The sequence below is a fragment of the Caulobacter sp. CCH9-E1 genome (genome assembly GCF_001556515.1).
In the GTDB taxonomy this organism is placed as follows: Bacteria; Pseudomonadota; Alphaproteobacteria; order Caulobacterales; family Caulobacteraceae; genus Caulobacter.
Window position 1 is genome coordinate 1 of the sequence record NZ_LSJA01000008.1, and the last position, 54872, is coordinate 54872.

General features: G+C 66.5%; 47 protein-coding genes and 1 pseudogene. 39 read left to right on the plus strand and 9 right to left on the minus strand.

Annotated features, from left to right (window positions below):
• The 6 genes from AX690_RS22570 to AX690_RS00515 all read left to right on the plus strand — a co-directional run.
• Positions 1-126: potassium-transporting ATPase subunit KdpA (locus tag AX690_RS22570; RefSeq protein WP_156449507.1), on the plus strand; the 126-nt coding region annotated here is incomplete at its 5' end.
• A gap of 11 nt (positions 127-137) precedes the next feature.
• Positions 138-2198 (plus strand): potassium-transporting ATPase subunit KdpB, encoded by a 2061-nt coding sequence (kdpB, locus tag AX690_RS00495; protein ID WP_066685441.1) that lies wholly within the window; start codon positions 138-140, stop codon positions 2196-2198.
• A 27-nt stretch (positions 2199-2225) separates the two neighbouring features.
• Complete coding sequence (gene kdpC, locus AX690_RS00500; protein ID WP_066685439.1) at positions 2226-2819, plus strand: potassium-transporting ATPase subunit KdpC; 594 nt, start codon at positions 2226-2228, stop codon at positions 2817-2819.
• Entirely contained in the window at positions 2819-5497 is a 2679-nt protein-coding gene (locus tag AX690_RS00505) for a sensor histidine kinase KdpD (RefSeq protein ID WP_066685435.1), read from the plus strand. The genes kdpC and AX690_RS00505 overlap by 1 nt, the downstream gene beginning before the upstream one ends.
• Before the next feature lie 7 nt (positions 5498-5504).
• Positions 5505-6194, plus strand: coding sequence for a winged helix-turn-helix domain-containing protein (locus AX690_RS00510; RefSeq protein ID WP_066685434.1), 690 nt, complete (start codon positions 5505-5507; stop codon positions 6192-6194).
• A 123-nt stretch (positions 6195-6317) separates the two neighbouring features.
• On the plus strand, positions 6318-7100 hold the full coding sequence (locus AX690_RS00515; protein WP_066685433.1) for an SDR family oxidoreductase: 783 nt from the start codon (positions 6318-6320) through the stop codon (positions 7098-7100).
• Between the two features lie 82 nt (positions 7101-7182).
• Here AX690_RS00515 and AX690_RS00520 read toward each other — a convergent pair.
• Positions 7183-7383, minus strand: a pseudogene (locus tag AX690_RS00520) (response regulator transcription factor); the annotation flags it as partial.
• 293 nt (positions 7384-7676) lie between these two features.
• Here AX690_RS00520 and AX690_RS00525 point away from each other — a divergent pair.
• Positions 7677-8354 (plus strand): FadR/GntR family transcriptional regulator, encoded by a 678-nt coding sequence (locus AX690_RS00525; RefSeq protein WP_066685432.1) that lies wholly within the window; start codon positions 7677-7679, stop codon positions 8352-8354.
• Here AX690_RS00525 and AX690_RS00530 read toward each other — a convergent pair.
• Positions 8343-8918 carry a gluconokinase gene (locus AX690_RS00530; protein ID WP_231732063.1) on the minus strand — a complete coding sequence of 192 codons (576 nt, stop codon included), beginning with the start codon at positions 8916-8918 and terminating at the stop codon, positions 8343-8345. The two genes, AX690_RS00525 and AX690_RS00530, sit on opposite strands and share 12 nt — an antisense overlap.
• A gap of 163 nt (positions 8919-9081) precedes the next feature.
• Between AX690_RS00530 and AX690_RS00535 the strand changes: the two genes are divergently transcribed.
• From AX690_RS00535 to AX690_RS00560, 6 genes are all read left to right on the plus strand, one after another.
• The gene (locus AX690_RS00535; RefSeq protein WP_066685427.1) at positions 9082-12087 is read left to right on the plus strand and encodes a glycosyl hydrolase family 28-related protein; all 3006 of its coding nucleotides are present in this window, start codon (positions 9082-9084) and stop codon (positions 12085-12087) included.
• A gap of 23 nt (positions 12088-12110) precedes the next feature.
• Positions 12111-15143 (plus strand): glycosyl hydrolase family 28-related protein, encoded by a 3033-nt coding sequence (locus AX690_RS00540; RefSeq protein WP_066685425.1) that lies wholly within the window; start codon positions 12111-12113, stop codon positions 15141-15143.
• A gap of 125 nt (positions 15144-15268) precedes the next feature.
• Positions 15269-18259, plus strand: a complete 2991-nt coding sequence (locus AX690_RS00545; RefSeq protein ID WP_066685423.1) for a TonB-dependent siderophore receptor — start codon at positions 15269-15271, stop codon at positions 18257-18259.
• A gap of 255 nt (positions 18260-18514) precedes the next feature.
• A complete protein-coding gene (locus AX690_RS22575) occupies positions 18515-18763 on the plus strand; it encodes a hypothetical protein (RefSeq protein WP_156449508.1) in 249 nt (82 codons plus the stop codon).
• Positions 18764-19224: 461 nt separating this feature from the next.
• Positions 19225-19632 (plus strand): hypothetical protein, encoded by a 408-nt coding sequence (locus AX690_RS00555; RefSeq protein ID WP_066685419.1) that lies wholly within the window; start codon positions 19225-19227, stop codon positions 19630-19632.
• Positions 19633-19641: 9 nt separating this feature from the next.
• Complete coding sequence (locus tag AX690_RS00560) at positions 19642-20817, plus strand: zinc-dependent alcohol dehydrogenase (RefSeq protein WP_066685417.1); 1176 nt, start codon at positions 19642-19644, stop codon at positions 20815-20817.
• A 15-nt stretch (positions 20818-20832) separates the two neighbouring features.
• Here AX690_RS00560 and AX690_RS23495 read toward each other — a convergent pair whose 3' ends face one another.
• On the minus strand, positions 20833-21081 hold the full coding sequence (locus AX690_RS23495) for a hypothetical protein (protein ID WP_231732065.1): 249 nt from the start codon (positions 21079-21081) through the stop codon (positions 20833-20835).
• Here AX690_RS23495 and AX690_RS00565 point away from each other — a divergent pair.
• Positions 21074-21511, plus strand: coding sequence for a DUF4142 domain-containing protein (locus AX690_RS00565; RefSeq protein WP_231732066.1), 438 nt, complete (start codon positions 21074-21076; stop codon positions 21509-21511). The two genes, AX690_RS23495 and AX690_RS00565, sit on opposite strands and share 8 nt — an antisense overlap.
• A 104-nt stretch (positions 21512-21615) precedes the next feature.
• On the opposite strand, the gene AX690_RS00570 is transcribed toward AX690_RS00565, so the two are convergent.
• Positions 21616-23772, minus strand: coding sequence for a catalase (locus AX690_RS00570; protein ID WP_082769414.1), 2157 nt, complete (start codon positions 23770-23772; stop codon positions 21616-21618).
• Positions 23773-23872: 100 nt separating this feature from the next.
• On the minus strand, positions 23873-24544 hold the full coding sequence (locus AX690_RS00575) for a Crp/Fnr family transcriptional regulator (RefSeq protein ID WP_197426738.1): 672 nt from the start codon (positions 24542-24544) through the stop codon (positions 23873-23875).
• A gap of 339 nt (positions 24545-24883) precedes the next feature.
• On the opposite strand from AX690_RS00575, the gene AX690_RS00580 reads away from it, so the two are divergent.
• Positions 24884-26665 (plus strand): SLC13 family permease, encoded by a 1782-nt coding sequence (locus AX690_RS00580; RefSeq protein WP_066685415.1) that lies wholly within the window; start codon positions 24884-24886, stop codon positions 26663-26665.
• A 37-nt stretch (positions 26666-26702) separates the two neighbouring features.
• Positions 26703-26939, plus strand: coding sequence for a hypothetical protein (locus AX690_RS00585; protein WP_066685414.1), 237 nt, complete (start codon positions 26703-26705; stop codon positions 26937-26939).
• On the opposite strand, the gene AX690_RS00590 is transcribed toward AX690_RS00585, so the two are convergent.
• Positions 26936-29053 carry a hypothetical protein gene (locus tag AX690_RS00590; RefSeq protein WP_066685408.1) on the minus strand — a complete coding sequence of 706 codons (2118 nt, stop codon included), beginning with the start codon at positions 29051-29053 and terminating at the stop codon, positions 26936-26938. The genes AX690_RS00585 and AX690_RS00590 overlap by 4 nt on opposite strands.
• 278 nt (positions 29054-29331) lie before the next feature.
• Between AX690_RS00590 and AX690_RS00595 the strand changes: the two genes are divergently transcribed.
• Positions 29332-30048, plus strand: a complete 717-nt coding sequence (locus tag AX690_RS00595) for a polysaccharide biosynthesis/export family protein (protein WP_066685406.1) — start codon at positions 29332-29334, stop codon at positions 30046-30048.
• Between the two features lie 24 nt (positions 30049-30072).
• Positions 30073-31311, plus strand: a complete 1239-nt coding sequence (locus AX690_RS00600; RefSeq protein WP_066685404.1) for a hypothetical protein — start codon at positions 30073-30075, stop codon at positions 31309-31311.
• On the opposite strand, the gene AX690_RS00605 is transcribed toward AX690_RS00600, so the two are convergent.
• Both AX690_RS00605 and AX690_RS00610 read right to left on the minus strand, forming a co-directional pair.
• Positions 31283-32707 carry an O-antigen ligase gene (locus AX690_RS00605; RefSeq protein WP_156449511.1) on the minus strand — a complete coding sequence of 475 codons (1425 nt, stop codon included), beginning with the start codon at positions 32705-32707 and terminating at the stop codon, positions 31283-31285. The genes AX690_RS00600 and AX690_RS00605 overlap by 29 nt on opposite strands.
• Positions 32700-33422 carry a WecB/TagA/CpsF family glycosyltransferase gene (locus AX690_RS00610; protein ID WP_066685400.1) on the minus strand — a complete coding sequence of 241 codons (723 nt, stop codon included), beginning with the start codon at positions 33420-33422 and terminating at the stop codon, positions 32700-32702. The genes AX690_RS00605 and AX690_RS00610 overlap by 8 nt, the downstream gene beginning before the upstream one ends.
• Positions 33423-33643: 221 nt before the next feature.
• On the opposite strand from AX690_RS00610, the gene AX690_RS00615 reads away from it, so the two are divergent.
• From AX690_RS00615 to AX690_RS00670, 12 genes are all read left to right on the plus strand, one after another.
• A complete protein-coding gene (locus tag AX690_RS00615) occupies positions 33644-34219 on the plus strand; it encodes a sugar transferase (RefSeq protein ID WP_066685399.1) in 576 nt (191 codons plus the stop codon).
• The gene (locus tag AX690_RS00620) at positions 34219-35175 is read left to right on the plus strand and encodes a glycosyltransferase family 2 protein (RefSeq protein ID WP_066685395.1); all 957 of its coding nucleotides are present in this window, start codon (positions 34219-34221) and stop codon (positions 35173-35175) included. The genes AX690_RS00615 and AX690_RS00620 overlap by 1 nt, the downstream gene beginning before the upstream one ends.
• Entirely contained in the window at positions 35172-36131 is a 960-nt protein-coding gene (locus AX690_RS00625; RefSeq protein ID WP_066685393.1) for a glycosyltransferase family 2 protein, read from the plus strand. The genes AX690_RS00620 and AX690_RS00625 overlap by 4 nt, the downstream gene beginning before the upstream one ends.
• Before the next feature lie 93 nt (positions 36132-36224).
• A complete protein-coding gene (locus tag AX690_RS00630; RefSeq protein ID WP_066685391.1) occupies positions 36225-36971 on the plus strand; it encodes a transaldolase in 747 nt (248 codons plus the stop codon).
• Entirely contained in the window at positions 36968-37510 is a 543-nt protein-coding gene (locus tag AX690_RS00635; protein ID WP_066685389.1) for an HAD-IIIA family hydrolase, read from the plus strand. The genes AX690_RS00630 and AX690_RS00635 overlap by 4 nt, the downstream gene beginning before the upstream one ends.
• A 22-nt stretch (positions 37511-37532) precedes the next feature.
• Positions 37533-38156, plus strand: a complete 624-nt coding sequence (locus AX690_RS00640) for an SIS domain-containing protein (protein ID WP_066685387.1) — start codon at positions 37533-37535, stop codon at positions 38154-38156.
• A 3-nt stretch (positions 38157-38159) separates the two neighbouring features.
• Complete coding sequence (locus tag AX690_RS00645; RefSeq protein WP_066685385.1) at positions 38160-39164, plus strand: hypothetical protein; 1005 nt, start codon at positions 38160-38162, stop codon at positions 39162-39164.
• Positions 39161-40252, plus strand: a complete 1092-nt coding sequence (locus tag AX690_RS00650) for a dehydrogenase (RefSeq protein ID WP_066685383.1) — start codon at positions 39161-39163, stop codon at positions 40250-40252. Before AX690_RS00645 ends, AX690_RS00650 begins: the two co-directional genes overlap by 4 nt.
• Entirely contained in the window at positions 40249-40944 is a 696-nt protein-coding gene (locus tag AX690_RS00655) for a sugar phosphate nucleotidyltransferase (protein WP_197426739.1), read from the plus strand. Before AX690_RS00650 ends, AX690_RS00655 begins: the two co-directional genes overlap by 4 nt.
• A 120-nt stretch (positions 40945-41064) precedes the next feature.
• Positions 41065-41832, plus strand: a complete 768-nt coding sequence (locus AX690_RS00660) for a helix-turn-helix domain-containing protein (protein WP_066685381.1) — start codon at positions 41065-41067, stop codon at positions 41830-41832.
• Entirely contained in the window at positions 41832-42341 is a 510-nt protein-coding gene (locus AX690_RS00665; RefSeq protein ID WP_066685380.1) for a 6-carboxytetrahydropterin synthase, read from the plus strand. The genes AX690_RS00660 and AX690_RS00665 overlap by 1 nt, the downstream gene beginning before the upstream one ends.
• Positions 42342-42422: 81 nt before the next feature.
• Positions 42423-45221: a Tat pathway signal sequence domain protein gene (locus tag AX690_RS00670; RefSeq protein ID WP_231732067.1), complete on the plus strand. Its 2799-nt coding sequence runs from the start codon at positions 42423-42425 to the stop codon at positions 45219-45221.
• 45 nt (positions 45222-45266) lie between these two features.
• Here the strand turns inward: AX690_RS00670 and AX690_RS00675 are convergent, their stop codons facing one another.
• Positions 45267-45536 carry a hypothetical protein gene (locus AX690_RS00675; protein ID WP_066685378.1) on the minus strand — a complete coding sequence of 90 codons (270 nt, stop codon included), beginning with the start codon at positions 45534-45536 and terminating at the stop codon, positions 45267-45269.
• A gap of 122 nt (positions 45537-45658) precedes the next feature.
• Here AX690_RS00675 and ccoN point away from each other — a divergent pair, with 122 nt between their 5' ends.
• From ccoN to hemN, 9 genes are all read left to right on the plus strand, one after another.
• Positions 45659-47305 (plus strand): cytochrome-c oxidase, cbb3-type subunit I, encoded by a 1647-nt coding sequence (gene ccoN, locus AX690_RS00680; protein WP_066685376.1) that lies wholly within the window; start codon positions 45659-45661, stop codon positions 47303-47305.
• A gap of 7 nt (positions 47306-47312) precedes the next feature.
• Positions 47313-48056, plus strand: a complete 744-nt coding sequence (gene ccoO, locus AX690_RS00685) for a cytochrome-c oxidase, cbb3-type subunit II (protein WP_066685374.1) — start codon at positions 47313-47315, stop codon at positions 48054-48056.
• Positions 48053-48220, plus strand: coding sequence for a cbb3-type cytochrome c oxidase subunit 3 (locus tag AX690_RS00690; RefSeq protein ID WP_066685372.1), 168 nt, complete (start codon positions 48053-48055; stop codon positions 48218-48220). Before ccoO ends, AX690_RS00690 begins: the two co-directional genes overlap by 4 nt.
• Positions 48220-49089: a cytochrome-c oxidase, cbb3-type subunit III gene (gene ccoP / locus AX690_RS00695; RefSeq protein ID WP_066685370.1), complete on the plus strand. Its 870-nt coding sequence runs from the start codon at positions 48220-48222 to the stop codon at positions 49087-49089. Before AX690_RS00690 ends, ccoP begins: the two co-directional genes overlap by 1 nt.
• Positions 49090-49094: 5 nt before the next feature.
• Entirely contained in the window at positions 49095-50588 is a 1494-nt protein-coding gene (ccoG, locus tag AX690_RS00700) for a cytochrome c oxidase accessory protein CcoG (RefSeq protein ID WP_066685368.1), read from the plus strand.
• The gene (locus AX690_RS00705; protein WP_066685366.1) at positions 50585-51091 is read left to right on the plus strand and encodes a FixH family protein; all 507 of its coding nucleotides are present in this window, start codon (positions 50585-50587) and stop codon (positions 51089-51091) included. Before ccoG ends, AX690_RS00705 begins: the two co-directional genes overlap by 4 nt.
• Entirely contained in the window at positions 51088-53262 is a 2175-nt protein-coding gene (locus AX690_RS00710; protein ID WP_066685365.1) for a heavy metal translocating P-type ATPase, read from the plus strand. Before AX690_RS00705 ends, AX690_RS00710 begins: the two co-directional genes overlap by 4 nt.
• Positions 53259-53420, plus strand: a complete 162-nt coding sequence (gene ccoS / locus AX690_RS00715) for a cbb3-type cytochrome oxidase assembly protein CcoS (protein WP_066685363.1) — start codon at positions 53259-53261, stop codon at positions 53418-53420. The genes AX690_RS00710 and ccoS overlap by 4 nt, the downstream gene beginning before the upstream one ends.
• Positions 53421-53492: 72 nt before the next feature.
• Entirely contained in the window at positions 53493-54872 is a 1380-nt protein-coding gene (gene hemN, locus AX690_RS00720; RefSeq protein ID WP_066685361.1) for an oxygen-independent coproporphyrinogen III oxidase, read from the plus strand.

Sequence of the window (54872 nt, forward strand, 5' to 3'; positions counted from 1 at the left end):
CTCTTCGTCGGCGTCCTGATCGGGGTGATCCTGATCCTGGGCGGCCTGCAATTCTTCCCCGCGATGGCTCTGGGACCGATCGTCGAGCACTTCCAGGCGCTCGGCGCGGTCGCGGCCCTCCGCTGAGTGGTGATCCCATGACTTCGATCGACATCCACGCCGGCGAAGGGCGACGCGCCCTGGCCGGCGGTCTCTCCGGCGCCGTCCTGGCCCGCGCGGCCAAGGAGGCGTTCCTCAAGCTCGATCCGCGCAAGCTGACCGGCAATCCTGTGATCTTCGCCACCTGGCTGGTGGCCCTGCTCTCGACCGTCTCGGCGGTGGCGGCGGTGGCCACCCATCAGGCGGCGGGCTTCGCCATCCAGATCGCCGTCTGGCTGTGGGCCACGGTGCTGTTCGCCAACCTCGCCGAAAGCGTCGCCGAAGGCCGCGGCAAGGCGGCGGCCGACAGCCTGCGTGCGACGCGGGTGACCACCAAGGCCAAGCTGCTCGTCGATCCTAAGACCGGGACCTGGATCCCGACCCCGGCTCACAAGCTGGGCGTCGGCGAGGTGATCCTGGTCGAGGCCGGCGACGTCATTCCGACCGATGGCGAGATCATCGAGGGCATGGCCAGCGTCAACGAGGCGGCCATCACCGGCGAGAGCGCGCCGGTCATCCGCGAAAGCGGCGGCGACCGGTCGGCCGTCACCGGCGGCACCACCGTGGTCTCGGACTGGATCAAGGTGCGGGTTACGGCCGAGGCCGGATCGACGTTCCTCGACCGCATGATCGCCATGGTCGAGGGCGCGGACCGCCGCAAAACGCCGAACGAGATCGCCTTGGCCGTGCTGCTGGCGGGCCTGACGCTGATCTTCCTGATCGCGGTGGTGACCCTGCTGGGGCTGGGCAAGTTCTCGGGCGTGGCTCTGGACCCGCTGGTCTTGGGCGCGCTGTTCATCACGCTTATTCCGACGACCATTGGGGGACTCCTGTCCGCGGTCGGCATCGCCGGCATGGATCGCCTGCTGAAGGTCAACGTCCTGGCGACCTCCGGGCGTGCTGTCGAGGCGGCGGGCGACGTCGACACCCTGCTGCTGGACAAGACCGGCACCATCACCTTCGGCAACCGCATGGCCACCGAGGTCATCCCGGCGCCGGGCATGCGTCCTGACGCGGCGATGAAGGCGGCGCTGATGGCTTCTCTGGCCGACGAAACGCCCGAAGGCCGTTCTATCGTCGAGCTGGCCCGCAACGCCGGCCTGACCGTCGAGCCGCCAGAAGGCGCGACCTCGATCCCGTTCACCGCCCAGACTCGCCAGTCGGGCCTGGACCACGGCGGTCACTCCTGGCGCAAGGGGGCCGTGGACGCCGTCTACCGGTCGCTGGCGCTGGAGCCCAAGAGCATCCCGGCCGAATTGACGGCCGCCGTCGACCGGATCGCCCGCTCGGGCGGCACGCCGCTGGCGGTCAGCGAGGACGGCGTGGTCGTCGGGGTCATCCACCTCAAGGATGTCGTGAAGCCCGGGGTGAAGGAGCGCTTCGCCGACCTGCGCCGCATGGGCCTGCGCACGGTGATGATCACCGGCGACAATCCGGTGACGGCCGCCGCGATCGCCTCGGAAGCCGGCGTCGACGACTTCCTGGCCGAGGCCACGCCGGAGGACAAGCTGCGGCTGATCCGGGAAGAGCAGGGCAAGGGCCGCCTGGTGGCCATGTGCGGCGACGGCGCCAACGATGCGCCCGCGCTCGCCCAGGCCGACGTCGGCGTCGCCATGCAGACCGGCGCCCAGGCCGCCCGCGAGGCCGGCAACATGGTCGATCTCGACAGCGATCCCACCAAGGTCATCGAGATCGTCGAGGTCGGCAAGCAGATGCTGATCACCCGCGGCGCCCTGACGACCTTCTCGATCGCCAATGACGTCGCCAAGTACTTCGCCATCATCCCGGCGATGTTCGTGGTCTCGCTGCCGGCGCTGGGCGCGCTGAACGTCATGAAGCTGCACAGCCCGCAGAGCGCCATCCTGTCGGCGGTGATCTTCAACGCCCTGGTGATCGTCGCCCTGATCCCGCTGGCCCTGAAGGGCGTGAAGTATCGCGCCGTCGGCGCCGGCAAGCTGCTGTCGCGCAACCTGACCCTCTATGGGCTGGGCGGCCTGATCGCGCCGTTCGTCGGCATCAAGCTGATCGACCTCGTGGTCTCGGCCCTGGGTCTGGCGTAAACACGAGCCATCGGAGACTCATCCGTCATGCTTTCTCATCTTCGCCCCGCTCTAGTTTCGATGGGCTTGTTCACCGCTCTGCTGGGCCTGGCCTATCCGCTGGCCGTCACCGGCGTCGCCCAGGTGGTGTTTCCGACCCAGGCCAACGGCAGTCTCGTCCGTGACGCCGGCGGCCGGGTGGTTGGCTCGGCCCTGATCGGCCAGGCCTTCGCCAAGCCGGAATACTTCCACGGCCGTCCTTCGTCGGCGGGGAACGGCTATGACGCCACGGCCTCCAGCGGCTCCAACATGGGTCCGCTCAACGACAAGCTGATCGGGCGGGAAAAGGTCGACGCGGCCGCTTTGCGGGCCGAGAACCCCGGCGCGGTCATCCCCGCCGACGCCGTCACCACCTCCGCCTCGGGCCTGGATCCGGACATCTCGCCGGCCAACGCCCGCTTCCAGGCGCTGCGCATCGCCAAGGCGCGAGGCGTCCCGGAAAACGAGGTCATGGCGCTGATCGACGGTCAGCTCCAGCAGCCCCTGCTGGGCTTCATCGGCCAGCCGCGGGTCAATGTCCTCGCGCTCAACCGGGCGCTCGACGCCCGCTTTCCGCCAAACACCAGTCAGAAAGGCGGCTAGTGCCGGCGGACGAACCGAAACGGCCCGACCCCGAGGCGCTCCTGGCCGCCGCCAACAAGGCGCGCCGGGGGCGTCTCAAGGTGTTTCTGGGCATGGCGCCGGGCGTGGGCAAGACCTACGAGATGCTGCGCGCCGCCCGCCGCCGCAAGGCCGAGGGCGCGGATGTCCTGATCGGCGTCGTCGAGACGCACGGCCGTCGCGAGACCGAAAGCCTGCTGCGTGGCATGGAGATCCTGCCCCGCAAGCCGATCGAGCATCGCGGCCGCGTTCAGATGGAGTTCGACATCGACGCGGCCTTGGCGCGCAAGCCCAAGATCCTGCTGGTCGACGAGTACGCCCACTCCAACGCCATCGGCTCGCGCCATCCTAAGCGCTGGCAGGACGTCGAGGAATTGCTGGCCGCCGGCGTCGACGTCTGGACGACCCTGAACGTCCAGCACCTGGAGAGCCTCGTCGACGTCGTCCAGCGGATTACGGGCGTGCGCCAGCGCGAGACCGTGCCTGACAGCGCCTTGTCGCGCGCCGACGACATTGAGCTCGTCGACATCACGCCCGGCGAGCTGCGCGAGCGCATGGCGGCCGGCAAGGTCTATGTCCCCGAAACCGCGCGGCTGGCGGCCGACAACTTCTTCAAGGTCGAGAACCTCACGGCCATGCGCGAGCTGGCCCTGCGCCGTGCGGCCCAGACTGTAGACGACCAGCTCGTCGCCACCATGCGCGAGAAGGGCGTCGAGGGGCCCTGGGCGGCGGGCGAGCGGATCCTGGTGCTGGTCAGCGGCGATGCGATGGCCGCCACCCTGGTGCGAGCAGGACGGCGTCTGTCGGACATGATGATGGACGCGCCGTGGATCGTCGCCCACGTCGAGCGGACCGACCGGCCGTTGGCCAAGGACGGGGACACCGCGCGGCTGCGCGAAGCCTACCGTCTAGCCGAGCAACTGGGCGGCGCGACCGTGGCGCTGAGCGGCGGCGACATCGTCGACACGGTGATGGCCTACGCGCGCCGTCACAACGTCACCCAGATCGTGATCGGCAAGTCCGTCGAGAGCCGCTGGCGCCAGTTGCTCGGACGCTCCCTGGCCACCGCCTTGCTGCGTGAGGCGCGGGGCGTGGCGGTTCACGTCGTCACCGAGGCCGCGCATGAGCGCGAGCCCCGAACGCCCAAGCCTCTCGGACTGGGACGCTGGCAGGGCTATGCGGTTGGCGCGCTGTTCATCCTCGCAGCGACCCTGGCCGCCTGGGGGCTGGACGTCACCTTCGATCGCGTCGACCTGGGGATGATCTTCCTGGCCGCGGTGCTGGCGGCTGGGGTTCTTCATGGTCTGCGTCCGGCCTTGGCGGCGGCGACCGTGGCATTCATCGTCTATAATTATCTTTTCCTAGAGCCCCGCTACAGCCTGGTGGTCGGCTCTCCGACGGACTTCATCACCCTGATTGTATTCTGGGCGGTGGCCCTGGCGTCGGGCGGCCTCGCCGGACGCGTGAGAGATCAGGCCCTGGGCTCCCAGCGCCGCGCGGCGGCCGTGACGACCCTGCTCGCCGCTAGCCGCACCCTGTCGGCCGCGACAGGACGAGACGCGGTAGCCCGCGCCCTGGCGGAGCAGGTCTCAGCCGCCGCAGGTGGACGATCGATGGTCCTGCTGCCGGAGGGCGAGGAGATCGCGCCCGCCTTCGGTTCACCCAGTCTCGAGCCTCTGGACGCCGCCCAGATGGCCGCCGCGCGCTGGGCCTGGGAGAAGGGCGAGCCCGCCGGCTTCGGGACGGGGACCCTGCCGCAGGCGCGCTGGACCTTCTGGCCGATGGAGGGCGTGCGGGCCCGCAACGGCGTGGCCGGCGTCGAGGCCGGCGCCGCGCCGCCGGGCTCCGACCACGAGCGTCTGGTGCTGGCGCTGCTGGAGCAGGGGGCGGTGGCGCTGGAGCGTTCGCAACTGGCGTCCGAGGCGGTCGAGGCCGAGACCCTGCGTCGCGCCGACCGTTTCCGCTCGGCCTTGATGAACTCGGTCAGCCACGACCTGCGCACGCCGCTCTCGACCGTGCTGGGCGCCTCGACCACGCTGATCGACTACGGCGACAAGCTGACCAAGCCAGTGCGCGAGGACCTCGTCGTCAGCATCCGCGAGGAGGCTGAGCGACTGAACCGCTATGTCGCCAACCTGTTGGACATGACCCGCATCGAAGGCGGCGCCTTGCGGCTCAGGACCGACTGGATCGACGTGCGCGACGTCCTCAACGCCGCCGCCGATCGCGTCTCCCGCCGCCTGGGCGGACGCGCGCTGACCCGCGACTATCCGCGCGAGCTGTCCCTGGTGCAGGCCGACGCCAGCCTGCTGGAACAGGTGGTGGTCAATGTGCTGGAAAACGCCATCGCCTACAGCCCGGTCGAGGCTCGCATAGAGATGGCGGCCTATGAGGACCGGTCGAACGTGGTGATCAGCATCGAGGACGAGGGGAAAGGCATCCCGCCCTCGGAGCTGGAGCGGGTTTTCGACAAGTTCCGCCGCATGGAAGAGCCCAGCGATCGCAGCCAGGGCGCGGGCCTGGGACTGTCGATCGCCAAGGGCTTCATCGATGCGCTGGGCGGACGCATCGCCGCCGCCAGCCCCATTCACGACGGTAAAGGGACGCGGATCCTGATCAGTCTGCCGAAGGGCGTCGACACGCCGCACCATCTGCTATGACGTCGGCATGAGCGCGCTTCGCCACCGTATCCTCGTCATCGACGACGAGCCGCAGATCCACCGGTTCCTGGGGCCCGCGCTCGACGCGGCCGGCTACGAGGCGCTGCGGGCGGATAGCGGCCAGGAGGGGCTGCGCGGCATCGCCCTGTGGTCGCCGGACGCCGTCGTGCTCGACCTTGGCCTACCCGACATGGACGGCAAGGAGGTGCTGGAGAAGGCGCGGGCGTTCTACGAGGGGCCGATCCTGATCCTGTCCGCCCGCGACCGAGAGGTCGAGAAGATCGAGGCGCTGGACCGCGGCGCCAATGACTATGTCGAGAAACCCTTCGGCGTCGGCGAGTTGCTGGCGCGACTGCGCGTGGCGCTAAGGCAGTCGACCACAGTCAAGCGACCGACGGAGCCGCTTTCGCTCGGGGACGTGGTGATCGATCTCGACCGGCGTCTCGTGACCAAGACGGCCCAGCCGGTGAAACTGTCGCCCAAGGAATTCGACCTGCTGAGCCGCCTGGCCATGTCCCAGGGCAAGGTGCTGACGCACAAGGAGCTTCTGGTCAGCGTCTGGGGCGCGGCCCACGCCGACGACACCCAGTATCTGCGAGTGTTCGTCGGGCAGTTGCGGCAGAAGCTGGAAGATGATCCCGGCAAGCCAAAGCTGATCCTGACCGAGCCGGGCGTCGGGTATCGCCTGGCCGAATAGCGCTCGGCACATTTGATACGCCTGGAAACAGCGACGCCCATCCATCGTTTCGACGATGGCCGCGCACCTCCATCGCCAAGCCGACACGGTGTCGTCGCGCCATGAGCGAAAGGGAGCAGGGATATGGTTGACCTACGTCCGCTGGCGGTCGTGACCGGCGCTTCGAGCGGTATTGGCTACGAATTGGCCAAGCTTTGCGCGCAGAACGGTTTTGACCTGATCATCGCTGCTGATCGGCCTCTTGCTGAAACGGAGCAGATGCTTCGGGGCCTCGGGGCCTCCGTCGAAACCGTTCAAGGCGATCTCGCGACGACCGATGGCGTCGATCAGCTGCTGGCGAAAGTCGGCGGACGTCGCGTCGACGCCTTGCTCGCCAACGCAGGCCATGGCCTGGGTCATGCGTTTCTCGATCAGGATTTCGCGGCGATCCGGCACGTGATCGACACCAACGTCACCGGCACGATCTATCTGCTGCATCAGCTGGGACGCCGCATGCGAGATCAGGAGCGGGGGCGGATCCTGCTGACAGGTTCGATCGCCGGCCTGATGCCCGGATCGTTCCAGGCGGTCTACAACGGAACCAAGGCCTTCATCGACAGCTTCTCGTTCGCCTTGCGGGATGAGCTGAAGGACAGCGGCGTCACGGTCACCTGCTTGATGCCGGGCGCGACCGACACCGAATTCTTCGAACGCGCGGACATGCTCGACACCAAGATCGGTCAGGGCAAGAAGGATGATCCAGCGGACGTCGCCAAGACGGGATTCGAGGCGATGATGCGCGGGGAGGGCGACATCGTGCACGGCTTGAAGAACAAGATGCAGGCCGCGGCGGCCGCGGTCACCCCGCAATCGGTGCTGGCTGGTCAGCACCGCAAGATGGCCGAGCCTGGGACGGACGAGACCTAAAGCGCCCGAACGGCTTTCCGTTTCGAGATGAAAAGCCTCGCGGTCGCGGTTCGCACGGGGCGAGCCGCGACCGTCGTGGCCTCTATTGCGCCGCCCGCGGCTCCAGGCTCATCGCGCGCGCCGCGATCGCGGCTTGGGTCCGATTGTGAACGTTGAGTTTCCGCATCACCGCGGTCATGTGCGCCTTCACCGTCGCCTCGGCGATGCCGAGGTCGAAGGCGATCTGCTTGTTCAGCAGCCCGGAGTTGACGCCTTCGAGAACCTTCAGCTGCGTCGGCGTCAGGTCGCAAAGGCCGACCCGCGTGGTGGTTTCGGCGTTGTCCTGCTTTTTCCCGGTCATGTTCACCCCTGCTTTTCCTGTCCCACACCGCGCATCTTGCGATGAGCGGCCTCCGCCTTGGTCTGTGCGCCGGTCTTCGCCAGCGGGCGGTTCGTGCCTACGAACGTAGTTATATTAGTTGGACAGATTCAAACGGAATGGTCAATGTTAACGCAAACAATTTCCACGGGCGTTGCCATTGGCGTGAATCTGTTGGACAGGTTTCTCGGTAAGCGACGCCAAAAGGGGAGGGGCGGATGAGCCAGGGGCGGCTAGCCGATCAGGCCTATCTGGGCATCGTCGAGATGATCAAGGTCGAGGGATTGACCCCCGGCGACCGGCTGCCGTCCGAGGCGCGGCTGGCCGAGATCTTCGGCATGTCGCGTACGATCGTCCGCGAGGCGCTGGTCCGGTTGGCCGCTGACAGCATCACCGAGGCCCGTCGCGGCGCTGGATCGTTCGTGAAGAACCGGCCTTCCGACAAGCTCGGCGCCTATATGCCGCTGTCGGAGTTGCCATCGACCTTGGGCAGCTACGAGGTGCGGTTCGTGTTGGAGGCCGAGGCCGCCCGCCTGGCGGCCGCCCGCCGATCGAGCGAGGAGATGGCCGGGATCGAGGAGGCGTTGTCCAGCCTGCGCGCCGCGCTGTTGTCGAACGCCCCCGCGCATGACGAGGACATGGAGCTGCACCGCCGGATCGTGCTGGCCACGGCCAACCCGGCTTTCCTGGTGACGTTCGAGGCGCTTCAGCCCGATGTCGACAAGATCATGCGGGCCGGGGTCGATATCTCCCGCTCGCGGCCCCCCGAGGCCATCGACGAGATGATGCGCGAGCACGAGATGATCGTGGAGGCTATCCGCGCCCAAGACGGCGACGGGGCGGCGCTGGCGATGCGATGGCACCTATCGCGTGGGCGAAAGCGGCTAATGCCCTGAGGCGAGAGCGTCGGCGGGCAACGGCTGGTCCGAGAGCCAACTCTCCACGCTGTCGCAGAGCTGATCAGGGGAGATGAGGGCGTCAAGGGCGAAGACCTGCTCTTCGGCGGCGGGACGCTCCAGCGTGGCCAATTGGCTGTCGAGCAAGCTGACAGGCATGTAGTGGTCGGGCCGTTCAGTCATGCGTTTCAGCAACTCTTCGCGGCTGGCCTCGAGCAGCACAAAGCGAACTGGCGCGCCGATCGCGGCGCGAAGACGTTCCCTATACTTGAGCCTCAAGGCCGAGCAGGCGGCGACGGCCTGGCCTTCGGACGCCAGCGCCTCCTTGATCGCCAGGCCCAGCCGATCTAGCCACGGCCAGCGGTCCTCGTCCGTCAAGGGGCGCCCCGCCCGCATTTTCGCGACCGCCGTCTCGTCGTGGAAGGCGTCGCCCTCGAGAAAGGCGCAGCCGAGGCGACGCGCCAGAAGCGCGCCCAGCGTCGACTTCCCGCAGCCGCTGACGCCCATGGTCACGATGGCAAGCCCCTCGTCAGGGCGCGCGCGGCTGCTGGATGGCGTCTGCAAACGAGCTCCCCGTGGCTGGCCGAGCGCCTGGACAGGCTTGGCAAGCGCTCGATCGGAACCTGTTTTCTACCGAGCGCCTGTTCGGGCGTAACTACGACCATGGTCTCGGATGCGTACGCCTCGGCGATCTCATATCGCTGAGGATAGTGACTGGGAGAGTGACATGAGAGCGGTTGTCTTCGCGGCCATCCTGGCGGTTTCGACTCCAGCCTTAGCGGAAACCCGCTCCATCCTGACCTCCATCCCCGACGATCCGCACGCGGTGGTGGTCAAGGCCGTTGGCGACGGTCGCGCGGACGACACCGACGCTGTTCAGAAGGCCATCGACGCCGCCCGCGACAAAACCGGCCATGGCCTCGTCTTCTTGCCGTCTGGCCGCTATCGCCTGAGCCGCACCTTGCTGGTCCCGCCGGGCGTGCGGGTGTTCGGCGTCGGGGCGACCCGTCCGGTGTTCGTGCTCGGCGCGAATACGCCGGGTTTCCAGACGGGCGTCGCGACGATGATCGCCTTCACGGGCGGCGACCAGTATCAGGTCGGCGACATTCCCGTGCCGGTCCCGACCGTGCGCCCCACGACCGCCAAGGTGCGCGACGCCAATTCCGGCACCTTCTATTCGTCGATGAGCAACATCGACATCGAGATCGGGGAGGGCAATCCCGCGGCGGCGGCCGTCCGTTTCCGCATGGCGCAACACGCCTTCCTGCGACACATGGATTTCCGCCTGGGCTCCGCCTTCGCCGGCGTCTACCAGGCCGGCAACATCATGGAAGACGTGCACTTCCACGGCGGGCGCTACGGCATCGTCACCGAGAAGACCTCGCCGGCCTGGCAGTTCACCCTGGTCGACTCCACCTTCGACGGCCAGCGCGACGCGGCGATCCGCGAGCACGAGGTCGACCTGACCCTGGTCAATGTCGGCATCAAGAACACGCCGGTCGGGATCGAGATCGATCGCGGCTACAGCGACAGCCTGTGGGGCAAGAACGTCCGCTTCGAGAATGTCTCCAAGGCTGGGGTCGTCATCTCCGCCGAGAACAGCGTCTTCACCCAGGTCGGCTTCGACAACGCGACCGCCACCAACACCCCGGTGTTCGCCCGCTTCCGCGACAGCGGCAAGACCGTGGCGGGTAAGGGGAAAGACTATCGGGTGGCTTCGTTCACCTATGGGCTGACCTTGCCGGCCCTTGGCCAGACGGGCGAGTACAAGACGGTCGCCGACATCAAGCCACTCGCCGCCAAGACGGCCGCGAGGCCGGCGCTGCGAGCCCTGCCGCCGATGGGTGAATGGACCAACGTCAAGACCCTCGGGGTCAAGGGCGACGGCTCGACGGACGACACCGCCGCGCTGCAGAAGGCGATCGACACCCACCGCGTGCTCTATCTGCCGGTCGGCTTCTACATGGTGTCCGACACCCTGAAGCTGCGGCCCAACACGGTGCTGATCGGCCTGCACCCGGCCATCACCCAGCTGGTCATCCCGGACAACAATCCCAAGCATGCGGGAGTTGGCGCTGTCAGGCCGATTCTCGAAACGCCGCGCGGCGGCGACAACATCCTCTCCGGCATCGGCCTCTTCACAGGCCGGGTGAACCTGCGCGCCTCGGCCCTGCTGTGGCGCTCGGGCGCGAACTCCATGGTCAACGACGTCAAGATCATGGGCGGCGGCGGCACGCCGACGGCGGACGGCAAGTCGCTGGGCGCGGCCCAGGCCCGCAGCGGCGATCCGGTCGCCGACGGCCGCTGGGACGCGCAGTATCCCAGCATCTGGGTGACCGACGGCGGCGGCGGGACCTTCGCCGACGTCTGGAGCCCCAACACCTTCGCCTCGGCCGGCTTCTACATCAGCGACACCAAGACCCCCGGCTATATCTACGAGGTTTCGGTCGAGCACCACGTCCGCAACGAGTTCGTGCTCGACAATGTCGAGAACTGGGAGTTCCTCGCGCCCCAGACCGAGCAGGAGGTCGGCGACGGCCCAGACGCGGTGTCGCTGGAGGTGCGCAACTCGCGCAACATCCTGTTCGCCAATTATCACGGCTATCGGGTGACGCGGTCGTACCATCCGGCCGAAACGGCGGTGAAGCTGTTCAACTCCACCGACATCCGCTTCCGCAATGTCCACATCAACGCCGAGAGCGGCATCGCCCTGTGCGACAAGATCGGCTGCGGCACCTATCTGCGGGCCAGCAAGTATCCGTTCGAGAACGCGATCCAGGACAAGACCCGCAAGCTAGAGGTTCGCGAACGCGAATTCGCCGTGCTGGACGTCACCGGTCCGGTCTCCCCCGGCGCGCCGCCGGCGGCCGATCCGCGGGTGCGCAAGCTGGAAACCGGCTTCTGGTCGATCTCGGGCGCCACGACGGGCGCGGATGGGACGCTCTACTTCATCGACAAGCGTTTCCAGCGCATCTACCGCTGGACGGAGGGGCGCGGCCTGGAGGTGGTGCGCGACCACTCGCTGGACCCGACGAACCTGGCGGTCGATGGCTCGGGCAAGCTGCTGGTCGTGTCCTCGTATGGTCCGCAGGCCTCGGTCTATTCGATCGATCCCGAGGGGCCGAAAGACCAGATGACGATGATCTCGCCGACGGCCGTCGCGCCACGCGCGGGCGCCAAGACCTTGCTGCCGGTGAATTGGTGGGTGAACGGCGAGTTCCGCGACCAGTACGACCCGGCGACCGACCACTTCACCACCCTGGCGGAGATGTTCGCCCGCGACGTCGGAACGCCCAAGGCGCAGGAATACGTCTCGCCCGACGGCAGCGTCGTGCTTCCGGCCTTCCGCGTCTGGCAGCAGGGGCCGCCGGATCACGTGGGGTGGCGCTGGGCCGACACCCTCCAGGCCAATGGTCTGATCAGCGGCGCGGCCGGACAGCGGGTGTTCGTCACCAACGGCTCCGAGAACAAGACCTACAGCGGCCAAGTTGGCCCCGGCGGGACGCTCACCGACCTTAGGGCGTTCGCTGATCGCGGTGGCGAAAGCGTCGCCGTGGACAGGCAGGGTCGCGTGTTCGTCGCCAACGGCCAGATCTTCCAGTATGCGCCGGATGGCAAACAGGTCGGTCGGATCGACGTGCCGGAGCGTCCGCTGCAGCTGATCTTTGGCGGCGAGGGCGGTCGGACCCTGTTCATTCTGACCCACCATTCGCTCTACGCCGTAACGCCCTGAGAAAAGCCCGGGGGAGGGCGCCCATGAAGACCATGACCATCGCGCTGGCCGCGCTTCTGGCCTCCACCTCTGTCGGCTCCGTTGCTTTGGCTGAGAGCCGCTCGGCTTTCGTCACGACGCCAGCCGATCCGGCGGCGATCATCGCGAAGGGGCGCGGCGACGGCCGCGCTGACGATAGCGCGGCGCTGCAACAGGCCATCGACGCCGCCGCCAAGCCCGGCGGTGGTGTCGTCTTCCTGCCGTCGGGTCGTTATCGCATCACCAAGACGCTGTTCCTATGGCCCGGTGTTCGAGTGTTCGGCGTTGGAGCCACCCGGCCGGTGATCGTGCTGGGCGACGCGACCCCTGGCTTCCAGAAGGGCGTCGCCAACATGGTGATCGTCGCGGGCGCGAAGCCGGACCCGGCGCGAAGGGTCCCGTTCCCGCCGCCAGGCAGCGTGCCGTTCAACAAGGACGTGCCGGACGCCAATTCGGGCACCTTCTACACGGCGATGAGCAATGTCGATTTCGAGATCGGCAAGGGCAATCCGGCCGCGACGGCGATCCGGTTCCACGCGGCCCAGCACGCCTTCCTGAGCCACATGCGCTTCGATATCGGCTCGGGCTTGGCGGCGCTGTACCAGATCGGCAACGAGGCCGAGGACCTGCACTTCAAGGGCGGCCGCTACGGCATCCTGACCGAGAAGCCGTCGCCGGCTTGGGGTTTCGTGCTGCTCGACTCCACCTTCGAAGGTCAGCGCGAAGCGGCGATCCGCGAGCACGAGGCGGGCCTCACCCTCGTCAACGTGACCATGCGCGATACGCCGGTCGGGATCGAGATCGACCGCGGCTATGGCGATTGGCTGTGGGGCAAGAACGTCCGCTTCGAGAACGTCTCTAAGGCCGGCGTCGTCATCTCCAATGAAGGCAACGTCTACACCCAGGTCGGCTTCGAGAACGCCGTCGCCAAGGGCACGCCCGTGTTCGCCCGCTTCCGCGACAGCGGCAAGACCGTGGCCGGGAAGGGGAGCGCCTACCGGGTTGGCGCCTTCAACTATGGTTTGACCGTGCCCGCGCTCGGCCAGATGGGCGAGTACAAGACCACCTTCGACGCCGAGGCGCTAAAGGGCTATCCGGCGCCGCAGACGCCCGCGATCCGCGACCTGCCGCCGATGTCCGAGTGGAACAGCGTCCGCGACCTGGGCGCCAAGGGCGATAACGCCACCGACGACACGGCCGCGATCCAGAAGGCGATCGACACCCATCGCGTCGTCTATTTCCCGACCGGCTTCTACCGCGTCACCGACACGCTGAAGCTGCGGCCCGACACCGTTCTGATCGGTCTGCATCCCAGCCTGACGCAGATCGTCCTGCCCCACGGCACGCCGGCCTTCCAGGGCGTCGGCGCGCCCAAGGCGCTGGTCGAGTCCGGCAAGGGCGGCGACAACATCGTCTTTGGCCTTGGCCTCTACACCGAGGGCCAGAATCCCCGCGCCACGGCGCTGCTGTGGACCGCGGGCGAGCGCTCGATGGTCAACGACGTGAAGTTCCAGGGCGGTCACGGCACGAACCTGTACGACGGCTCGCGCTTCAATCCCTACAACGCCAACGCCTCGGCCGATCCGGACACCGCCAAACGCTGGGGCGGCCAGTATCCGAGCCTTTGGGTGACCAACGGCGGGGGCGGGACATTCGCCAATGTCTGGAGCCCGAACACCTACGCCTATTCGGGCATCTATGTGTCGGACACGACGACGCCTGGCCACGTCTATCAAGCGTCGGTCGAGCACCACGTGCGGTCCGAGATCAGCCTGAACCGCGTCGCCAACTGGGAGTTCCTGGCGCCCCAGACCGAGGAGGAGGCGGGCGAGGGCGAGGACACGGTGTCGCTGGAGATCCGCGACTCCCGCGACATCCTGCTGGCCAACTATCACGGCTATCGCGTCACGCGGACGCGCCGTCCGGTCTCCTCGGCCGTGAAGATCTACAACTCGCAGGACATTCGCTTCCGCAATGTGGCGGTGAACGGCGAGAGCGGCTTTTCCACTTGCGACGAAGGCGGCTGCGCGACCTTCTTGCGCCTGACCAAGTATCCGTACGAGAACGCGATCGAGGACGTGACGAGCGGCCTGCAGGTGCGCGAGCGGCAGTTCGCGGTGCTGGACATCGGCAAGGACGCGAAGGCGTCGGCGCCGTCGGTGTTCCCGGCCAATGCCCGGGTCGAGCGCCTCGCGGACGGCTTCTTCTCGGCGGGCGGCGGCGCGGTCGATGCGACGGGCGTCCTGTACTTCACCGACCGGCGCAACCAGCGCATCTACAGCTGGTCGTCGGAGCGCAAGCTTTCGATCGTTCGGGACAATACGCTAGATCCCATCAACCTCGCGGTCGACGGCTCTGGAAACCTGTTGGTGCTGTCGTCGGACGGCCGTAACGGCTCGGTCTACAGCTTCAAGCCCGGCAGCCCCGACACCGAGGTGACGGTCATTCCGGCGACGCCGGCGGGCGGACGGCCGAACGCCGCCAAGGTCTTGCCCATCAACTGGTGGGTCAATGGCGAGTTCAAGGATCAGATCGATCCGGACACCTATCAGTTTACGACCCTGGCCGAGCTGTTCGCGCGGGAGACGGCTGCGCCGCCGGTCTTGGAATATGTCTCTCCGGACGGCAGCTTGGCGCTGCCGGCCTATCGCGTGTTCCAGCAAGGGCCGCCGGACCATCGCGGCCTGAGGTTCTCGAACGCGCTGGACACATACGGCTTCACCACGGCCAAGCCCGGTCAGCGGGTCTTCGTCGCCAACAGTTCGGAGAACAAGACCTATAGCGGCCGGGTCGACGCACGCGGCGCGATCACCGACCTCAAGGTCTTCGCCGACCGCGGCGGCGAGAGCGTCGCGACGGACGCCGAGGGGCGCGTCTATGTCGCCAACGGTCAGGTGTTTGTCTATGCGTCGGACGGTCGCGAGCTGGGCCGGATCGACGTGCCGGAACGGCCCCTTCAGCTGCTGTTCGGCGGGGCCGACAAACGGACCCTGTACGTGCTTTCGCACCATGGCCTTTACGCCGTGCGGGCGGACTAGGAGCGACGGTCCAGCTCGCTCTCCGGTCGCCTACGACCATGGTCTAATAGTTCGTCCCCCACCGCTCTGACACAGTCCTCCCAGGCCGTCGACAATGGCCAAAAGAAAACTGGGAGGGATGTAGGATGAGTGCTGTCGGTAGCACGCGAGGGGGATCGTCCTTTTTGAGCGCCTTGCTCGCGACGAGCGCGTTCGCGACGATCATGGTGGGCGGCGCCGCCCACGCACAGGCGGCGCAGACGCCGCCGGCCACGACCGCCGACGACTCGGTTGTCACCGAGATCGTGGTCACCGGATCTCGTATCCGCTCGACGGGCTTCACCGCGCCGACGCCGACCCAGGTGCTGGGCGCCGCGGAGCTGGAGCGCGCCGCCCAGCCGAACATCTTCACCGCCATCACCCAGCTGCCGTCGCTGCAGGGCTCTAGCGGCGCCACCACCGGCACCTTCAGCACGTCGAGCGGCCAGCAGGGCCTTTCGTCGTTCTCGCTGCGGGGGCTTGGCACCATCCGCACCCTGACGCTGCTGGACGGCCAGCGCGTCGTGCCGGCCAACGTCACCGGCGTTCCCGACATCAGCCTGTTCCCCCAGCTCCTCGTCGAGCGGGTAGACGTCGTCACCGGCGGCGCCTCGGCCTCCTACGGCTCGGACGCCGTCGGCGGCGTCGTCAACTTCATCACCAACAAGAAGTTCGAGGGGCTCAAGGCCAATGTGATGGGCGGCGTCACGACCTATGGCGACAACCACCAGTGGTTGGCCCAGGTCGCGGCGGGCAAGAACTTCATGGATGACCGCCTGCACGTGCAGGTCAGCGGCGAATACGACTGGGAAGAGGGCGTCCCGGCGGGCGGCTTCGGAGAAGACGCGCCGGGCAGCCGTGACTGGTACACGACCGCCACCCTGGTCAATCGCGGCGTCACCAATGACGGCTCGCCACAATATCTCTATCGCGAGCACGCCCAGGCTTATCAGTACGCCAAGTACGGCCTGATCAGCGCGGGTCCGCTGCAAGGCACGGCGTTCGACGCCGCCGGCAATCCGTTCCAGTTCCAGTACGGCGGCGGCGGCGTGCCGTCCAAGGCGGCCAACGGCGCCGTCAGCGGCTGCTACACGAACGGCGGCTTCTGCATCGGCGGCGACTTGTCGGGCAACGTCGGAATCGGCACTTCGCTGCAGTCGCGGATCAAGCGGCTGAACAGCTACAGCCGTGTGGGCTTCGATCTCGACGCCAACAACGAGATTTACGCCACCTTCAACGCCGCCCGCGTGGAGAGCAGCAACCAGCCTAATCCGGGCGCGGCCACGACCGGTCTGACGATGTCGTGCTCGAATCCGTATCTGCCGGCGTCGATCGTCGCGGCCTGCGCCGCGAACGGCATCACGACCTTCACCTTCGGCACCAGCAACGCGCTGCTGCCGCGCAACATCTCGGTGCATCCTACGCGGACCCAGTATCGCGGCGTGATCGGCGCTGATGGCAAGTTCAACGCCTTGGGCACGGAATGGCGCTATGACGCCTACTACCAGCACGGCGAGAACACGACGAATATCCATGTTCGCGACATCCTGCTGACGCCGCGCTATCGGGCGGCGGTCCAGGCCACGCTCGTGAACGGCCAGATCGTCTGCGCCGATCCGATCGCGCGCGCCAATGGCTGCGTGCCGATCAACATCTTCGGCGGCCAGCGCCCGAGCGACGCGGCCCTGGCTTACATCACGCCCAAGAACGGCCCGTACCAGCACTCTGTCCAGAAGCAGGACGTCGCCAGCATCAACTTCAGCGGCGAGCCGATCAACGGCTGGGCGGGACCGATCTCGTTGGCCATCGGCGGCGAGTGGCGCAAGGAGCAGTACCACGTCAAAGGCGACCCCTACGGCGACGGCAATACGGATTCTCCGAACACCGCCGACTACCCCGCCGATCCGATCCTGAACGCGGCGGGCTCCAACTGGTTCGCGGGCAACTACCACTCCGGCGCCGGCAAGTACTCGGTGAAGGAAGCCTATGCCGAAGTGAACATGCCGTTGGTCAACTCCGACGCGGCGGGCAAGGCCAACCTCAACATGGCCGGCCGCTGGACCGACTACAGCACCTCCGGCACCATCTACACTTGGAAGGTCGGCGTCACCTGGGACACGCCGGTCGACGGCGTCCGCCTGCGGGCCGTCACCTCGCGTGACGTCCGCGCGCCGAACCTGTCGGAACTGTTCGCCGCGCCGGTGACGACCACGCTGCCGAACTTCACCATTCCCTCGAACGGCAAGCCTCCGGCCGGTCAGCCGTCCAGCGGCTCGCTGACCGTGCTGCAGAATGTCGTGGGCAACCCGGACCTGAAGCCGGAAATCGCCAAGAACGTCACCCTTGGCGCGGTGCTCTCGAACCCGCAATGGTTGCCGGGCTTCAGCATCTCAGTCGACTGGTACAACATCGTCCTCAACGGCGGCATCTCCAGCCTGGGCGCTCAGCAGATCGTCAACTTCTGCTATGCGGGCCTTACCCAGTTCTGCGGGGCCTTCAACCTCAACCCGCCGTCGGCCTTCGTGAACTCGCAGACGTTCAACCTGGCGTCGATCAAGACGAGCGGCTTCGATATCGAGAGCAGCTACCGTTTTGAGCTGCCCAGTGTTCCAGGCCGCTTCACGGTCCGCGGCCTGGCCACCAACGTCCACAAGTTCGTCACCAATCCGGGCATCCCTGGAGCGGTCGCCGTCGACTCGGCTGGCCAGAACTCCGGCGCCACGCCAGATTGGAAGGTCCTGGCCGTCCAGTCCTGGGATAACGACCGCTTCGCCATCAGCGTGCAGGAGCGTTGGTTCAGCGATGGCCGGTTCGGCGGCACGACCACCGAATACGTCGAATGCAAGCCGGGCAGCTGCCCGGTCTCGACCGGCAGCCGGCCGACCATCGACTACAACCACATGAGCGGCGCGACCTATGTCGATGTCAGCGCGTCGTACAAGTTCGGCAACGGCCTGCAGCTCTACGGCAAGGTCGACAACCTGCTGAACCGCGATCCGACCCCGTCGCCGCAGACCAACACCGGTCTCGACGCGAACCCGGCGCTCTACGACCTGCTGGGCCGCTTCTACCACGTCGGTCTGCGCTACAGCTTCTAGGCCTTCCGCGGCCGCTTTTCACCTCCCCCCTGGGCGGCGCCGCCCGGGTCTTGTCTCGGCAAGACCCGGGCGTTTTTCTTTTTTGGGCTTAGGGGCTGGCTTCGATGTCGTGGGCAGGGGCGTATCTGAAGCGGCCGGCGGCGATGGACGGCGGATCTCACATTCGACCCGTCCGGCAGCCGCTTAAGGCGATGCTCGTTCAGACCGCTAAAGGCGGCGGTGGTGGTCCGTCCTTCTAAAGCGCGAACACGCCATATGACCCAGATCACGGTCAACGTCAGACCCTTACGAGCGGGGGGCGCGGATTGCGGACCGGATTTTGGCCTGCAGGCTTTTATCGCTGGCCGCGCCGCCGAACGCAGCGCGGTGCGGCTGGCGGCGGCCTTCACTCTTGCTGGGCGCGGGGTGAAGGTCGTCATTCATGATCGATCGGACAGCGCGGCCGGCGAGCTGGATGCTGGTCCTCACACCCATCCGGTCCAGCGCCGTTTCACGATTCACTGAAACTGGAACTTCCGGGCTCGACCGCTCGTTGGCAGGCGTCGCCCAGTGAAGGAGAGCGCCATGCCCCAGGGCAAGGATCCCAAAACCGCCGACCGTCTAGGCGGCGTTCACAAGGTCGCCACCCCACGCCAACCCGTTCCCGCCTCGCCAGGCGACGAGCGTGAGGTGCGCCTGCAGGACACGCGCCCGAAACCTCCCCGCCGCGTTTGACCTCGCGATCATCAATTGCTGGCCGCAGGAACAGCCTCGCCGCCGCGCGCGATCCTTCTGGATCACCTTTCAATGTGGAGGACCGCATGTCGCTAGACGCCCCCCCGACATCATCGCCCCGACGCCGCTCGCGCACGGGGGGCGAAGCGTCATTGGCGCAGGAGCCTCGGTCGTGGAGCCCCGGCGCGCGAGGCGGCGGCGCGCCGTCCGTTGCTCCCACCAGGACCTTCCGCCTCCCGGGCGGCAAGCAGATGACCCTTTCGACTGACCGTGTGCGCGCCGCGCCGGCCGTCACGCCTCAAATCTCGATGGTGCTTGGCCAGAACGCCCTAGGCCTTGGGGTCTGGGGGCTTCTTGCGCCCCATAGCGTCAACCGCTTCCTGGGCATACGCGCGTCGGCCTCCACGACGCGCGTCTTGTTCGGTGCGCGCGAACTGGCCACGGGCATGGTCCTGGCGTCGGACCCGACCAAGTCCAGCGCCCTGTGGGCGCGGGTGGCGGGCGATGTCTTCGACATCTTGGTGCTGCGCCGGTTGGCGCGGCGAGACAATCCCAAACGCGGCAACGCGCGCCTGGCGATGGGCGTGGTGCTGGCGATCACCGCCCTCGATGTCGTGGCCGCGGTGCGAATGACCAACGTCAAGCGCGACTGCGCATAGGAGGCGGCGATGAAGGCGATCTGCTGGCAAGGCAAGAAGGACCTCCGCTGCGAGGAGGCGCCGGATCCGATCATCGAGGATCCGAAGGACGCGATCATCCGCGTCACCTCGACCTGCATCTGCGGGTCCGATCTGCACCTGATGAACGGCTTCGTGCCGACCATGTGCGCGGGCGACGTCATGGGACACGAGCCCATGGGCGAGGTCGTCGAAGTCGGCCTGGAAGCGAAGGCCAAGGGGTTGAAGGTCGGCGACCGCGTGGTCGTGCCGTTCCAGATGATCTGCGGCGAGTGCGAACAGTGCCGCCAGGGCAACTACTCCGTTTGCCAGACGACCAACCGCAACGCGGACCTGGCCAAGGCCTTCTTCGGCGATACGACGGCGGGGCTGTTCGGCTACTCCCACATTACGGGCGGCTACGCTGGCGGCCAGGCCCAGTACATGCGCGTGCCCTACGCGGCGACCACGGTCATCAAGGTCCCGGAGTCGGGCGAGGACGAGAAGTACCTGTTTCTCAGCGACATCCTGCCGACCGGCTGGCAGGCCGCGGCCTTCGCCGACATTCGCCCGACCGACACTGTCGCGGTTTGGGGCTGCGGTCCGGTGGGCCTCTTCACCATCCAGTCAGCCCTGATCATGGGCGCCAAGCGGGTGATCGCGATCGACGACGTTCCCGAGCGGCTCGCAATGGCGGAGGGACTGGGCGCGGAAATCCTGGACCGCAGTCAGGTCAACGTCTTGCACGCCCTGAAGGAGATGACGGACGGGCACGGTCCCGAGCGCTGCATCGACGCCGTCGGCCTGGAAGCCCATGGGCCGACGCCGGTGCTGGGCCTGATCGACAGGGCCCAGGCGGCGATGAAGCTGGAGACCGAACGGCCCGTGGCCCTGCGCGAGGCGATCATGGCCTGTAAGGCGGCGGGCGTCGTCTCAATTCCCGGCGTCTATGGGGGCATGTCCAACATGATCCCGATGGGCGCGGTGATGAACAAGGGGCTGACGATCCGCACTGGCCAGACTCACGTGAAGCGCTGGTCCGATGACTTGCTGCGGCGCATCGGCGAAGGCGAGATCGACCCGACCTTCGTGGTGACTCACACCGCGCCGCTCTCCAAGGGACCCGAGCTCTACAAGACTTTCCGCGACAAGAAGGACGGTTGCGTCAAGGTGGTGCTCAAGCCCTGACGCCATGTCTTTTGCTTAGCGGCCGAACACTTTGGTCTCCCTGTCGTTGAGCTTCGACCACTTCTTGGAGACGAACATGGCTCGAATGACTTTAGCGGCCGCCGCATCCGTGGCGGCCCTTTCCTTGGCGGCTTGCCAGCAAAAGGACGCCACGCCCAATCCGAACGACCCGGGCACGAGCAACCCGGCTGTCAACGCCGCCCAAGACGCTACCTCGGCCGCCGTCGGGACGACCTCCGCCGCCATGGCGGGACCGATGTCCACGGACGCCTTCGTCACCAACGCCGCGATCAGCGACATGTACGAGATCGAGGCCGGCAAGATCGCCCAGCAGAAGGGCAAGGCACAGGGCGTGAAGGACTTCGGCAAGATGATGGTCGCCGACCACACGGCCCTGTCCAGCGCCATGAAGCCGCTGATCGCCGCCGCCGGCAAGACCGCGCCGCCTGGATTGGACGAGCGTCGCAAGGGCATGATCGATAATCTGAACGCGGCCGCGCCGGCCGACTTCGACAAGGTCTATCTCGACCAGCAGGACGCCGCTCACAAAGAGGCGCTGACGCTGATGCAGGGCTACGCCCAACGCGGCGATGACGCCGGCCTGCGCGATGCGGCCTCGAAGGCCGTTCCGAAGATCCAGGCCCACCTCGATCACGTGCAACAGCTAAAGGCTGGCGGCGACGTCGCGCACTAGCCTTCGCGAAACGCCAAGAAAAGAAAGCGTGGCGGTCGACCGCCACGCTTTCTTCGTTTCGGGATTAGAAGGGGCCGCCGGCTTCCCAGCGGCTCCAAGGGAAATCAGTCCAGCCCGGCGTTTTCGAGAAAGACCGCCGCGTCCAGATCGATCGTCATTTCTCGTGTCCAGAACCGCAGCTGGCCGCACTGCGCCAGGAAGACCGGAACGTCTTGCGGTCCTTCGAGTGCGATCAAGCCCTCGTCGAAATCCTCGGGCGCGATGCCGGCCTTGTTGAGCAAGAGCTCGGCCGCGCTGGTGTAGCCGATGAACTTGCAGTGGGCGAAGGCGTCGCTGACGAAGTCCTTGGCGGTTTTGTCCTTGGCCAGCATGGCCGCCCCCTCAGGCGATAGCGCCAGAACGACGGCGTCGTACAGGACCGATGGACCGCCATCGATCTTCTGCTTGGCCTGCGCGATCGTTCCGTCGTCGAGCGTCGCCCCGGCCGTCTTGGGGGCGATGATCTCATAGACAGCCGGCAGGCTTTTGACGGCGTCGACCAGGGCCTCGACCAGCGCCGCCGGCGCGCCGTCGCTGACCAGGATGCCGAGCTTGCGGCCAGCGAAGGTGCCGGGCGCGCGCTTGAGGATCGAGAGGGCGTCCGACGGCGGCAGGGTGGTCAGCGGCGGCGAAGCCGCCGGGGCGGGAGCGGGCAGGGCCGGCAGGCCAAGGCCTGTCGCGACCACTATGGCTAGGCGCTCATCGATATTGCGCAGATGGGCCACCATGCGCTCGCGGATGTCGATCCGCTCGCACTTGGACAGTTCAAAGACCAGGGCGTCGCCGATGTGCTTCTGCTCGATCGCGGTCTGGCTGATGAAGAACTGCCGGGCCTGGCTGTAGTGGTCCGAGAAGGTCCCGGGGCGCTCCTGAACCTTGCGACCATTCTCGGCCGCTTCGAAGTGGCGATAGCCGGTCGCCGGGCTCTCGCGAGGGCCGCCCCAGCTGTTGGGCTCATAGTTCACGCGCCCCTTGGGGTTGCGCATGTTCATGTGCCCGTCTTGTTGGAAATTGTGGACCGGACAGCGCGGCGCGTTGATCGGGATGTGCGTGAAGTTCGGGCCGCCCAAGCGCTTCAGCTGGGTGTCCAGATACGAGAAGTTCCGCCCCTGCAGCAGTGGGTCGTTGGTGAAGCCGACGCCGGGCACCACGTTCTGGGTGCAGAAGGCGACCTGTTCGGTCTCGGCGAAGAAGTTGTCAACGAGGCCGTCGAGTACGAATTCGCCGATGATCCGGACCGGAATCTGCTCTTCCGGGATGATCTTGGTGGCGTCCAGCACGTCGAACTCGAACTGGTCGGCGAAGTCGTCATCGAACAGCTGAACCCCGAGGTCCCAGATCGGCGGCGCGCCCAGGTCGATGGCGTCCCAGAGGTCGCGGCGGTGGAAGTCGGGGTCGGCGCCGTTGATCTTAAGCGCCTCGTTCCATAGCACCGACTGCAGGCCCAGGCGCGGCTTGAAGTGGAACTTCACATAGGTCCCCTTGCCCTCGGCGTCGATGAGCCGGAAGGTGTGGACCCCGAAGCCTTCCATGAACCGGTAGGAGCGAGGGATCGCCCGGTCGGACATGGTCCACATGATCATGTGCATGGACTCGGGCGTCAGGGTGATGAAGTCCCAGAAGTTGTCGTGGGCGGTCTGGGCCTGGGGAAATTCGCGATCGGGCGCGGGCTTGGCCGCGTGGACCATGTCCGGAAACTTGATCGCGTCCTGGATGAAGAACACCGGGATGTTGTTGGCCACGATGTCCCAGTTGCCCTCCTTGGTGTAGAACTTGACCGCGAAGCCCCGGACATCGCGCGCCAGGTCAAACGAGCCCTTGTTGCCGATCACGGTCGAGAACCGGACGAACATCGGCGTTGTCTCGCCGACCTCGGTCAGCATCTTGGCCCGCGTGAACTCGGCCAGAGACTCCTTCAGCGTGAAGGTCCCATGGACGCCGTAGCCGCGAGCATGAACCACCCGCTCGGGAATGCGCTCATGATCGAAATGGAAGATTTTCTCCCGAAAGTGGAAGTCCTCCAGCAAGGCCGGACCTCTCGCGCCGACGCGCAAGGTGTTCTGGTCATCCGCGACGGGCACGCCCTGCTGGGTAGTTAGAACGGCGTTTTCATCGCCATTCTCAGAGGCGACCTGATGGAGCTCTCCCGCCTCGCCAAGGCGAGTTTCGAATTCGGCGGCGTGCGAGGTCGCGCCGGTGTCCTTGCCGATCACCTTGGGCATGTGAAGTCCTTGAGAGGGAGGGTTGCTCTGGGCTCAACCCTCCCTTTCAAGGTCCGTTGCGAACGGCGTCTTTTGATAGCGACTAAAGCTTGGAAGGCGGTCAGGGGCGCTGGTCGGCCGCCGCTTCAAGCGCTGAGCGATTCAGCAGGGTGACCTGGGCGCCGCGCACCTCGATGAGGCCGTCCCGACGCAACTGTTGCAGCGTGCGGTTCACATGCACCAGGCTGAGACCCAAGGCGTCGGCCAGCACCTCCTGCTTCACCGGTATGTAAAAGCCGTCAGGGCGGGCTTCGCCGATTTCCATGAGGCGGCCATGGAGCTCCAGAAGCAGATGCGCCATGCGTTCGTAGGCGGTTTGCCGGCCCAGGCGCACGACCTGATCCAGAAGACGACCCTGCTGCGCCGCGGCCGCGCCCGCGAACACCCTACCCAGGCGTTCGGAGAGCGGCGGCAAGGCGGGTTTGGCTTGTCGCACCTTCAATGGGGTTAGCGCCAAGACCTCGACCGAGGGGTGGGCGCGGGTCAGCAGGTCGAAGCCTACCCCGTCACCCGGCAGGATGAAGGATAGAAGCTGCCGACGGCCGTCGCTCAACCGGCGGGCAAGGCACGCCCAGCCCGATGTCAGGAAGAAGGCTGGGGCGTCCGGCTCGATCGATTGGTTGGCCGAGTAGGTTTCTGTTCCCGCCAGGAAAGCTTCCAGCTCGAGCCAGTCTTCCTCGCGGAATAAGCCGTATCGCCTGAGCCGTCGGATGTAGCTTCGGTCGCCGAGCATCTCCCTTGGCGGCCGTGGGGGGGCGATCGCTAGCATCGCGACCTCATCCAATCCCAGCGCAAGATGTTTGTTTGATTTTTGCTCATAGCTCGCTCCATTTTTGCGAGCCCCGTCCCGGCATTGATAATGCTTTATCAAAATATTGGTGTCGACGCATAAAATTAAAACATGTAACTACGCTGTAATTGTCGGTATATCTTATTGTTAGATCTGGATTTTATTCAGTCTGGCTTCCTCTTGGCGGCCGGCGGCCAAGGAGATCGGCCCTGGTGAACCGTTCAAGGCTCCGCTTCGTTCTAGGAGCCGCTCGGGCCTGTCGCCCGGAAAGGGAACGGACGCGTGACGCTTCAGCAGGGTCTTTCGTTTGGTTTGATCGGCGCCACGGTGCTCTGTTTCCTTTGGGGGCGCTGGCGCTATGACTTGGTCGCGCTTGGGGCCTTGGCGGTCGGGATCGCTATTGGATTGATCCCGGTGAAGTCCGCGTTCGATGGCTTTTCGAACGATATCGTGGTGATCATCGCGAGCGCGCTGGTGCTCAGCGCGGCGGTGTCTCGCTCGGGGCTGGTCGACCGTCTGATGGCGCCGCTGCTTCCCCGACTTGGAAGCGAGCGCAGTCAGGTTCCCGTCCTGGTGACGGTGACGACCCTCCTGTCGATGATGACCAAGAACGTCGGCGCCTTGGCGCTGATGATGCCGTCGGCGCTGCAGATCGCCAAGCGGGCGGGGGTCTCGCCGGGGCGTCTCTTGATGCCGATGTCGTTCGGTTCGCTGGTCGGGGGGCTGGCCGTGCTGGTCGGCACGTCGCCCAACATCATCGTGTCGGAAGTGCGCGGAAAGGCGCTGGGCGAGCCGTTCCGGATGTTCGACTTCATGCCCGTGGGCGGAAGTCTCGCCCTGATCACGATCGTCTATCTGTCCTTCGCCTATCGCCTGCTGCCCAAGCATAGGACGGCGGCGATCGACGTGGACGCCGCCTTGGCCGCGAACGCCTATGTCACCGAGGTCGAGGCGCCGGAAGGCTGGCGCTTCGCGGAAGGCCGCGTGGCCGATCTCCGCACGGCCGCCGATGGGGCGGTCAGTGTCGTGGCGATCCTGCGCGGTAGAAAGCGCATGGCGTCGCCCCACGCCAATCGCCGCATCCTGCCTGGCGATCAGCTGTTGTTGGAAGGCGAGCAGCAGGCCCTCAACGAGCTCATCGTCAAGACGGGCCTGAAGCTGACCGACGCGGACCGGCCCGTGGTGATGAACGAGCCCACCGAAGAGGTGAGGGTGGTGGAGGCCGTCATCGGCGCGGAATCCGACCTGATCGGCCAGACGGCGCGCGGCCTGAAGCTGAACGAGGCGCACGGGGTCAATCTACTCGGCGTCAGCCGAAGCGGGTATCGCATGGCCGGTCGTCTGGCGACGGTCCGCCTGCGCGCCGGCGACATCTTGGTGCTGCAGGGCGCCGAGCAGCAGCTTCCCCTGGCCTTGTCCGCCCTGGGGTGCCTGCCCTTGGCGGAGCGGGAGGTGCGGCTGGGCGGCGCCCGTCACGTGCTGCTGCCGACGGCGATCCTGGTCGGGGCGATGCTGCTGGTCGCGTTCGGCGTGCTGCCGGCGGCGGCGGGATTCTTCGGAGCGGCGGTGCTGGTGGTCGCGACGGGCGCTCTGCGCATGCGCGAGGCCTATGCGTCTCTCGAAGGGCCGGTGCTGGTGCTTGTCGCGGCGATGATCCCCGTCAGCGACACCGTGCAGTCGACCGGCGGAGCGGACCTGATCGCGAGCTGGCTCTCGGGCGCGTTCCACGGCCTTCCGCCCCTCGTCACCTTGACGGCGATGATGGCGGTCGCGATGGCCGCGACTCCGTTCCTGAACAACGCCGCCACGGTCTTGATCGTGGCTCCGATCGGCATGGGGCTGGCTGAGCGACTGGGCCTGAACCCAGACCCGTTCCTGATGGCGGTCGCCGTCGGCGCGGGCTGCGACTTCCTCACGCCGATCGGTCACCAGTGCAACACGCTGGTCCTGGCGCCCGGGGGCTATAGGTTCGGCGACTATGCGCGTCTCGGCGCGCCGCTGACCCTGCTGATCCTGCTGCTGGCGCCAGCGCTGATCGCGTTCTTCTGGCCGTTCGCGCGATAGGGTGGAACGCCCTTTTTCCGGCCGACGTTGGGCGTGCATGGCCGCCAGGATCGATACGGTCGCCGAGGTGTTGTCCATGCACCTGGGGCCGCGGGAGATCCTGCTCGGCGTCACCCTCGATTTTCAGGACAGCCTGACAGCCCGCGAGATCGAGGACGCCGCCGACGACTTCGCCAGTGAAATCCGCGCGGTCGATCCTCGCATCACCCGCGTCTTTGTGCGGTCAGGGCGGGGGCGCAACGCCTACGCCCAGCCGCTGCCGTCGGCGTTCTAGAGCCAGGAATAGATCGCGCGAGGAATGTAGAAGCCGCGCTTGTTCAAGATCGCGCCCGCGACATCGCCCGCGGCGCCTTCGATGCGCTCGATCATGTTTCGGGCCACCGCGGCTCGCGTCGCTTCGGCTTCGATGACGACGATGTTCATGTCGACCAGCGGCGCGAAGATCAGGCACGCTGACGAGCGCTCCAAGGCCGGACAGTCGACCAGCACCACGTCATAGTTTCGGCGCGCCTCGCGGAAGAAGGTCTCCCACTCGGTCTCGCTCAAGACGTGAGAGCCCGCGCCCATCGGCAGGGTGATATGCAGCGATGTGCCCTTGACGCCGATCCGATCCGGAGAGACGCGCGTCAGCTTGGCGCCGCTCTCCGCGAAGGCCTGGATGACGGACCCCTCGACGGCCGGTTCGATATCGACGATCAGCACGCGCTTGGCGTTGGCCGTGGCGGCCATCATGGCCAGGTCCATCAGCAGGCTGGAAACGCCTTCGCCGCCGTTGGCGGCGACAAGTTGCATGACACGGCCGGGTCCTGGCGCGACGCTGGTGAGGAGCCGCAAGACCAGCTTGGCGTCGTCATAGCCCAGGAACGAGGCGCGGCCGACCGAGCCAGGCTGGCCACGACGTCGCGCGGCAATCTTGTCGTCGGCCGAAACGGTCAGCACGACCGGCAAGTCCAGCTTCTGTTCCACGTCTCGCGGCGTGATCATCACGTCCGAGAAGGCGGACGACACCACGATCACCGCCACCGCCGTGGCTAACCCCAACCCCAGGCCGGCCAGCAGCAGAACCATGCGGCCGCTCGACCCCTTCACGGGCGGGTCCGCGGCCTGGACGATGCGGACATTGGCCTTGGCCTTGGAGAGCGTGCTGGCCAGTCCGGTCTCCTGAGCGCGCTTCGCCACTTCGGCGAAACTGCCTTCCAGCGTGCCGCGTTGGCGTATCAGCTCGCGATATTCCGGGCCAATCAGAACCAGCTCCGCGAGGCGCGCATTGACGGTCTTGAGGTCACGCGCCGCTTGAACACGCGCCAGGCGCAGGCCCGTGAGATCGCCGACGCTGTCGGCGAGTTCGGTGTCGAGCTGTTGACGCACCGGATTGGCGCCGCGGCGAACCGCCATGACCTGCTGTTGCGGCGCCGCTTGGATCTGCGCCTGAACCTCGGCGATCTTGCGATCAAGATCGACGATCAGCGGGTACCCTTCGACATAGCGCGCGGCGGCTTGCCGTCGCTGGTTCTGAAGGTCCAACAGCGTGCGAGTCAGGTCGTCCAGCTGTTGCGAACGCCCCTTGTCGTTGGAGATCTCCACTTCCGCCGGCGCGGACTTGAGCCAGCCGGACAGCACCGACACCCGGCCGCTTCGCGCGGCGAGCTGCTGATCCAGCACCTGGATCTGGCTGACAAGCGAGGCCTGCTGATTCTGAACGGTCGTCAGCTCGGTCGGATAGTCGCCGAAGCCGTGATCGACCGAGAAGCTAAGCAACTTGGCCTCGACCTCGGTCAGGCGCTTGTTCAGCTGGTCGCGTTGGGCGTTCACCAGGGACGGATCGGCCTGCTCGAAGATCAGCCGACGACGCTCGATATAGAGCTTCACCAAGGTGTTCAGGAGGTCGGCGGCGACCTTGGGGTCGTCGCTCTGCAGGTTGAGCTCGATGACGTTCGACTGAGGGATGTTGACGATGTCGAGGTCCTTGGAGAACTGCTCGGCCGCCTTCTCCAGCCCCTTGGGTTGGTTCGCTAGCTTGGGATAGGCGCGGGCCAGGCCGACCTTTCGGATCGCCTGAATGCGCAGTTCCTTGGCCGACAGAATCTGGATTTCGGCCTGGACGATCTGGGCGCGGTCGAAGCTGAGGCCTTGAGCCCCGCCATCCACATCGCTGCGGAACACATAGTCGTCGCCAAGCAGGATCAGCAGGCGCGACTGGGCGGTGTAGATGGGATGCGCCAGGAAGATGGCGATCACCGCCAGCGCGACAGGGATCAGAAAGCCGAGCAGGGCTTCGGCGCGGTAATAGAACACCGGCGTCAGCAACTCGCGCACCGTCAGAGGCGAGCGCGTGCGTCCTTGCCCTCCTTTGACGTAAGCGCCTTGCTCTATCACCGCGGTGTTCATCTGTGCGGAGGACTTCGACTCTGCGACCGCGTAAGCGCGACGTAACTCTGGTCGATAGCGGTGCAGGACTTAACAAACATTGACGTCTTCGCGCGCCGTTAAGTCCACATCGCTTGAAATGACCCATTTTGAGTAAAATCGTTGTTATGCAAAGGCTTCCAATACATGAGGCGCAACCATTTGCCGCATGTGCAGATAGGAGCGGCAACCAAATCCTAACGCCCTTGCGCCACTTACGTTTACCAACGCCGCGCTGTCTCGTGGCGAGGGAGATTGGTTTGTCAGCCTGGCTGCGCGCTTTATCGCTCTTCATCGTTCTGGCGGTCGCCGGCTGCGCCTCGGATCCGGCGCCGAGCTCGCGTAATGCGGCGCGCGGAGAGGCGACCTTCGCGCCCTGGACCAGCGAGGACTATCGCTATCGCATCGGTCCTGGCGACGAACTGTCGGTCCGCTTCATGGTCAACCCCGACCTCAATGCGACCGTCGTGGTGGGACCTGACGGCCGAGGAATCTTTCCATTGATCAGTGCTCAGGATGTCGCCGGCCTGACAGCTGAAGAGGCCAACGCCCTGCTGAGCCGCGCCTATGCCGCCGTGCTGCGCGCGCCCCAGGTCGAGACGTTGGTGGCGGGCTATGGCGCTTCCCAAATCTATATCGGCGGCGAAGTGCGCGATCCGGGCGTGAAGACGATCAAGGGGCGCCTGACCGTGGCCCAGGCCGTCATGTCGGCCGGCGGATTTCAAGACACGGCCCGAACGGGGCATGTGGTGGTCATCCGCCAGCGGCCGGGTGACCCTCGGCTGCTGATGAGAACGATCGATGTGCGGGACAATCTGAACGGCAAGGGCGGCGACGACTTCGCCGTTCTGCCCGGCGATCTGATCTTTGTGCCGCGCAGCGCCATCACCGAGGTCAATCGTTTCGTTCGACAGTATGTGACCGGGGTCTTGCCGTTCAATTTCAACTACAGCATCAACCGCGGCACGCGTTACTAGCCTGAAGGCTGCCCGAGGAGACGGATGTCCCGCTATCTGATCTCCGCTGTCGAGCAGGCCGTCTGGTCCCTGCTCAATTTCGGCGTCAATCTGCTGCTGATCCGCTTCGTGGCGCCGGACGAGTACGGGGCGTTCATGCTCTGGGCGTCCTGCGGCTTCGTGCTGTCCAGTCTGCAGAACGCCCTGACCGTCTGCCATTTGCAGGCGTTGACGCCCGGCGCCGGGATCGATCCCAAGCGCCTGCCGGTCGAGCGCCTGATGCATGGCGTCAATGCCGTATTCTTAGTGATGACGGCTCTTGCGTGCCTGGGCGCGGCGCTCGCGTGGCGTAGCGCGGGGAGCCCTTACGGCGCTCCGGCGGCGGCCTTGTTCGTGCCAGCGTTCCTGGCGCAACAGTACCTGAGGGCGCTGGCTTTCTCGCGCGGACGCCCAGGCCTTGCGACCGTGCAAACCGCGGCGGTCTTTTGTCTGGTGGCGCTGCTCCTGGGCCAAGTCCTGCTCGAGGGAAGTCGACCGGACGCGAATACCGTCCTCTGGCGATTGGGCCTCGCCTATACGGTGACGGGCGCCGCGGGCGCGGTTTGGGCCCTGCGAGGGCAGGGCGGCTGGCTTCGCCGCCACGAGATGAAGGCCTATGGCGACTATGTCCGGCAATCGGGCTGGGTTTTTCTGGGCGTATCGAGCACAGAGCTGCTGACGCGCTTCTACGTATTCGTGGTCGCCGGTTGGTTTGGCGCCGCGACGCTGGCGTCCCTCTCGGCGACCCAGCAGCTGTTGCGGCCCGTTCCGCTGCTTGCGATGTCCTGGAGCATGGTGGCCCGCAACGATCTGGCGCGGCGTCGCGATCGCCAGGCCTGGAACGGCTTCCGTCGGCTACTGGCGCTTGCGGCGGGCGTGGGGATGCTGTTCGCGGCGGCTTGGACCGTGATCCTTCATATGGCCTGGCCGACGATCGCAACGCACCTTTTCGGCGGCAAGTATCTGGCTGATGGCTGGATGGTCGTCCTCTGGGGGCTCAGCGCCGCCATCACCCTGGGACAGACGGTGGTTAGCACCGGCCTTCAGGTGCTGCGCGCCTTCAAGCCGTTGGCGCTGGCGAATGGCGCGGCCTCTCTGGTCGCCGCCGCCGGCATCCTGCTGACGATGAGGGCGCTGGGCCCCGCCGGCGCCATCATCGGCACCGCGGCGGGGCAGTTGTTGGAGCTTGCGGCCATGGCCGCCATTCTCCTGTCGATCACCGCGGCGAGGCGGCGATCGGCCTAACGCGCAACCGGCCGCTAGCGACCCTGGCTTCCTGTGCGGGGGCATGGCGCATGTCGATGTCGACGCCGAAGAGCAGGATCAATATCCCCAGCATGGCGTTGGCCGAGAAGTAGCTGCTCTCCATGAAATTGTGCACGAAGAAGATCAGCGGGAAGACGCCCAGGAACACCGCGTGAGGCAGCGCCTCGCGGCTCTTGGGCGTCGGGTCGCTGAGACAGTCGCGAAGAAGGCCAAGACCTCGGGCCATCCAGCGCAGAAGCAGAACCAGCGCCCCTGCCAGTCCTGGCGCGCCAACGGTGACGAGAAGGTCGATGTAGCCGTTGTGTGACTGATTGGTATGGGTTTCGGCCGCGAACCAAAGGTCCGTTTGCAGGCTGGGCTGGACCGCGGGGTTCACGTCCCAGAAGGAACCGAAACCCTGCCCCCTCAGAGGATGTTGCGAGAACTGGTTCAGGGCGAACATCCAGACCTCGGTGCGGCGGGTGAAGTTCACGCCGCGCAGCGGGGCCAGTGGGTCTTGGCCGCTGACGTAGTTCCAGGCGAGCCAGCCGAAGCCAGCCGCGAAGAGCGCCGCGACGCCGAACACGGCGGCCGCCCATATGGCGCCAGCGCGCAGGCGCAGCCACGCAAGCAGGAGAGGCGTCGCGGCCAGGGCGGCCAGCGCGATCGCCAGACTGGTCTTTGACTTGCTGGCGACGAGCAGCGCTATGCATCCGGCGAACATCACGCCCCAGAACAGGCGCGCCTTCACCGTCTGGCTGAACAGGAGGTACGGCGTGATGACCAGAGAGCTCAGCAGCATCACCGAGCCGAGCGTGTTCTTGTGATTATGGATCGCGGCCAGCCCGATGTCGGTCATAGAAAGGCCCGGGAGAGCGATCCATGACGCCACGTCGATGGTGATCATGATGGCGCAGGCGGCTGCCAGGGCGCCGTGCATCCGCCGGGGATCGCGAAGGCCTGCGACCAGGGCGATGCTCACCACCACATTGATCAGATAGAGGATGAAGCGACGGTTCGAGACGATCGGGTCGATAGCCCAGCGTGTCGTTGCTCCAAACCAGACGAACAGCAGCAGCAACGGCCAGACCCGCATCGCGAGGCTCATCACCTCCACGCGCCGGAACCATAGGATCGGCAGCGTCAGTCCCAGTATGGTCAGCCAGATCGCGCGGTTGAGCGGCGACGTTGGCGAGGCGCCCGACAGGGCGTCGACCGTCACCTCATGGGTATACGGGGCCGTGCCGATCATCATGTAGAGCAGCATCGCGACGAGGACGAAGCCCGACCAGAGCGCCAACCGGTCGTCCAGTCGCGCCGAGGTGGCCGCGCGTTCCTCCCAACGGGCGGCGCGCCAAGCTTCGCGCGGGGGGCGAGGGGGCGGCTCGTCACTCACGGGAATAAGCTCCTCGCAAACCCAGCCAGCGGAACATCACGTCCCGCAGACCAAGTCCGAGACCGTAGAAGCCGCGCATATAGCGCCGCCAAAGTCTGCGGGGTTCTCTGGTCAGGCGATACAGCCAGACGAAGCCCGAATGCTCCAGAACCGCCGGCGCGGGGTCTGAATCTCCGGTCAGCACCTGTAGCGAGCTGCCGATGCAGAGACCCACGCCGGTGCTTCGTCCGTCCTCGATGATGTGGCCGCAAAGCAGCTCGGACTGTGGCGGGCCCATGGCGACGAAGACGAAGCGCGCCGGGTGCGCGGCGACGAAGGCCACCGCCTGGGCGACGGCCGCCGGGTTGTCGATCATGCCCATCGGGGGCACGTGTTGAACCAGGTTCCTGAGGCCATATTGCTGGCGAAGCTTTTCAGCGAGGGCGGGCGTGCCGCCAATGACGGACAGCGGCGTGTCGGGCTCAATGACCCGCTCGAACAGTTCACGGACCACATAGGCGCCGGGCGCGAAACGCAGGCGCAGTCCGCCGAGCAGGGCCGTTCGCCCCACGACGCGGCTGTCGTTGGTGCTGATCCAGGCCGCGTCGCTGATCGCGCGGAATTTCGGATCGCGCTGGCGCAGATAGGCGTGTTCGGCGTTCGGCGTCACGAAGGTCGCGAACGGCGCCTGGGGCGAGCGATTCGCAAGGGCGTCGACCGTCTGCTCCACCGTCATTGGTGTGAAGCGAAGTCCGGCGAAGCGCACCTCGGGCCAACGTTCGGAAGCGTTGGAGACCGCTGTGACGCTTTGAGAACCAGACATTAAGAGAGCCTGCCGCAGAGGGGCGTTGGGGAACGACGCCGATTGGCGCCATACTTGAGTGTACGGGCTCCACCTTTACGTTCGGTTCCCGTTTTGAGGCAGTCTTGAATTCCGCGCACGCCATAAAGCGATTGATGGACATCGGCGTCTCGGCCGCGTTGCTGGTGCTGCTGGCGCCGCTGCTGCTGCTGATCGCCGCCCTCGTCAAGCTGACGTCGAAGGGGCCTGTCTTCTACGCTTGCCACTGGGTGGGGCAGGGCGAGCGGCCTTTTACCGGCTACAAGTTCCGCACCATGGTCTCCAACGCCGAGGCCATGGAGGCCGAACTCCAGGACCGCAACGAGATGCGCGGCCCGGCCTTCAAGCTGACCAACGATCCGCGCGTCACGGCGGTGGGCAAGGTGCTGCGCAAGTACAGCCTGGACGAACTGCCTCAGCTCTGGAGCGTGTTGATCGGGGATCTCAGCCTCGTGGGGCCGCGTCCGCCGCGCGCGCATGAATACGCGCGTTTCACGGAGTTCCAGAAGCAGAAGCTGGCGGTGAAGCCGGGCATCACCTGTCTCTGGCAAGTCGAGGGCCGTCACCGGATCAATGACTACGACGACTGGGTCGAGCGCGATCTCGACTACATCCGACGGTGGTCGTTGTGGCTGGACATCCAGATCCTGGCGCGGACGGCCGTGGTCGTTTTCCGGGGGACGGGCGTCTGATGATCGACGCGCCGATCGCCGTCAGCGTCGTGGTGCTTAGCTACGACCGGGTCCACCTGCTTGAGCGCACGCTGGTCAATTGCCTCAGACCGGAGGTTTCGAACGGCGTTCCGTTCGAGATCATCGTGGTCGACAACCATCCTGATCGGTTGGCCGAGGCGCTGGTGTCTCGCCTGGCCGCCGGGGGCGCGCCCATCCGTTATTTCGCGGACGCCCGCCGCAACGTGTCGATCGTCCGCAATGTCGGCATCAAGGCGGCGGCCGGGCGCTATGTCGCCTTCATCGACGACGATGAGGCGCCGGACGCGGGCTGGCTTTCCGAGCTCCATGCCTGCTTGGAGCGCACCGGCGCGGACGCCGCGTTCGGACCCAAGTATCCGGTGTTCGAGGCGGGAGAGCCGCCAGCCTGGGATCCCGAGGGCTGGCGTTATACGCTCGACTATCGTGAACCCGCCGATACCCCGATCCATTTGTTCGGACGCTTGCGCAAGAAGGGCAAAGGGCTGGGCAGCGGCAACGCCGCGTTCCGGGTCGCGACCTGCTTTGACACGCCCGAGCCCTTCGCCGTGGCCTTCGGTGACGCCAACGGCGAGGACACGCACCTGCTGTTCCGTCTGGCGCTGGCCGGCAAGCGCTTCGTCTGGTGTCCGACCGCGGTGGTGCGCGAGTTCATCGAGACCGACCGCACCAAGCCCAGCTACATGATCACCCGGATGAAGCGGGGCTCGCAGCACTACGCGGCCTCGCGGATCGCCACCAGCGATCGTCCAGGCCTGACTCGGATCAAGGTGACGTTCCTCGGTCTGGCGCAGATCGCCGTCCACGCCGGTCTCTATCTGGTCTCGGGCGAGTGGCTGGGCGGGGCGCGTTACGACAACCGCATCGGCATGGCCAAGGGGCTTGGCAAGCTCACCTATCGCGCCCCGATCGGCTTCATCGACGAGAAGGCCGCATGACGGATCTGTCGATCGTCATCTGCACCTATGACAGGCCAGCATCACTGGCCGTGACGCTGAAGTCGTGCCTTGCTCAGACCAACGCGCTCGGCCTTTCGATCGAGATCGTGGTCGTCGACAACCATCCGAGCGGTAGCGCGAGAACCGTTGTTGAAAGCCTCGCGCAAAGCGCTCGCTGGCCAATGCGGTACGTGACCGAACTGACGCGCAACATGTCGACCCTGCGCAATCGGGGCTTCGCCGAGGCGAGAGGGCGCCTGGCCGCCTTGATCGACGACGACGAGGTCGCCGAACCCGATTGGCTGGACCAGTTGGTCGGCGCCTTGCGCGACGCCGACGCCGACATGGCGGTGGGGCCAAGACACGCCATCTTCGCCGGCGAACCGCCGCCCTACGATCCGAAGGGGGCCCAATTCGTTCGGATCTTCGATCTGCCCGACGGCGCGATCATTCCGCTGACGGAGCCGTCCGGCAAGCCGCGCTATGGCATGGGCACGGGCAACTCGCTTTTCGACCTGTCGCGTTGCTTTCCGAACAGCGAGCCAGCCATGCGCGAGGCGTTCGGCGACGCGGGCGGCGAGGACGCAGAGCTCTTCATTCGTCTCTATAGAGAGGGCCGCAGGATTGTCTGGGCGGCTCGCGCGATCGTCACCGAGACGGTCGCCCCGCATCGGACGGCTGTGACATATCGTCTCATTCGCGCGCGCCGCGAGGCGCAACACTACGTCTCGATCTACCTGGACGTCACGCCGCATCCGCAGCTGACCTGGGCGACGCTGATGGCCAAGGGGTTGGCGCAAGTCATTGTCGGCTTTGCTCTATCGGCGTTGACCTTCGAGTTCGGCTCTCAGCGGCGTCTGCGTGGGCGCGCGCTGATGGAGCACGGTATCGGCAAGCTCCTTTGGAAGCGGGCCGTCGGCTACATCGCCGAGCCGTCGCTTAATAGAGCAACCTGATCTCAACCAACTTCACCGCAAGTCCGCTATCAACCGCGACGGCGCAGGGCGCGCGCCGTCCAATTCCGAACCTTTTGGGGGCCTCTGAAGAGTATGCTGCATCGTCTTTCCACCCACGACACCCTGTCCACGGACCTCACGACGCAGATCAAGCTCTTCGCCGACGGCGCCAGCCTCGAGGACTTCACCCGCCTGCACCAGACCGGTCAGGTGGCGGGCTTCACCACCAACCCGACGCTGATGCGCAAGGCCGGCGTCACGGATTACGAGGGCTTCGCCAAGGCCCTGCTGGAGCGCATTCCCGATGCGCCGATTTCCTTCGAGGTCTTTTCGGACGAGTTCGACGACATGGCGCGCCAGGCGCGCAAGATCGCGGCCTGGGGCGCCAACGTCTACGTCAAGGTTCCGATCACCAACACCAAGCGCGAGAGCAGCCTGCCGATGGTTCGCGCGCTGGCCGATGAAGGCGTGAAGGTGAATGTCACCGCGATCCTGACCCTGGAGCAGGTGGCCGAGACGGTCGATGCGCTGCACGCCGATGTCCCGGCGGTGGTCTCGGTGTTCGCCGGTCGGATCGCCGATACGGGCGTCGATCCCATGCCGGTCATGCGCGCCGCGGTGGCCATGGCCGCCCGCAAGCCCAAGGCCGAGGTGCTGTGGGCCAGCGTGCGCGAGGTGCTGAACGTCTATCAGGCCCGCGATTGCGGCTGCCACATCGTCACCTCGACGCCCGACGTGCTGAAGAAGCTGTCGATGGCTGGCAAGGATCTGGCGGACCTGTCGCAAGAGACGGTCGCCATGTTCTACGACGACGCCAGCGCGGCCGGCTTCAAGCTTTGAACGTTCAGCAGCGGCGCCGCGCGATCTTCCTGGATCGCGACGGCGTTCTGAACCGCGTCGTCATGCGGGATGGCAAGGCGGCGTCTCCGCGCGCCGTGGATGAACTGCAGATCGAGCCCGACGCTGCCGCGACGCTCCAGGCGTTGAAGGCGGCGGGCTATTTGCTGTTCGTCGTCACTAACCAGCCGGACGTTCGTCGCGGACTGATGAGCGCGGAGACGCTCGAGGCGATCCATGCCCGCCTGGCGCAAGCGCTTCCCGTGGACGAGATCGCGGCGTGCTTGCACGACAATATCGACGCCTGCGCTTGCCGGAAACCCAAGCCTGGCTTGGTTTTGGATTTGGCGGAGCGCTATGACATCGACCTCCGTCAGTCTTGGCTGATAGGTGATCAGGATCGAGATATAGTTTGCGGCCAGGCCGCTAGCTGTAAGACAATACTACTTCGGCGCGACTACAATTTGGGTACAGTTGCCGTTGCCGACCAAGTTGTGGAAAGACTCTCGCAATCGATTTCCTATATTCTGGAAGCGACCTAACAGCGTTTCTCGAGAGTTTACTATGTTTTCCGATCACTTCTTGGACGCCACGACGCGCGCCGTGGCCGCGATTGATCGCGGCGCCGTGGAAACCGTCGCGAAGACGCTAGCCAAGGTCCGCGATGGCGGTGGTCGTCTGTTTCTGCTCGGCGTCGGCGGCAGCGCCGGCCACGCCAGCCACGCGACCAACGACTTCCGCAAGATCTGCGGCTTCGAGGCCTATTGCCCGACCGACAACGTCTCTGAACTGACGGCCCGCATCAATGATGAGGGCTGGGAAGGCGTCTTCTCGACCTGGCTGGAGAGCAGCCGCTTGACCGCCAAGGATGGCCTGCTGATCTTCTCGGTCGGCGGCGGCAGCCTTGAGCCGCCCGTCAGCGCCAACCTCGTCCGCGCCATGCAGTACGCCAAGGAAAAGGGCGCGGCCGTGACCGGCATCGTCGGTCGCGACGGCGGCTTCACGGCCAAGATCGCCGACGCCTGCGTGGTCGTGCCCACCGTCGATCCGCAGCTGATCACGCCGATCGTCGAAGGCCTGGCCGCGGTCGTCTGGCACCTGCTGGTGTCGCATCCGGCGCTTTCGCAATCCAAGGGCCACTGGGAACAGATCGCTCCCGCTCCCGCCGTCGCGGTCGCCGCCGAGTAACCGATGATCTCCACCCGTACGCCGTTGCGCGTGACCCTCGGAGGCGGGGGCACGGATCTGGAGAGCTATTACCGGCGCGATGGCGGATTCATCTTCGCCATGGCGCTGGACAAGTACATCCATATCAGCGCGCACCGCCCGGCCTTCCATGACCATGTGGCCCTGATGGGGCCCGATCCCGAGAACGTCGCCCGCACCGAAGACCTCAAGCACGAACTGGTCCGGGCCGCGCTTCTGCGTCATGGGATCGAGACCGGTTTCGAGGCGGCCTCGATCGGCGACATCGTCGGCGGCACGGGCCTGGGCTCTTCCAGCTGCTTCCTGGTCGGCTTCTTGCGCGCCCTGCACGCGCTGAAGGGCCATGCGCCCGATCGTCAGGCGCTGGCCGAAGAGGCTTGTGACCTGGAGATCAATGTCCTGGCCAAGGGCATCGGCAAGCAGGACCAGTACATGGCCGCGTTCGGCGGCCTGACGACGCTGGACATCGCGCCGAACGGCGAGGTTCGGGTCGGCTCGGTCGCGTTGGATCCCGAGGTCGAGGCGGCGTTCATCGCCCACACCCACATCTACTACACGGGCTTGCGACGCGACGCGGCGGTGATCCTGGACGACCAGAACAGCGCCATGCTCAGCGACGGCGAGCGCCAGCGCCAGGCCGCCCAAAGCCTGGGCGCGATCAAGGACCTGGGCTACCGCATCCGCGACGCCTGGGTCGCCGGCGATCTCGACGGCTGGGGCCGCATGCTGCACGAGCATTGGGTCAGCAAGAAGCAGCTGTCGTCGAAGATCAGCTGGCCGCATATCGACCAGCTGTATGACCACGTTCGCGCCAATCTGGGCGTCACGGGCGGCAAGGTCATCGGCGCCGGCGGCGGCGGCTTCCTGATGCTGTTCACGCCGAACGACGGGCAGGCGCTGGAAGACTATATGGCGTCTCAGAACATGCCGCGCCTGCGCTATGGCGTCGATCGCGGCGGGACGCAGGTTCTGCTGAGCCAGGTCGCATGAACGCCTGGCGCGCGGAGGCCCTCGGCGGGGTTCGCCAAGTTCGAGCGACCAGCGGGTTCGACGTTCGCGCCCGCGCGCCGTTGCGCCTGGGTCTGGCCGGCGGCGGCACCGACCTTTCCCCCTATTGTGACCAGTTCGGCGGGGCGGTCCTGAATGTCACGATCGACCGCTTCGCCTTCGCGCATGTCGCGCCCAGCAGGGACGGAGCGGTCTCATTCCGCGCCAACGACCTCGGCGTTCAGGAGCGGCATGAACTGGGGGCGCGTCCGCGGATCGACGAAGGGCTGAGCCTGCATCGCGCGGTCTACGAGCATATGGTCGAGACCTACCTGGACGGCGATGCGCCAGCGCTCAGCGTTTCGACGAATATCGACGCGCCGGCTGGGTCCGGTCTAGGCTCGTCCTCGGCGCTGGTCGTCGCGCTGGTGGAGGCGTTTCGCCTCGCGCTGGACCTGCCGCTGGGCCCCGCCGACGTCGCCCGGCTGGCGTTCCTGATCGAGCGCCGCAAGCTCGGCTTGGCCGGCGGGCGCCAAGATCAGTACGCGGCGGCCTTTGGCGGCGTAAACTTCATCGAGTTCTTGCCCGAGGACAAGGTGCTGGTCAGCCCCCTGCGGGTGCCGCGCGCCTATCTCAATGAGTTCGAGTCCTCGCTGGTCATTTGCTTCACCGGCCAGTCTCGACACTCCGAGACGATCATCAAGGAGCAGATCGACGGGCTCGTCGGCATGAACGCCGAGACCCTCGAGAGCATGCACCAGCTCAAGGCCGACGCGGCCTTGATGCGCGAGGCCCTGCTGCGCGGCGACATGCGCGACATGGCCGCCATCCTGATGCAGTCCTGGATAGCCAAGAAACGCACCGCCAGCGGCGTGGCGACGGACACCGTCGATCGCCTGTTCGATCTCGCGATCAGCGAGGGCGCTTGGGGCGGCAAGGTCTCCGGCGCCGGCGGCGGCGGCTTCCTGATGTTCTTCACCGATCCCGAGAACCGTCACCACCTGATCACCACGCTGAACGCGGCGGGCGGCCAGGCAAGCTCGGTCAAGGTCACGTTCGATGGGGCGGAAGCCTGGAGCGTGCCTCGGTGAGGGTTCGCCAGTGCGTGATCCTCGTCGGCGGGCTGGGCACGCGTCTCGGCGACATCGCTCGCGACACGCCCAAGCCCATGCTTCCGGTGGCTGGACGGCCTTTCCTTGAGCATTTGCTGGCCAAGGCGGCGCGCAGCGGCTTCGACCGCGCGCTCTTGCTGGCCGGACACCGGGCCGAGGTGATCACCGGGCATATTGAGGCGGAGGGGCTAATCGATCGCCTTGGCATGGAGATCGCGGTGTCGGTCGAGCCTCAGCCCTTGGGAACCGGCGGCGCGCTGAGCCACGCCCGGGATCGGCTGGACGACGCCTTCCTGCTGCTGAATGGCGACACCTGGTTCGACTTCGACTGGCGCGCCTTCGCCGACCGTGGCGACTACGCTGGCCTGATGGCGCTGCGCCAGGTTGAGCCGGCTGACCGCTACGAGACCGTGGTCTTGGACGGCGACCGTATCGACGAGATCCGGCCCCGCGACGCCAGTCTGAGCAAAGGCCTGATCAATGGCGGCGTCTGCCGCCTCACCAGGATGGCCGTGCCGAAGACCAATCGGGCCTTCTCCCTTGAGGCGGAATTGCTGCCCGCGCTTTGCAAGGCGCAAGACCTGGGCGGCCGGGTCTTCGATGGCGCGTTCGTCGATATCGGCGTGCCCGCCAGCCTCGCCGCCGCCGAACAGATCCTGGCGTCTCGCTAGCTTCATCGCCGGCGCGGGCGTCCGGGCGACTCAAATCATGGCCAAGATTGACTAACCGCAACGTCGGGCGCGTTCCCCGGCCGTAAAGCCGACGCACCATCCTGACGTTCGAGATGACTCATGTCGATCAAGCCCATTGACCTAAGCCGTGTGCGTGACCTGCCGCTGCTGGCCAACGCCAGCGAGGAGTCCCTCTCCCTGATCGGGCAGGGCGGCTTCCTGCAATGGACGCCGAAGGGCGCTGAGCTGGTCGCCGAGGGGGAGGTCAACGATTTCCTCTACATCCTGCTCGACGGCTCCGTGGAGCTGGAGGGCACGTGGGGCGACCGCGATTCGACCCTCGCCGTGCTGCGACCGCTATCCAGCTTCGTTCTGGCCTCGGTGGTTCTTGAGGCGCCGGCGCTGATGACGGCGCGCACGCTCGCCCGCAGCCAGTTGCTGATGATTCCCGGCGAGCTCTTTCGGCGCGTGATCCGTGAGGATCAGGGCGTCTCCATGGCGGTTATCGAGGAGCTGTCGGGCTGCTACAGCGGCCTGGTCCGCACGATCAAGAGCCACAAGTTGCGCGCGCCGCTCGTCCGGCTGGCCAATTACCTGCTCGTGCAGCAGCGCCGCCAGGGCGGCGGCAGCGTGCTGCGTTTGCCGTTGCAGAAGAGAATGCTGGCGTCGCTGCTGGGCATGACGCCCGAGAACCTCTCGCGGTCGTTCGCCGCCCTGGCGGAGCATGGCGTCAAGGTCGATGGACCGCTGGTCACGATCACCCGTCCCGCGGTCCTGGCGCGCTTGGCCAAGCCTGATCCGCTGATTGACAACCCTTTGCCGGTCGCTGGCGCCCTGATGGGCCAGGCCGGACGCGAACGCGCCGCCCACGTCGAGGGCCATGCCTGATGGCCTACAGGTCGGTGAAGACCTACGGGGCTGAGCGCGGCCTGTCGTGCGCCTACCGCCAATGGGCGGCCGAGAGCCATTGCCAGCTGCTGCACGGCTATTCGCTGGGCTTCGTTTTCGACTTCGCGGCTGAGCAGCTGGACGCGCGCGGCTGGGTGGTGGACTTCGGCAAGGCTGGCTTTGGTCCGATCCGCGAGTGGCTTCACCACATGTTCGACCACACCTTGCTGGTGGCGGCCGACGATCCGTCGCGGCTGGAGTTCGAGCGGCTCCAGCGCTTGGGGCTGGCGCAGGTCAGGATCGTGCCGGGCGTCAGCGCAGAGGCCTTGGCCGCGCACGTATTCGAGCACGCGCAAGGGCTGGTGAACGCGGCGACCAAGGGGCGCTGCTGGGTGGCTTCGGTCGAGTGCCGTGAGCACGGCGCCAACGCCGCCGTGTTCGAGAACCCGCAGGGGGTCTTGAAACAGGTCAGCGCCGAGGCCTTGAGCCTGGCGCTCAAGGGTCTTTAGAGCCGGTTGAGCGATGTAGCGGCGGTTGCATCGTCGAGCTCTCAAAATGTGACTTGACCATCCATAATATGAAACTAACGCTTGGACTCTGGGACCGGCGATCCGCGGGGCGTAACCGTGCGGGCGGCGAAGGTCTGGGAGGACATCTTGCAGCAAGCCCACGCCACGGCTCTGTCACGCCGCGATCTTCTGGTTCTCTCCGCGGCCGCAGCCGCATTCGGCTTCGGGTCGACCGCCCTTGCGGACGCCTCGCCCTCGACGCCGGTCACGGAGCTCCGCTGGCTCGACGAGGAGCCGCCCAAGGTTCTGGATGGCGCCGCCTTCGGCGTTCCCTGGCCTCGAGGCGCGCTTAAACCCTCTCAAGCGTTCAGGGTCGCCGGCAAGACGGGCGAGGATGTCGCAGTCCAGTCATGGCCGATCGCCTATTGGCCGGATGGCTCGGTGAAGTGGTCCGCCCACGCGGTCGGAGGCGGGGAGGGGCGCGAGGGGCTGTCGATTGTCCCCGGAAAGCCCAAGGCGCCGGCTTCGCCCGTGACCGTGACCCAGACCGCCGCGCTGATCACCGTGACTTCCGGCGATCTGGTCTGGCGTCTCCCGACGTCTGGTCCCGACCTCGTATCGGAGGCGGTGCGCGCCGGACGGGTCACGCTGAAGAGCTTGCGACTGGTCGCCATCGCTCAGGATCAGCCGGCCCTGGAGCCCGAAGGCGTTGTTCATTCCGCGCGGTACGAGTCGCGATTCTCGACGGTCACCGTCGAGCAGTCAGGGCCTGTCCGGGCTGTCGTGCGCTTTGATGGCGTCCACCGCGGCGGGGACCGCGAGTGGCTGCCCGTCACCGTGCGCCTCTACTTCCACGCCGGCTCCGAGGCCGTGCGCATCGTCCATAGCTTCGTCCTCGACGCAGACCCGGCCAAGGACTTCATCCGAGGGCTGGGGGTCACGGCGCGCGTGCCGATGAGCGACGAGAGCCACAACCGACACGTCCGCTTGTCGGGCGAGGACGTCGGCGTGTTCGGCGAGGCCGTACGAACCCTGACGGGTCTTCGCTCGCGTGGCGATCCGGGGCCGGCCGCCCGTGGGGACCAGATCGCCGGCCGCGCGGTGCGCACCGACACCCTGCCGCCCAAGCTGCGCGACGGCCTCAAATGGATTCCGGAGTGGGGCGACTTCTCGCTGTCGCAGCTGACGCCCGACGGCTTCACGCTGCGCAAGCGGACCAGCGCCGGCCATGCCTGGATCGACTCCAATGCGGGTCGGAGGACAAGGGGGCTGGCCTATGTCGGGGGCGTCTCCGGCGGCGTCGCCCTCGGGCTGAAGGATTTCTGGCAGCGCGCGCCGACCGGGCTCGACATCCGCAGCGCCCACACCGACCTCGCCGAACTGACCGCCTGGATGTGGTCGCCCGAGGCGCCGGCCATGGATGTGCGGCCCTATCGAAGCGCCAACGGCATGGACACTCACGCCGAGGAGCTTGAGGGCCTGGACATCACCTATGAGGACTACGAGGCCGGCTGGGACGACGCGCGCGGGATCGCGCGGACCTCCGAGCTGACCCTGTGGGTCCTGGGCGCGACGCCGTCGCACGAGGTGTTCTCGGATATGGCCGGCCGGGTCGCTGATCCGCCGCGATTGACCGTGTCGCCCCAGCGGCTGAAGGCGGCGGGCGTGTTCGGAGACTGGAGCGTCGTCGACGTCTCGACGCCGACCCGCAAGCGGATCGAGGACCGGCTCACCTACCTGATCGACTACTACATGAAGGAGACGGAGCAGCGGCGCTGGTACGGCTTCTGGTCCTATGGCGACGTGATGCACACCTACGACCCGGACCGCCACATGTGGCGCTACGACGTCGGCGGCTACGCCTGGGACAATTCTGAACTCTCGACCGACCTTTGGGTCTGGTACAGCTACCTGCGCACCGGCCGGGCGGACGTCTTCAAGTTCGCCGAGGCGATGACCCGCCACACGGGCGAGGTCGACGTCTATCACCTGGGCCGATTCAAGGGTTTTGGCACGCGGCACGGCGTGCAGCACTGGTCCGACTCGTCCAAGCAGCCGCGCGTTTCGAACGTCGCCTACCGCCGCATCTACTATTACCTGACGGCCGACGAACGGGTCGGGGACCTGATGCGCGAGCTGGTCACCTCCGACTCGGCGCTGGAGGCTGTCGACATCTCCCGCAAGCTGCCGCCGTCGCCAGGGCGAGAGCGGCCCAAGGGCGTCGTGGCTTCCGGCTTCGGTACGTCGTGGGGCGCGTTCCTGGGGGCCTGGCTCACGGAATGGGAACGCACGCGCGATCCGCGCTGGCGGGACCGGATCCTCAACGGCATGAACACGATCGCGGCGATGAAGCGGCGCTGGTTCGCGGGCGAGGCGCCGTACGACCTCAAGACCGGCAAGTTTTTGGGCGACGGCGACTACGTAAGCGTCTCGCACCTGAACGCGGTGTTCGGGGTGGTCGAGATGACCTCCGAGCTGCTCGACCTGCTGGACGTCCCCGCCTATCGCAAGGCGTGGCTGGAATACTGCCGCTACTACAATGCGCCGCCCGCCGAGTTGAAGGCGCTGCTGGGACAGGTCCCGGGCGGGCGCAGCCTGACCGACGCCCATTCGCGCCTCACCGCCTACGCCGCCAAGCACGAGAACGATCACGCGCTGGCGCTGCGGGCCTGGTCGGAATTCCTTGGCAAGGCGGGACGGGAAGGGGGCGACCTGATGTCGAGCCAAAGCCGTCGCGTCGACGGGACGGCGGTGCTGCGTCCGATCGACGAGGATCCGGTCCTGTCGACGAACGGAGTCGCGCAATGGGGGCTGGCGGCCATCCAGAACCTGGCCCTTATCGGCGACAGTCTGGACGAAGCGGCGGCCGCGAACCGCTGAAGACACGCCGCGCCCATCGGGCGCGGCGGAACGTCGCGGCCAGGCTTAGAGCGCGGCTTCGACCGTCAGAATCGCGCGCGCTTCACGCCGAGGTTGTCGGCCAGCAAGGAACAGCGACGCCACGAATGCGATCGAGAGCGCGACCGCCACGTAGCAGGCGGGGCAGTGGCCCGCGAACACGAAGGCGTCGCCGCGCGCGCTGCAAATGGGGCCGGCGAGCATGCGCGGCAGCGATTGCTGCAAGGCGATCGCCCAGGCGACAAGGGCCGCCACGCCGGTGGCCGAAGGGAGATGACGAGAGAACTCTTTGAGCATGGCGGACTCCGAATTGGCCCACAGGGTCCAACAGGTTCGCGGACTTGGCTTTGAGACAGATCAAAGCACGGGGTGAGCCGGTGTGACACCCCTGGGCTCCAGGTTCGACTCATGGAGTCCGCATGTCCGCCCCATCTAACACCAGTGCTGGTCCGCCCGCGGGCTCCAGCCTCCTTCTAATCATCTCTGTTATTGGCGCCTTTTTGGCGATTTTGGGGGCGGGTCTAACCCATGACCCCATTTTCCGCCTTCAGGCCGGAACCCTCGCCCTGGCCGGCGTGATCGCCGCCTTCGTCCTGAACGGCGGTCTCGCCGGCGGGACGCTGCGCGATCACCCTGATCAGTACTCCGACAACGTCGTGAAGGCTGGCGTCATCGCCACCATGTTCTGGGCGGCGGCGGGCTTGCTGGTGGGGGTGCTCATCGCCGCCCAGCTGTCGTGGCCGCGCATCTTCTATTTCCCCGAGCTGGGTTTCCTGAACTTCGGGCGTCTGCGGCCGCTGCACACCTCGGCGGTGATCTTTGCGTTCGGCGGCAACGCCCTGATCGCAACGTCCTTCTGGGTTGTCCAGCGCACCTGCAAGGCTCGGTTGGCCGGCGGGATCGCGCCCTGGTTCGTCTTCTGGGGCTACCAGCTCTTCATCGTGATGGCCGCGACCGGCTACCTGATGGGCGCGACCCAGAGCAAGGAATACGCCGAGCCCGAATGGTACACCGACCTGTGGCTGACGATCGTCTGGGTGGCCTATCTGCTGGTCTTCCTGGGCACGATCTGGAAGCGCAAGGAGCCGCATATCTATGTGGCCAACTGGTTCTATCTGGCCTTCATCGTCACCATCGCGCTGCTGCACCTGGTCAACAACGCCGCCGTTCCGGTCGGTCTGCTGAACCACAAGTCCTACGGCGTGATGTCCGGCGTCCAGGACGCCCTGACCCAGTGGTGGTACGGCCACAACGCGGTGGGCTTCTTCCTGACCGCCGGCTTCCTGGCCATGATGTACTACTTCGTGCCCAAGCGCGTTGAGCGCCCGGTCTACAGCTACCGTCTGTCGATCGTGCACTTCTGGGCCCTGATCTTCATCTACATCTGGGCCGGCCCGCACCACCTGCACTACACGGCCCTGCCGCAGTGGGCCCAGACCCTGGGCATGACCTTCTCGATCATGCTGTGGATGCCCTCCTGGGGCGGCATGATCAACGGCCTGATGACCCTGTCGGGCGCGTGGGACAAGCTGCGCACCGACCCCGTCGTCCGCATGATGGTCGTCTCGATCGCCTTCTACGGCATGTCGACCTTCGAAGGTCCGGTGATGTCGATCCGCGCCGTCAACGCGCTGAGCCACTACACCGACTGGACCATCGGCCACGTCCACTCGGGCGCTCTGGGTTGGGTCGGCTTCATCAGCTTCGGCGCGGTCTACTGCCTGGTGCCGTGGCTGTGGAAGAAGCCGGGCCTGTACTCGAACAAGATGGTCGAGTGGCACTTCTGGATCGCGACCACCGGGATCCTGCTCTACATCGCCGCGATGTGGGTGTCGGGCATCATGGAAGGCCTGATGTGGCGGGAATACACCCCCCAAGGCTTCCTGGCCTACAGCTTCATCGAGACCGTCTCGGCCAAGCACATCGAGAACGTCATCCGCACCGTTGGCGGCCTGATGTACCTCGCCGGCGCCCTGATCATGATCGTCAACCTCTGGAAGACGGTTCAGATGCCCTCCGCCGAGAAGGCCGACGCTTCGGCCGCTCCCGTCACCGCGATCGCCTGAGGTTCCGATGTCTCTCTGGAAGCAACACTCCAAGCTTGAGCGGCATTCGCTGCTGCTCGTCGTCGGCATCCTCCTGGTCGTCTCCATCGGCGGCCTGGTCGAGATCGCCCCGCTGTTCTGGCTGCAGAGCACGATCGAGAAGGTGCAGGGCATGCGTCCCTACACCCCGCTCGAGCTGGCCGGCCGCGACATCTACGTCCGTGAGGGCTGCTACCTCTGCCACTCGCAGATGGTTCGCCCGCTGCGCGACGAGGTCGAGCGCTACGGTCACTACAGCCTGGCCGCCGAGAGCATGTACGACCACCCGTTCCAGTGGGGGTCCAAGCGGACCGGTCCCGATCTGGCGCGCGTGGGCGGCAAGTACTCGGATACCTGGCACCGCGACCACCTGATCGACCCGCGCTCGGTCGTGCCGGAGTCGGTGATGCCGCCCTACAAGTTCCTGGCTGAAAAGGACCTGGACTACAGCGACATCGTCGATCGCCTGAAGACCCAGCGCACCGTCGGCGTGCCTTACACGGCCGATCAGATCGCCAACGCCAAGAAGGATCTCGAGGCCCAGGCCGATCCGTTCTCGACGGACGCTGTGGCGCTTCGCACCCGCTACGACGCCAAGGTCGTCAACCGTGACTTCGACGGCGATCCCAACAAGATCTCCGAGATGGATGCGCTGGTCGCCTACCTGCAGATGCTGGGCACCCTGGTGGACTTCAAGTCCTACAAGGCCCAGGCGCCGGAGAACCAACGATGAGCGGTCTGACCTACGAAACCGTCGCGCGCTTCGCGCAGCAGGGTGGGCTGGTCTACTTCGGCCTGATCTTCCTCGCCGGCGTCGCCTACGCCCTGTGGCCTTCCCGCAAGGCCGAATTCCAACACGCCGCGCATATGCCGCTGGATGACGAGGAGCTCTCCTGATGGCTCACGAACGCGAGACCGACCACGCCACCGGCGTCGAGACGACCGGGCACGAGTGGGACGGCATCAAGGAACTGGACAACCCGCTGCCCCGCTGGTGGCTGTGGATTTGGTACGCGACGATCGCCTTCTCGATCGCCTACTGGGTGGCGATGCCGGCCTGGCCGGGCCTGCATAGCTACACCAAGGGCATGCTGGGTCAGTCGGACCGGGTGAATGTCGGCAAGGAGTTGTCCGCGCTTGAGCTCCAGCGCGGCCAGGGCGCGGCGATGCTTCGCACCGCCAGCCTGGAGCAGATCGAAAAGGATCCTAAGCTGCAGGCCTACGCCCAGCAGGTTGGCCAGTCGGTCTTCGGCGACAACTGCGCCACCTGCCACGGCATCGGCGGCACCGGCGGCAAGGGTTACGCCAACCTCCGCGACGACGTGTGGCTGTGGGGCGGCAAGCTGGAGGATATCCAGTACACCATCACCCACGGCATCCGCACCGGCGCCGAGGGGGCTCGCATGTCGCAAATGCCGGCCTACGGCCGCGACGAACTGCTCAAGCCCGAGCAGATCGACGACCTGACCGAATACGTGGTCAAGCTGTCGAACCGTCCCGCCGACGCCGGTTCCGTGGCCCGCGCCGCTCCGATCTTCGAAACCCAATGCTCGGCCTGCCATGGCGTGGACGGCAAGGGGAACCAGGAGCTCGGCGCGCCGAACCTGACGGACGCCGACTGGCTGTATGGCTCTGACCGGGCTTCGATCCGCGGCCAGATCTACGCCGGCAACGGCGGCGTCATGCCCACCTGGGGCGGTCGCCTGAGCCCTGAGACGATCAAGGCTCTCGCGGTCTACATTCACTCCAACGCCGGTGGTCAATAAGGGCTATGCCCACGCTTATCGACAACAGGCCTCCTGAACCTGAAACCCGGACGGCGGTCTCGGCCGCCGCCCGGGCCAAGGGCAAGGGTGACGCCAAGGGCGGGCTCTACAAGCCCCGCGAGCAGATCTATCCCAAGCTGGTCCACGGCAAGTGGCGGAACGTAAAGTGGGCGCTGCTCATCATCACGCTTGGGATCTATTACATCACGCCCTGGATCCGCTGGCATCGGCCGGACGGTTTCCCGCAACAGGCGGCGCTGGTCGATTTCACCGGCCGGCGCTTCTACTTCTTCGACATCCAGCTGTGGCCCCAGGAAGTCTATATCTTCACGGGCCTGCTGGTGATGTCCGCCCTGGCGCTGTTTCTGGTGACGGCGCTGTTTGGTCGTTTGTGGTGTGGCTATGCTTGCCCGCAGACCGTCTGGACCGACCTCTACATCGTCGTTGAGCGCCTGTTTGAGGGCGATCGCAACGCCCGGATGCGACTCGACGCCGCGCCGCTGTCGTTCGACAAGATCTGGCGCAAGACCGGCAAGCACCTGACCTGGCTGGCCATCGCCTTCGGCACCGGCGGCGCCTGGATCTTCTATTTCCACGACGCGCCGACGCTGCTTCGCACCTTCTGGACCGGCGAAGCTCCCGTGACGGCCTATGTCTCGTGCTTCCTGCTGACCTGCACGACCTACATTTTCGCCGGCTGGATGCGCGAGCAGGTCTGCACCTACATGTGCCCTTGGCCCCGCATCCAGGGCGCCATGCTGGACCACCACTCGCTGCAGGTGACCTATCTAGGCTTCCGCGGCGAGCCTCGCGGCCCGCACAAGAAGGGCCAGAGCTGGGAAGGGCGCGGCGACTGCGTCGATTGCCGCCAGTGCGTGGTCGTCTGTCCTATGGGCATCGACATCCGCGACGGCGCTCAGTTGGAATGCATCAACTGCGGCCTGTGCGTCGACGCCTGCGACGACATCATGACCAAGATGGGCCGCCCGACCGGCCTGATCGCCTACGACTCCGAAGCCGCCGTCTCGCATCGCAGCTCGGGCTGCAAGCCGCAATACAAGCCCGTTCGTAGCCGCACGATCTACTACGCCCTCGCGATGACGATCGTTGGCGGCCTGACGCTCTGGTCGCTGTTCTCGCGGCCCGACGCGGACCTTCACGTGATCCGGGACCGCAACCCCGTCTTCGTGCGCATGCACGATGGCGCGGTGCGAGACGGCTATACGCTGAAGATCGGCAACCGCACCTTCGTCGAACAACGCTTCGATGTCTCGTTCGAAGGCGTCCCTGGCGCGCGGCTCAGCCATCCCGGCGGCGAAGGCCAGCAGGTCAGTATTGTTGTTCCCGCCGACCAAGTCGTGCCGCTGCGCGTCTTCGTCACCGCCCCGCCGAACGCCGAACTGGACGCCAGCGTCCCGGCGCGCTTCGTCATCCGATCGGGTAACGTGCAGGCCGAGGCCAAGACCGTCTTCCTCTCTGGAGCCGCGAACCCGCAATGACCAGTGCAACGCAATCGGTCGCCGAGTCTCCGTCCGAGAAGGGGCGCATCACAGGTTGGCACGTGCTGATCGGCGTAGTGCTGTTCTTCGCGACGGTCATTGCGGTCGACATCGTCTTCATGGTGCAGGCCTATCGGACCTTCTCGGGCGAGGTGGCCTCCAATCCCTACGAAGCGGGTCTGGCGTTCAACCGCACCCTGGCCCAGCGCCAGAAGGAAGCGGCTCTGGGCTGGAACGCCAGCGTCGAGACGCCCGCCGGCAAGACCGTCGTGGTCACCGTCGTCGATCGCGCGAACAAGCCGATGGATGGCCTGTCGCTGACCGGCGTTCTGGAGCGTCCGGCGACGGAAACCGGTCGCCAGACCCTCAACTTCCGCTCGCTGGGCGGCGGCCGCTACGAAGCCGCCGCGCAGCTTGACGGCGCCTGGGACCTGCGGGCCACGGCCCGTAACGCCAAGGACATGTTCGAGATCGAAACGCGTCTGGTGGAGCCCGCGCGATGAGCCAGAGCCTGACCCTGCATCGTGACCTCGAGGCGTTCGTCCGACGGGACGAGGAAGGGAAGGGCCGGCTCGAACTGCTGGTCAGCGGCGCCCGCTGCGCAGGCTGCATCAACAAGATCGAAAAGGCCGTCCGCGAGCTGCCCGGCGTGGACGCCGCTCGCCTGAATCTGACGACAGGAAAACTGGCCGTTCAGTTGGAAGGCAAGCAGGCCGATCCGGAACGCGTGGTCGAGACCGTCGAGGCCCTCGGCTATCGCGCCTGTCTGTTCGATCCCGGCGAAGCCGCTGCGGCGCAGGACCGGGAAGGGCGCGAACTGGCTGTCGCGCTCGGCGTCGCGGGCTTCGGCGCCGGCAATGTCATGATGTTCACCGTGCCCGCCTGGGCCGGTCTGTTCGGGCAGGAGTTGAACGGCTCCACCCTGACGCTGATGTACTGGATGGCCGCGATCGTGGCGACGCCGTGCGCGCTGTTCGCCGGCCGTCCGTTCTTCCGCTCGGCCTGGGCCTCGCTGAAGCGCGGCAAGGCCAATATGGACGTGCCGATCTCGATCGGCGTGATCCTGACCCTGATCGTCAGCTTTTCCGAGACGATCCTGCGCGGCAAGCACGCCTATTTCGACGCGGCGGTGACGCTGCTGTTCCTGCTGCTGATCGGCCGCTATCTGGATCATCGCCTGCGCGCCAACGCCCGCTCGGCCGCGCGCGACCTGCTGGCCCTGCAAACGCCCGTGGCCATGCGCCTGATCGACGGCGTCGAGCAGGGGATCCCCGTCGCCGACGTGAAGATCGGCGACCGCCTCGTCGTGGCGCCGGGCGACCGCGTTCCGGTCGACGGCCTGGTCGAGAGCGGCCAGTCGGAACTCGACAACGCCCTGATCACCGGCGAGACGGCCCTCGCGCCGGTCGGCGCGGGCGCGCGTCTGCATGCCGGCGCCTTGAACCTGTCGGGCCGTCTGGTCATGACCGCGACGGCCCGCAGCGAGGACTCCACCGTCGCCGCCATCGCTCGTCTGATGGAAGCTGGCGCGCAGACCCGTTCGGCCTATGTGCGTCTGGCCGACAAGGCCGCGGCGCTCTACGTCCCGGTGGTGCACACCGCCGCGGCCTTGACCTTCGTTGGCGGCTGGGCGCTGGGTCTCGGACCGCGCGAAGCGTTGCTGCGCGCCGCCGCGGTGCTGATCGTCACCTGTCCATGCGCCCTGGGGCTGGCTGTTCCCGCTGTGCAGATCGCCGCCAGCAGCCGCTTGTTCCGCAAGGGCGTGCTGGTCAAGTCCGGCGCCGCGCTGGAGCGCCTCGCCGAGGTGGATCACGTTGTCTTCGACAAGACTGGCGTCCTCACCGAAGGCCGTCCACGCCTGATCGATGCGCCGGCCCATCTGATCGCCATGGCCGCGCCGCTGGCCCGCGCCTCGCGTCACCCCCTGGCCAAGGCCCTGGCCGCTGAAGCGGGGCTGGGCCCGGTCGCCGTCGATTGCGTGGAGACGGCGGGGCAGGGCGTCGAAGGCCTGATCGATGGCCGCCGCGCCCGCTTGGGCCGCGCCGCCTTTGTGGGCGTCACCGGCGGCGACGCTCGCGAAACCGAGCTGTGGTTCGGTTTCGAGAACGACATCAAGATCCGCTTTGTGTTCGAGGACCAGCCGCGCGCCGACGCGGCCGACACCATCGCCCGCCTGCGTCGCATGGGCCTGTCGGTCGAGATCCTGTCCGGCGATCTGGCCGGTCCCGTGGGCGACATCGCCCGCGAGGTGGGCGTCGCCGAGTGGCGCGCCGGCCTGACCCCGTTCGATAAGGCCGCGACCGTGGACCAGTTCAAGACTGACGGCCGCAAGGTGCTGATGGTCGGCGACGGGCTCAACGACGCCGCCGCCCTGTCCAAGGCCCACGCCTCGATGGCGCCGGGCGCCGCCGTCGACGCGGCCCAGAACGCCGCCGATCTCGTCTTCACCGGCGAAGAACTCGGCGCCGTGATCGAGGCGATCGACACCGCCCGCGAGGCGCGCCGTCGCGCGCTTGAGAACTTTGGCTTCTCGGCGCTGTATAACGTCGTGGCCGCGCCGGCCGCCATGTTCGGTCTGATCAATCCGTTCATCGCCGCCCTGGCGATGTCGGGCTCCTCGATGGTCGTGCTGCTGAACGCGGCGCGCCCACGCATCGCTTGGAGGCGTCGATGAACATCGTCCTGTTCCTGGCCCCGTTCTCGATCGGCCTCGGCGCGATGGGGCTCCTCGCCTTCTTCTGGACCATGCGGTCGGGGCAGTACGAGGACCCCAAGGGCGACGCCGCCCGGATTCTCTATGACCACCTCGAGGACAAGCCGCCCCAGGATTGATCCGAACGGATTGATCCAAATCACGGCGAAGGCGGTCGGGGCGGATCAGGTTGCGCGCGTCAGGAGAGACGCATGACCGCAGCCGCCGCCACGATTCCCGCCAACGATCATCACGCGCTTCTGGCGCGCTACGACAGCCGCGCGCCGCGCTACACCAGCTATCCGACCGCGCTGCAGTTCTCCAAAGAGGTCGACTCGGAAGTCTACGGCGACTGGCTCGGGAGCCTCGATCCGCGCGAGCCGGTCTCGCTCTACGCCCATATCCCGTTCTGCGATCGGCTGTGCTGGTACTGCGGCTGCAACACCCGGGTGGTGAAGAAGCAGGCGCTGATCAGCGAGTATGTCGAGCGCCTGGTGGATGAACTGGCTCTGGTCGAGGCGCGACTGCCCGGTCGGCTCAAGGCCGGCGCGGTGCACCTGGGCGGCGGCACGCCCAACATGCTGTCGCGCGATGATCTGGTTCGCCTGTTCGGCGCTCTGCGCCACGTCTTTCCGTTCGCGCCGGGCGTCGAGATTTCGGCCGAACTCGATCCGGCCGTCCTGACGGAGAGCTGGGTCAAGGCCGCGGCTTTCCACGGCCTGACGCGGGCCAGCCTGGGCGTCCAGGACCTGGCGCCCCACGTGCAGGAAGCGGTCAACCGGATCGAGCCGTTCGACGTCGTTGCGCGCGCCGCGCACTGGCTGCGCCAGGCGGGCGTCGCTTCGATCAATCTCGACCTGATGTACGGCCTGCCCAAGCAGACGACCGCCGACGTGGTCGCCACGCTGGACAAGGTGCTGACCCTGCGCCCCGAACGCATCGCCCTGTTCGGCTATGCCCACGTGCCGTGGGCGCGGTCGCACCAGAAGCTGATTCGCGAGGAGGACCTCGCCGACGCCAACGGTCGCTTCGAGCAGAGCCAGGCCGCCGCCGAGCGACTCGTGAAAGCGGGCTATGTCGCGATCGGACTCGATCACTTCGCCTTGCCGAACGACGACCTGGCCCTCGGCGTCGCGACCGGAACCCTGCGCCGGAATTTCCAAGGCTATACGACCGACCAGCACCCGACGCTGATCGGCCTGGGCGCCTCGTCGATCGGCCGCATGCCGGCAGGCTATGTCCAGAACCTACCCGCCGAGGTCGCCTGGCGCGACGCCATCCTCCAGGGCCGGTTGCCGGTCGCGCGCGGCGTCAAGCTGACGGACGACGACCGCCTGCGGGCCGACGTGATCGAGCGGCTGATGTGCGACTTCCAAGTGGATCTGGCCGCGGTGGCCGCGCGCCACGGGGTGTCGCCAATGGTGTTCAGCGGCGACATCGCCAAGCTGGCGGACCTGCACGACGACGGCCTGGTGAATGTCGATCGGGACATCGTCAGCGTGACGGAGGCCGGGCGTCCCTTTGTTCGCCTGGCCGCCCAGGCCTTCGATCACCGCTCCGATACGCGAGAGGGCTTCTCCCGAGCGATCTAG

Coding starts and splice junctions, on each gene's coding strand:
- AX690_RS00570 (WP_082769414.1), bottom strand. CDS start 23,772: ATGCCCAAGGTGATCGGCAAGGACACCGGCGCGACCTCGCACGCCGCC.
- AX690_RS00575 (WP_197426738.1), bottom strand. CDS start 24,544: ATGCTCGGCGACCGAAGCTACATCCGACGGCTCAGGCGATACGGCTTA.
- ccoP (WP_066685370.1), top strand. CDS start 48,220: ATGGCTCACGAACGCGAGACCGACCACGCCACCGGCGTCGAGACGACC.
- AX690_RS00610 (WP_066685400.1), bottom strand. CDS start 33,422: ATGACGGTGGAGCAGACGGTCGACGCCCTTGCGAATCGCTCGCCCCAG.
- AX690_RS00565 (WP_231732066.1), top strand. CDS start 21,074: ATGTCCACGGACGCCTTCGTCACCAACGCCGCGATCAGCGACATGTAC.
- AX690_RS00585 (WP_066685414.1), top strand. CDS start 26,703: ATGGCCGCCAGGATCGATACGGTCGCCGAGGTGTTGTCCATGCACCTG.
- kdpC (WP_066685439.1), top strand. CDS start 2,226: ATGCTTTCTCATCTTCGCCCCGCTCTAGTTTCGATGGGCTTGTTCACC.
- ccoG (WP_066685368.1), top strand. CDS start 49,095: ATGCCCACGCTTATCGACAACAGGCCTCCTGAACCTGAAACCCGGACG.
- AX690_RS00660 (WP_066685381.1), top strand. CDS start 41,065: ATGTCGATCAAGCCCATTGACCTAAGCCGTGTGCGTGACCTGCCGCTG.
- AX690_RS00690 (WP_066685372.1), top strand. CDS start 48,053: ATGAGCGGTCTGACCTACGAAACCGTCGCGCGCTTCGCGCAGCAGGGT.
- hemN (WP_066685361.1), top strand. CDS start 53,493: ATGACCGCAGCCGCCGCCACGATTCCCGCCAACGATCATCACGCGCTT.
- AX690_RS00675 (WP_066685378.1), bottom strand. CDS start 45,536: ATGCTCAAAGAGTTCTCTCGTCATCTCCCTTCGGCCACCGGCGTGGCG.
- AX690_RS00640 (WP_066685387.1), top strand. CDS start 37,533: ATGTTTTCCGATCACTTCTTGGACGCCACGACGCGCGCCGTGGCCGCG.
- AX690_RS00645 (WP_066685385.1), top strand. CDS start 38,160: ATGATCTCCACCCGTACGCCGTTGCGCGTGACCCTCGGAGGCGGGGGC.
- AX690_RS00620 (WP_066685395.1), top strand. CDS start 34,219: ATGATCGACGCGCCGATCGCCGTCAGCGTCGTGGTGCTTAGCTACGAC.
- AX690_RS22575 (WP_156449508.1), top strand. CDS start 18,515: ATGACCCAGATCACGGTCAACGTCAGACCCTTACGAGCGGGGGGCGCG.
- AX690_RS00710 (WP_066685365.1), top strand. CDS start 51,088: ATGAGCCAGAGCCTGACCCTGCATCGTGACCTCGAGGCGTTCGTCCGA.
- AX690_RS00560 (WP_066685417.1), top strand. CDS start 19,642: ATGAAGGCGATCTGCTGGCAAGGCAAGAAGGACCTCCGCTGCGAGGAG.
- ccoO (WP_066685374.1), top strand. CDS start 47,313: ATGTCTCTCTGGAAGCAACACTCCAAGCTTGAGCGGCATTCGCTGCTG.
- AX690_RS00590 (WP_066685408.1), bottom strand. CDS start 29,053: ATGAACACCGCGGTGATAGAGCAAGGCGCTTACGTCAAAGGAGGGCAA.
- ccoS (WP_066685363.1), top strand. CDS start 53,259: ATGAACATCGTCCTGTTCCTGGCCCCGTTCTCGATCGGCCTCGGCGCG.
- AX690_RS00540 (WP_066685425.1), top strand. CDS start 12,111: ATGAAGACCATGACCATCGCGCTGGCCGCGCTTCTGGCCTCCACCTCT.
- AX690_RS00555 (WP_066685419.1), top strand. CDS start 19,225: ATGACCCTTTCGACTGACCGTGTGCGCGCCGCGCCGGCCGTCACGCCT.
- AX690_RS00705 (WP_066685366.1), top strand. CDS start 50,585: ATGACCAGTGCAACGCAATCGGTCGCCGAGTCTCCGTCCGAGAAGGGG.
- AX690_RS00625 (WP_066685393.1), top strand. CDS start 35,172: ATGACGGATCTGTCGATCGTCATCTGCACCTATGACAGGCCAGCATCA.
- AX690_RS00615 (WP_066685399.1), top strand. CDS start 33,644: ATGGACATCGGCGTCTCGGCCGCGTTGCTGGTGCTGCTGGCGCCGCTG.
- AX690_RS00525 (WP_066685432.1), top strand. CDS start 7,677: ATGAGCCAGGGGCGGCTAGCCGATCAGGCCTATCTGGGCATCGTCGAG.
- AX690_RS00600 (WP_066685404.1), top strand. CDS start 30,073: ATGTCCCGCTATCTGATCTCCGCTGTCGAGCAGGCCGTCTGGTCCCTG.
- AX690_RS00630 (WP_066685391.1), top strand. CDS start 36,225: ATGCTGCATCGTCTTTCCACCCACGACACCCTGTCCACGGACCTCACG.
- kdpB (WP_066685441.1), top strand. CDS start 138: ATGACTTCGATCGACATCCACGCCGGCGAAGGGCGACGCGCCCTGGCC.
- AX690_RS00665 (WP_066685380.1), top strand. CDS start 41,832: ATGGCCTACAGGTCGGTGAAGACCTACGGGGCTGAGCGCGGCCTGTCG.
- AX690_RS00535 (WP_066685427.1), top strand. CDS start 9,082: ATGAGAGCGGTTGTCTTCGCGGCCATCCTGGCGGTTTCGACTCCAGCC.
- AX690_RS00545 (WP_066685423.1), top strand. CDS start 15,269: ATGAGTGCTGTCGGTAGCACGCGAGGGGGATCGTCCTTTTTGAGCGCC.
- ccoN (WP_066685376.1), top strand. CDS start 45,659: ATGTCCGCCCCATCTAACACCAGTGCTGGTCCGCCCGCGGGCTCCAGC.
- AX690_RS00515 (WP_066685433.1), top strand. CDS start 6,318: ATGGTTGACCTACGTCCGCTGGCGGTCGTGACCGGCGCTTCGAGCGGT.
- AX690_RS00650 (WP_066685383.1), top strand. CDS start 39,161: ATGAACGCCTGGCGCGCGGAGGCCCTCGGCGGGGTTCGCCAAGTTCGA.
- AX690_RS00510 (WP_066685434.1), top strand. CDS start 5,505: ATGAGCGCGCTTCGCCACCGTATCCTCGTCATCGACGACGAGCCGCAG.